67 protein-coding genes and 1 pseudogene (2 of these 68 cut by a window edge) are annotated in these 51,482 nt (G+C 65.0%); 23 read left to right on the top strand and 45 right to left on the bottom strand.

Going from position 1 to position 51,482, the window contains the following annotated elements; all coding sequences use genetic code 11:
* The 3 genes in view from SRAH_RS04495 to SRAH_RS04485 are tightly spaced (at most 59 nt apart) and all read left to right on the top strand, a layout consistent with a single transcriptional unit that may run on beyond the window.
* On the top strand, positions 1–512 hold the final stretch of the coding sequence (locus tag SRAH_RS04495; RefSeq protein WP_029462157.1) for a cryptochrome/deoxyribodipyrimidine photo-lyase family protein. The gene continues 1,147 nt to the left of window position 1, outside the view; only the last 512 of its 1,659 coding nucleotides appear in the window; the start codon falls outside the window, past its left edge; the stop codon is at positions 510–512.
* 20 nt (positions 513–532) lie between these two features.
* Entirely contained in the window at positions 533–694 is a 162-nt protein-coding gene (locus SRAH_RS11985) for a DUF2256 domain-containing protein (protein WP_076606984.1), read from the top strand.
* Between the two features lie 59 nt (positions 695–753).
* On the top strand, positions 754–2,436 hold the full coding sequence (locus SRAH_RS04485; protein WP_082039839.1) for a cryptochrome/photolyase family protein: 1,683 nt from the start codon (positions 754–756) through the stop codon (positions 2,434–2,436).
* Positions 2,437–2,452: 16 nt separating this feature from the next.
* On the opposite strand, the gene SRAH_RS04480 is transcribed toward SRAH_RS04485, so the two are convergent.
* The 6 genes from SRAH_RS04480 to hisC all read right to left on the bottom strand — a co-directional run bounded on the left by SRAH_RS04480 (position 2,453) and on the right by hisC (position 5,525).
* Positions 2,453–3,169, bottom strand: coding sequence for an SDR family NAD(P)-dependent oxidoreductase (locus SRAH_RS04480; protein WP_231849305.1), 717 nt, complete (start codon positions 3,167–3,169; stop codon positions 2,453–2,455).
* A 13-nt stretch (positions 3,170–3,182) separates the two neighbouring features.
* Positions 3,183–3,482 (bottom strand): type II toxin-antitoxin system RelE/ParE family toxin, encoded by a 300-nt coding sequence (locus SRAH_RS04475; RefSeq protein WP_029462154.1) that lies wholly within the window; start codon positions 3,480–3,482, stop codon positions 3,183–3,185.
* Positions 3,479–3,769: a CopG family ribbon-helix-helix protein gene (locus tag SRAH_RS04470; RefSeq protein WP_029462153.1), complete on the bottom strand. Its 291-nt coding sequence runs from the start codon at positions 3,767–3,769 to the stop codon at positions 3,479–3,481. Before SRAH_RS04470 ends, SRAH_RS04475 begins: the two co-directional genes overlap by 4 nt.
* Positions 3,770–3,874: 105 nt before the next feature.
* On the bottom strand, positions 3,875–4,171 hold the full coding sequence (locus tag SRAH_RS04465; RefSeq protein WP_029462152.1) for a type II toxin-antitoxin system RelE/ParE family toxin: 297 nt from the start codon (positions 4,169–4,171) through the stop codon (positions 3,875–3,877).
* 1 nt (position 4,172) lies between these two features.
* Positions 4,173–4,367, bottom strand: a complete 195-nt coding sequence (gene relB / locus SRAH_RS04460) for a type II toxin-antitoxin system RelB family antitoxin (RefSeq protein WP_029462151.1) — start codon at positions 4,365–4,367, stop codon at positions 4,173–4,175.
* Between the two features lie 90 nt (positions 4,368–4,457).
* Positions 4,458–5,525 (bottom strand): histidinol-phosphate transaminase, encoded by a 1,068-nt coding sequence (hisC, locus tag SRAH_RS04455; protein ID WP_029462150.1) that lies wholly within the window; start codon positions 5,523–5,525, stop codon positions 4,458–4,460.
* Positions 5,526–5,626: 101 nt separating this feature from the next.
* Here hisC and hisB point away from each other — a divergent pair, with 101 nt between their 5' ends.
* From hisB to hisF, 4 genes are read left to right on the top strand one after another with little or no spacing between them, the layout of a single operon-like run.
* The gene (hisB, locus tag SRAH_RS04450) at positions 5,627–6,214 is read left to right on the top strand and encodes an imidazoleglycerol-phosphate dehydratase HisB (RefSeq protein ID WP_045476139.1); all 588 of its coding nucleotides are present in this window, start codon (positions 5,627–5,629) and stop codon (positions 6,212–6,214) included.
* Positions 6,215–6,248: 34 nt separating this feature from the next.
* Complete coding sequence (gene hisH / locus SRAH_RS04445; RefSeq protein WP_029462148.1) at positions 6,249–6,950, top strand: imidazole glycerol phosphate synthase subunit HisH; 702 nt, start codon at positions 6,249–6,251, stop codon at positions 6,948–6,950.
* Positions 6,951–7,005: 55 nt separating this feature from the next.
* A complete protein-coding gene (gene hisA, locus SRAH_RS04440) occupies positions 7,006–7,746 on the top strand; it encodes a 1-(5-phosphoribosyl)-5-[(5-phosphoribosylamino)methylideneamino]imidazole-4-carboxamide isomerase (protein ID WP_029462147.1) in 741 nt (246 codons plus the stop codon).
* 19 nt (positions 7,747–7,765) lie between these two features.
* Entirely contained in the window at positions 7,766–8,569 is an 804-nt protein-coding gene (gene hisF / locus SRAH_RS04435) for an imidazole glycerol phosphate synthase subunit HisF (protein ID WP_029462146.1), read from the top strand.
* Between the two features lie 98 nt (positions 8,570–8,667).
* On the opposite strand, the gene SRAH_RS04430 is transcribed toward hisF, so the two are convergent.
* The 5 genes from SRAH_RS04430 to SRAH_RS04405 all read right to left on the bottom strand — a co-directional run bounded on the left by SRAH_RS04430 (position 8,668) and on the right by SRAH_RS04405 (position 10,600).
* Positions 8,668–8,964, bottom strand: coding sequence for an addiction module antidote protein (locus SRAH_RS04430; RefSeq protein WP_029462145.1), 297 nt, complete (start codon positions 8,962–8,964; stop codon positions 8,668–8,670).
* Entirely contained in the window at positions 8,961–9,149 is a 189-nt protein-coding gene (locus SRAH_RS13235; protein ID WP_439645536.1) for a type II toxin-antitoxin system RelE/ParE family toxin, read from the bottom strand. The genes SRAH_RS04430 and SRAH_RS13235 overlap by 4 nt, the downstream gene beginning before the upstream one ends.
* 281 nt (positions 9,150–9,430) lie before the next feature.
* Positions 9,431–9,664 carry a toxin-antitoxin system HicB family antitoxin gene (locus SRAH_RS04420; RefSeq protein ID WP_029462144.1) on the bottom strand — a complete coding sequence of 78 codons (234 nt, stop codon included), beginning with the start codon at positions 9,662–9,664 and terminating at the stop codon, positions 9,431–9,433.
* The gene (locus tag SRAH_RS04415) at positions 9,661–10,071 is read right to left on the bottom strand and encodes a putative toxin-antitoxin system toxin component, PIN family (RefSeq protein ID WP_197537851.1); all 411 of its coding nucleotides are present in this window, start codon (positions 10,069–10,071) and stop codon (positions 9,661–9,663) included. The genes SRAH_RS04420 and SRAH_RS04415 overlap by 4 nt, the downstream gene beginning before the upstream one ends.
* A 256-nt stretch (positions 10,072–10,327) precedes the next feature.
* Positions 10,328–10,600, bottom strand: a complete 273-nt coding sequence (locus tag SRAH_RS04405) for a nucleotidyltransferase family protein (protein WP_045476136.1) — start codon at positions 10,598–10,600, stop codon at positions 10,328–10,330.
* 32 nt (positions 10,601–10,632) lie between these two features.
* Between SRAH_RS04405 and SRAH_RS12955 the strand changes: the two genes are divergently transcribed.
* The 3 genes and pseudogenes from SRAH_RS12955 to SRAH_RS04390 all read left to right on the top strand — a co-directional run bounded on the left by SRAH_RS12955 (position 10,633) and on the right by SRAH_RS04390 (position 12,013).
* Positions 10,633–11,106, top strand: coding sequence for a GNAT family N-acetyltransferase (locus SRAH_RS12955; protein WP_369403333.1), 474 nt, complete (start codon positions 10,633–10,635; stop codon positions 11,104–11,106).
* A 283-nt stretch (positions 11,107–11,389) separates the two neighbouring features.
* Positions 11,390–11,738: pseudogene (locus tag SRAH_RS04395) on the top strand (type II toxin-antitoxin system RelE/ParE family toxin).
* Positions 11,735–12,013 carry a helix-turn-helix domain-containing protein gene (locus SRAH_RS04390; protein ID WP_029462140.1) on the top strand — a complete coding sequence of 93 codons (279 nt, stop codon included), beginning with the start codon at positions 11,735–11,737 and terminating at the stop codon, positions 12,011–12,013. Before SRAH_RS04395 ends, SRAH_RS04390 begins: the two are co-directional and overlap by 4 nt.
* Positions 12,014–12,297: 284 nt before the next feature.
* Here the strand turns inward: SRAH_RS04390 and SRAH_RS04385 are convergent, their stop codons facing one another.
* The 8 genes from SRAH_RS04385 to SRAH_RS04350 form a co-directional block, all read right to left on the bottom strand.
* Complete coding sequence (locus tag SRAH_RS04385) at positions 12,298–12,636, bottom strand: BrnA antitoxin family protein (protein WP_045476134.1); 339 nt, start codon at positions 12,634–12,636, stop codon at positions 12,298–12,300.
* A 210-nt stretch (positions 12,637–12,846) separates the two neighbouring features.
* Positions 12,847–13,860, bottom strand: a complete 1,014-nt coding sequence (locus SRAH_RS04380; RefSeq protein WP_171816028.1) for a porin — start codon at positions 13,858–13,860, stop codon at positions 12,847–12,849.
* A 341-nt stretch (positions 13,861–14,201) separates the two neighbouring features.
* Complete coding sequence (locus SRAH_RS04375; RefSeq protein ID WP_029462137.1) at positions 14,202–15,308, bottom strand: porin; 1,107 nt, start codon at positions 15,306–15,308, stop codon at positions 14,202–14,204.
* 217 nt (positions 15,309–15,525) lie between these two features.
* On the bottom strand, positions 15,526–15,693 hold the full coding sequence (locus tag SRAH_RS12590; RefSeq protein ID WP_076606982.1) for a helix-turn-helix domain-containing protein: 168 nt from the start codon (positions 15,691–15,693) through the stop codon (positions 15,526–15,528).
* Between the two features lie 67 nt (positions 15,694–15,760).
* The gene (locus tag SRAH_RS04365; protein ID WP_029462136.1) at positions 15,761–15,895 is read right to left on the bottom strand and encodes a type II toxin-antitoxin system prevent-host-death family antitoxin; all 135 of its coding nucleotides are present in this window, start codon (positions 15,893–15,895) and stop codon (positions 15,761–15,763) included.
* A gap of 84 nt (positions 15,896–15,979) precedes the next feature.
* Positions 15,980–16,309, bottom strand: coding sequence for a type II toxin-antitoxin system RelE/ParE family toxin (locus SRAH_RS04360; RefSeq protein WP_045476132.1), 330 nt, complete (start codon positions 16,307–16,309; stop codon positions 15,980–15,982).
* Positions 16,306–16,584: a YlcI/YnfO family protein gene (locus SRAH_RS04355; protein ID WP_029462134.1), complete on the bottom strand. Its 279-nt coding sequence runs from the start codon at positions 16,582–16,584 to the stop codon at positions 16,306–16,308. The genes SRAH_RS04360 and SRAH_RS04355 overlap by 4 nt, the downstream gene beginning before the upstream one ends.
* 85 nt (positions 16,585–16,669) lie before the next feature.
* On the bottom strand, positions 16,670–17,878 hold the full coding sequence (locus SRAH_RS04350) for an ATP-binding protein (protein WP_029462133.1): 1,209 nt from the start codon (positions 17,876–17,878) through the stop codon (positions 16,670–16,672).
* Between the two features lie 247 nt (positions 17,879–18,125).
* Here SRAH_RS04350 and SRAH_RS04345 point away from each other — a divergent pair, with 247 nt between their 5' ends.
* Entirely contained in the window at positions 18,126–18,842 is a 717-nt protein-coding gene (locus tag SRAH_RS04345; RefSeq protein WP_029462132.1) for a glycosyltransferase family protein, read from the top strand.
* A 16-nt stretch (positions 18,843–18,858) separates the two neighbouring features.
* Entirely contained in the window at positions 18,859–20,088 is a 1,230-nt protein-coding gene (locus tag SRAH_RS04340) for an O-antigen ligase family protein (protein WP_149028925.1), read from the top strand.
* Here the strand turns inward: SRAH_RS04340 and SRAH_RS04335 are convergent.
* Genes SRAH_RS04335 through SRAH_RS04325 form a run of 3 tightly spaced genes read right to left on the bottom strand, consistent with a single transcriptional unit; the run spans position 20,078 to position 22,701 of the window.
* Positions 20,078–20,863 carry a glycosyltransferase family 2 protein gene (locus SRAH_RS04335; RefSeq protein WP_029462130.1) on the bottom strand — a complete coding sequence of 262 codons (786 nt, stop codon included), beginning with the start codon at positions 20,861–20,863 and terminating at the stop codon, positions 20,078–20,080. The genes SRAH_RS04340 and SRAH_RS04335 overlap by 11 nt on opposite strands.
* A complete protein-coding gene (locus tag SRAH_RS04330) occupies positions 20,860–21,759 on the bottom strand; it encodes a glycosyltransferase family 2 protein (RefSeq protein ID WP_052369085.1) in 900 nt (299 codons plus the stop codon). Before SRAH_RS04330 ends, SRAH_RS04335 begins: the two co-directional genes overlap by 4 nt.
* A 6-nt stretch (positions 21,760–21,765) precedes the next feature.
* Positions 21,766–22,701, bottom strand: a complete 936-nt coding sequence (locus SRAH_RS04325; RefSeq protein WP_029462128.1) for a branched-chain amino acid transaminase — start codon at positions 22,699–22,701, stop codon at positions 21,766–21,768.
* 203 nt (positions 22,702–22,904) lie between these two features.
* Here SRAH_RS04325 and SRAH_RS04320 point away from each other — a divergent pair, with 203 nt between their 5' ends.
* Entirely contained in the window at positions 22,905–23,591 is a 687-nt protein-coding gene (locus SRAH_RS04320) for a hypothetical protein (protein WP_144318681.1), read from the top strand.
* 10 nt (positions 23,592–23,601) lie between these two features.
* Here the strand turns inward: SRAH_RS04320 and SRAH_RS04315 are convergent, their stop codons facing one another.
* The 6 genes from SRAH_RS04315 to SRAH_RS04290 form a co-directional block, all read right to left on the bottom strand.
* The gene (locus SRAH_RS04315) at positions 23,602–24,693 is read right to left on the bottom strand and encodes a protein-glutamate methylesterase/protein-glutamine glutaminase (protein ID WP_029462126.1); all 1,092 of its coding nucleotides are present in this window, start codon (positions 24,691–24,693) and stop codon (positions 23,602–23,604) included.
* An 11-nt stretch (positions 24,694–24,704) separates the two neighbouring features.
* Positions 24,705–25,331, bottom strand: a complete 627-nt coding sequence (gene cheD, locus SRAH_RS04310; protein ID WP_029462125.1) for a chemoreceptor glutamine deamidase CheD — start codon at positions 25,329–25,331, stop codon at positions 24,705–24,707.
* A gap of 9 nt (positions 25,332–25,340) precedes the next feature.
* Positions 25,341–26,177 carry a CheR family methyltransferase gene (locus tag SRAH_RS04305; RefSeq protein ID WP_029462124.1) on the bottom strand — a complete coding sequence of 279 codons (837 nt, stop codon included), beginning with the start codon at positions 26,175–26,177 and terminating at the stop codon, positions 25,341–25,343.
* Between the two features lie 39 nt (positions 26,178–26,216).
* Positions 26,217–28,475 carry a chemotaxis protein CheA gene (locus SRAH_RS04300; RefSeq protein WP_029462123.1) on the bottom strand — a complete coding sequence of 753 codons (2,259 nt, stop codon included), beginning with the start codon at positions 28,473–28,475 and terminating at the stop codon, positions 26,217–26,219.
* A gap of 65 nt (positions 28,476–28,540) precedes the next feature.
* Positions 28,541–28,903 (bottom strand): response regulator, encoded by a 363-nt coding sequence (locus SRAH_RS04295; protein WP_029462122.1) that lies wholly within the window; start codon positions 28,901–28,903, stop codon positions 28,541–28,543.
* A 51-nt stretch (positions 28,904–28,954) separates the two neighbouring features.
* Positions 28,955–29,458, bottom strand: a complete 504-nt coding sequence (locus tag SRAH_RS04290) for a hypothetical protein (RefSeq protein WP_231849306.1) — start codon at positions 29,456–29,458, stop codon at positions 28,955–28,957.
* 127 nt (positions 29,459–29,585) lie between these two features.
* On the opposite strand from SRAH_RS04290, the gene SRAH_RS04285 reads away from it, so the two are divergent.
* Complete coding sequence (locus SRAH_RS04285) at positions 29,586–30,656, top strand: hybrid sensor histidine kinase/response regulator (RefSeq protein WP_232840985.1); 1,071 nt, start codon at positions 29,586–29,588, stop codon at positions 30,654–30,656.
* Positions 30,657–30,661: 5 nt separating this feature from the next.
* Positions 30,662–31,291, top strand: coding sequence for a response regulator (locus tag SRAH_RS04280; RefSeq protein WP_029462119.1), 630 nt, complete (start codon positions 30,662–30,664; stop codon positions 31,289–31,291).
* A 29-nt stretch (positions 31,292–31,320) separates the two neighbouring features.
* Here the strand turns inward: SRAH_RS04280 and fliR are convergent, their stop codons facing one another.
* From fliR to fliF, 13 genes are all read right to left on the bottom strand, one after another.
* The gene (gene fliR, locus SRAH_RS04275) at positions 31,321–32,088 is read right to left on the bottom strand and encodes a flagellar biosynthetic protein FliR (RefSeq protein ID WP_029462118.1); all 768 of its coding nucleotides are present in this window, start codon (positions 32,086–32,088) and stop codon (positions 31,321–31,323) included.
* A 30-nt stretch (positions 32,089–32,118) separates the two neighbouring features.
* Positions 32,119–32,388: a flagellar biosynthesis protein FliQ gene (gene fliQ / locus SRAH_RS04270; protein WP_029462117.1), complete on the bottom strand. Its 270-nt coding sequence runs from the start codon at positions 32,386–32,388 to the stop codon at positions 32,119–32,121.
* Between the two features lie 31 nt (positions 32,389–32,419).
* Positions 32,420–33,217 carry a flagellar type III secretion system pore protein FliP gene (fliP, locus tag SRAH_RS04265; protein WP_029462116.1) on the bottom strand — a complete coding sequence of 266 codons (798 nt, stop codon included), beginning with the start codon at positions 33,215–33,217 and terminating at the stop codon, positions 32,420–32,422.
* Positions 33,214–33,639: a FliO/MopB family protein gene (locus SRAH_RS11960; protein WP_052369084.1), complete on the bottom strand. Its 426-nt coding sequence runs from the start codon at positions 33,637–33,639 to the stop codon at positions 33,214–33,216. The genes fliP and SRAH_RS11960 overlap by 4 nt, the downstream gene beginning before the upstream one ends.
* A gap of 40 nt (positions 33,640–33,679) precedes the next feature.
* Positions 33,680–34,084, bottom strand: coding sequence for a flagellar motor switch protein FliN (gene fliN, locus SRAH_RS04255; protein ID WP_029462114.1), 405 nt, complete (start codon positions 34,082–34,084; stop codon positions 33,680–33,682).
* Positions 34,077–35,078 carry a flagellar motor switch protein FliM gene (gene fliM, locus SRAH_RS04250; RefSeq protein WP_029462113.1) on the bottom strand — a complete coding sequence of 334 codons (1,002 nt, stop codon included), beginning with the start codon at positions 35,076–35,078 and terminating at the stop codon, positions 34,077–34,079. The genes fliN and fliM overlap by 8 nt, the downstream gene beginning before the upstream one ends.
* Before the next feature lie 31 nt (positions 35,079–35,109).
* On the bottom strand, positions 35,110–35,643 hold the full coding sequence (locus tag SRAH_RS04245) for a flagellar basal body-associated FliL family protein (protein WP_052369083.1): 534 nt from the start codon (positions 35,641–35,643) through the stop codon (positions 35,110–35,112).
* Between the two features lie 175 nt (positions 35,644–35,818).
* Positions 35,819–37,051, bottom strand: coding sequence for a flagellar hook-length control protein FliK (gene fliK, locus SRAH_RS12585; protein ID WP_149028924.1), 1,233 nt, complete (start codon positions 37,049–37,051; stop codon positions 35,819–35,821).
* Positions 37,048–37,518 (bottom strand): flagellar export protein FliJ, encoded by a 471-nt coding sequence (fliJ, locus tag SRAH_RS04235; RefSeq protein ID WP_029462110.1) that lies wholly within the window; start codon positions 37,516–37,518, stop codon positions 37,048–37,050. The genes fliK and fliJ overlap by 4 nt, the downstream gene beginning before the upstream one ends.
* On the bottom strand, positions 37,515–38,975 hold the full coding sequence (gene fliI, locus SRAH_RS04230) for a flagellar protein export ATPase FliI (RefSeq protein WP_045476122.1): 1,461 nt from the start codon (positions 38,973–38,975) through the stop codon (positions 37,515–37,517). The genes fliJ and fliI overlap by 4 nt, the downstream gene beginning before the upstream one ends.
* Positions 38,968–39,675, bottom strand: a complete 708-nt coding sequence (locus SRAH_RS04225; RefSeq protein WP_029462108.1) for a FliH/SctL family protein — start codon at positions 39,673–39,675, stop codon at positions 38,968–38,970. Before SRAH_RS04225 ends, fliI begins: the two co-directional genes overlap by 8 nt.
* Entirely contained in the window at positions 39,662–40,663 is a 1,002-nt protein-coding gene (fliG, locus tag SRAH_RS04220) for a flagellar motor switch protein FliG (RefSeq protein WP_029462107.1), read from the bottom strand. Before fliG ends, SRAH_RS04225 begins: the two co-directional genes overlap by 14 nt.
* A 63-nt stretch (positions 40,664–40,726) precedes the next feature.
* Complete coding sequence (gene fliF / locus SRAH_RS04215) at positions 40,727–42,454, bottom strand: flagellar basal-body MS-ring/collar protein FliF (RefSeq protein WP_029462106.1); 1,728 nt, start codon at positions 42,452–42,454, stop codon at positions 40,727–40,729.
* A gap of 191 nt (positions 42,455–42,645) precedes the next feature.
* Here fliF and fliE point away from each other — a divergent pair, with 191 nt between their 5' ends.
* Positions 42,646–42,975: a flagellar hook-basal body complex protein FliE gene (fliE, locus tag SRAH_RS04210; protein WP_029462105.1), complete on the top strand. Its 330-nt coding sequence runs from the start codon at positions 42,646–42,648 to the stop codon at positions 42,973–42,975.
* Between the two features lie 2 nt (positions 42,976–42,977).
* On the opposite strand, the gene SRAH_RS04205 is transcribed toward fliE, so the two are convergent.
* Both SRAH_RS04205 and SRAH_RS04200 read right to left on the bottom strand, forming a co-directional pair.
* The gene (locus tag SRAH_RS04205; RefSeq protein WP_029462104.1) at positions 42,978–43,280 is read right to left on the bottom strand and encodes a flagellar protein FliT; all 303 of its coding nucleotides are present in this window, start codon (positions 43,278–43,280) and stop codon (positions 42,978–42,980) included.
* A gap of 112 nt (positions 43,281–43,392) precedes the next feature.
* Complete coding sequence (locus SRAH_RS04200; RefSeq protein ID WP_232840984.1) at positions 43,393–43,749, bottom strand: ComEA family DNA-binding protein; 357 nt, start codon at positions 43,747–43,749, stop codon at positions 43,393–43,395.
* A 175-nt stretch (positions 43,750–43,924) separates the two neighbouring features.
* Here SRAH_RS04200 and SRAH_RS04195 point away from each other — a divergent pair, with 175 nt between their 5' ends.
* Positions 43,925–44,584, top strand: coding sequence for a CoA pyrophosphatase (locus SRAH_RS04195; RefSeq protein ID WP_029462102.1), 660 nt, complete (start codon positions 43,925–43,927; stop codon positions 44,582–44,584).
* Between the two features lie 97 nt (positions 44,585–44,681).
* A complete protein-coding gene (locus SRAH_RS04190) occupies positions 44,682–45,623 on the top strand; it encodes a CobD/CbiB family protein (RefSeq protein WP_029462101.1) in 942 nt (313 codons plus the stop codon).
* A gap of 18 nt (positions 45,624–45,641) precedes the next feature.
* Here the strand turns inward: SRAH_RS04190 and rsgA are convergent, their stop codons facing one another.
* Both rsgA and SRAH_RS04180 read right to left on the bottom strand, forming a co-directional pair.
* The gene (rsgA, locus tag SRAH_RS04185) at positions 45,642–46,607 is read right to left on the bottom strand and encodes a ribosome small subunit-dependent GTPase A (RefSeq protein ID WP_171816027.1); all 966 of its coding nucleotides are present in this window, start codon (positions 46,605–46,607) and stop codon (positions 45,642–45,644) included.
* Positions 46,604–47,875, bottom strand: coding sequence for a M48 family metallopeptidase (locus SRAH_RS04180; protein WP_029462099.1), 1,272 nt, complete (start codon positions 47,873–47,875; stop codon positions 46,604–46,606). Before SRAH_RS04180 ends, rsgA begins: the two co-directional genes overlap by 4 nt.
* A gap of 69 nt (positions 47,876–47,944) precedes the next feature.
* On the opposite strand from SRAH_RS04180, the gene orn reads away from it, so the two are divergent.
* The 5 genes from orn to SRAH_RS04155 form a co-directional block, all read left to right on the top strand.
* Positions 47,945–48,526 (top strand): oligoribonuclease, encoded by a 582-nt coding sequence (gene orn, locus SRAH_RS04175; RefSeq protein ID WP_045476199.1) that lies wholly within the window; start codon positions 47,945–47,947, stop codon positions 48,524–48,526.
* Between the two features lie 72 nt (positions 48,527–48,598).
* The gene (locus tag SRAH_RS04170; protein WP_029462097.1) at positions 48,599–48,895 is read left to right on the top strand and encodes a type II toxin-antitoxin system RelE/ParE family toxin; all 297 of its coding nucleotides are present in this window, start codon (positions 48,599–48,601) and stop codon (positions 48,893–48,895) included.
* A 2-nt stretch (positions 48,896–48,897) separates the two neighbouring features.
* Positions 48,898–49,191 carry an addiction module antidote protein gene (locus SRAH_RS04165; protein ID WP_029462096.1) on the top strand — a complete coding sequence of 98 codons (294 nt, stop codon included), beginning with the start codon at positions 48,898–48,900 and terminating at the stop codon, positions 49,189–49,191.
* A gap of 367 nt (positions 49,192–49,558) precedes the next feature.
* Positions 49,559–51,304: a DEAD/DEAH box helicase gene (locus tag SRAH_RS04160; protein ID WP_082210062.1), complete on the top strand. Its 1,746-nt coding sequence runs from the start codon at positions 49,559–49,561 to the stop codon at positions 51,302–51,304.
* A 158-nt stretch (positions 51,305–51,462) separates the two neighbouring features.
* Positions 51,463–51,482, top strand: partial view of a motility protein A gene (locus SRAH_RS04155; RefSeq protein ID WP_082210069.1) — the start only. Its footprint extends 850 nt past the window's final position; the window shows 20 of its 870 coding nt (coding positions 1–20); it begins with the start codon at positions 51,463–51,465; its stop codon lies off the right edge, out of view.

Raw genomic sequence — 51,482 nt, 5'->3', positions numbered from 1 at the left:
ACTGGCGCGAAGTGGGGCTGTGGCTGGCGCGGCAGTTTTTGGATTACGAGCCCGGCATCCACTGGAGCCAAATGCAGATGCAAGCCGGCACCACCGGCATCAACACCACCCGCGTCTACAACCCGATCAAGCAGGCGCAAGACCACGATCCGCAAGGCCATTTTGTGCGGCACTGGTTGCCCGTCATGCGCCGTGTGCCCGATGCGTGGTTGTTCGAGCCCTGGCGCATGCCCGCCAGCGTGCAGGCGCACTGCGGGGTGCAAGTGGGCGTGGATCTGGCGCTGCCGCTGGTGGATTTGCAGGCGGCCACGCGCAGCGCCAAAGCGCGCCTGCACGCACGCCGCGCACAACCTGAGGTGCGCGCCGCCAAAGCCGCGATCGTGGAGCGACACGGCTCACGCAAAGCGCCGTTCGCGCGCAAGGGCAGCAGCCGCCCGGCCGATGCAGCAGCACCCAGCCGCGCTCCAGCTCCTCCAGCTAGCGGGCCGCAGCAGATGGCGCTGGATTTTTGAGGCTTGATCCATCCATGAAAATGCGCAAAAAATCCCAACTGCCGCAAAAAATCTGCGCCTGCTGCGGCCTGCCTTTTGTGTGGCGCAAAAAATGGGAGCGCGACTGGGAACAGGTGCGCTACTGCTCCGAGCGCTGCCGCCGCAGCCAGCCTGGTGCCCCTGCACGCCCTACAAGTGGCTAGACCCTCCAGCCACATGGCTCACCCATTGGCATAACCTGCCTGTTCCAATTCGACCCTGCATGCCACCGCACCCACTGTCCACCCCCAGCCCCACTTGCGCAAGGGCACCCGATGCCGCAACCCCGCTGCCCGCCGATGCGGCCCCAGCGCACACCCTGCGCCTGCTGCTGGGCGATCAACTCAACCCAGACCACGCTTGGTTTGGCCGCGTCGATGCGGGCGTGGTCTATGTGCTGCTCGAACTGCGCCAAGAAACCGACTACGTGCGGCACCACGCGCAAAAAATTCTGGCGATCTTTGCTGCCATGCGCCGCTTGGCGCAACACCTGGCCGCGCAAGGGCACCGGGTGCGCTATGTGGGCATCGACGCGCCCCTAGGCACGGGCAGCGCGGCCGGCCCTGCGGCCCAGCCCCAGCCCCAGCCCGGCAGCGGCACCGGGGTCCAGGCTTGGTGCCTGAGCGACTGCCTAACCTGGCTCTGCCAGCAGCACCAGGCCCGGGCCTTCGAGTACCAAGAGCCCGACGAGTGGCGCCTCGACCAGCAGTTGGCCACCTGGTGCGCGGGCTCTGGGCTGGCCACGCGCCGGGTTGGCAGTGGGCATTTTTATACCCCGCGCCATGCGGCGGCGCAGTTTTTTGGGGCGCGCAAGCAATGGCGGCAAGAACACTTTTACCGCCGCCTGCGGCAAGAGCACGGGGTGTTGCTCGATGCGCTGGGCCAGCCCGAAGGCGGGCAATGGAATTTTGACGCCGACAACCGCCAGCCTTGGCGCGGTCAGCCCCCGGTGCCGCCCGATGCGCGCCCGGTGCACGACCACAGCGCGCTCTGGCACCTCATCAGCGCCAGCGGGGTGCAGAGCATGGGCGAGCCGTCCGCCGCCGCCCTGCGCTGGCCGATCGACCGCGCCGAGGCGCTGCAGCAGCTCGACCACTTCATCGAGCACCGGCTGGCCCACTTCGGGGCTTTTCAAGATGCGCTCTCGAGCCAGCATGGCACGCTGTTTCACTCCCTGCTCTCGTTTGCGCTCAACGTCAAAATGCTGCGTCCGCACGAAGTGGTGCAGCGCGCCGAGCAAGCCTGGCGCGCCGGGCAGGTGCCGCTGGCCGCCGCCGAGGGCTTCATCCGCCAGATACTGGGCTGGCGCGAATACGTGCGCGGAGTCTATTGGGCGCAGATGCCGGGCTACACCAACTGCAACGCGCTCGCGCACCAGCGCCCCTTGCCGCACTGGTTCTGGAACGGCCAGACGCGCATGGCCTGCATGGCGGCGGCGCTGCAAAACTCATTGCGCAACGCCTACGCGCACCACATCCAGCGCCTGATGGTGATTGGCAACTTTGCCCTGCTGGCTGGGCTCGACCCGCAGGCGCTGCACCGCTGGTATTTGGGCATCTACATCGACGCCTTCGAGTGGGTCGAGGCCCCCAACACACTGGGCATGAGCCAGTTTGCCGACGGCGGCCTGCTGGCCAGCAAGCCCTACGTGAGCAGCGCCGCCTACCTGCAGCGCATGGGCGACCACTGCCGCACCTGCCCCTACGATCCGGCCCTCAAAACTGGGGCCCGCGCCTGCCCCTACAACGCTCTGTATTGGGATTTTTTCGAGCGCCACGCGCAGCGGCTGGGGCAAAATGCCCGCATCAGTCTGGTCTATCGCAACCTGCAGCGCATGGCACCCGAGGCGCGCGCGGCGTTGCGCGAGCAGGCGGCGCACACGCTGGAGCGCATCGAGGCGCTATGAAGGCGCTGTAAAGGCGCTACCAAGCAATCGGCGCGCCTTGGTGGTCGATGAACTGGGCCCGGCTCAAAGCCGGCAGCGCATCGAGTGCGCGCAGCAGGCGCGTGGCCGCTTCGGCGGGTTCGATGCAGTGCTCGGGTGCGGCAAAGGCGGCCGACAGCGGTGAGCGCACCGTGCCCGGCTGCAGCGCCGCAAACACCGCTTGCGGGCGCAGCCGCGTGGCTTCGATGGCGCTGGTTTGCAGCAACTGGTTGAGCGCCGCCTTGGAGGCGCGGTAGCTCCACCAGCCGCCCTTGTGGTTGTCCTCGATGCTGCCCACACGCGCCGACAGCACCGCCACGATGGCGCGCTGGTCTTTGGCCAGCAGCGGCAGCAAGTGCTTGAGCAGCAGCGCCGGCCCAATGGCATTGACCTCAAAGGCGCGCCGCAAACCCTCGGGGCTCAGGGCCGCCAGGCGCTTTTCCGGGCCGCGGCCGTCGATGCTCAAGGCGCCGGTAGCGATCAGCAGCAGGTGCAGGGGGCCCGCTTGGGCCACGTGCGCCGCGCAGCGCTCGATGCTGGATTCGTCTTCGAGCACCAGCGCCGGCTGGCTTTGGCGCGACAGCCCGATCACCTGCGCGCAGCGCGCATCGCGCTGCAAAGCGGCCACAAAAGCCTGCCCGATGGCACCGCTGGCACCGCACACCACGGCGCGGTAAGGCTGGGGCAGGGAGTGCATCGAGGGCGGGTGGTTCATGGGGGTGCAGGGATCAAGCTGGGGGAGGCTGCGCGGCCGGATTCGGCCATTGCCGCGCCGTGTGCTGCACCCGCAGCACACGCACCCAGTCGCCTTCCAGGTCATAGACCAAGAGGTAGTGGCGGTGCGCCACCAGTTCGCGCGTACCGGCCACACGCCCGGCGCGGCCCAGCTTGGGGTGATCGAGCAGATGGCGGGCTTTTTCGGAAAACTGCTCGTCGAGGGACACGGCGGCCGCGGGGTTGTCGCGCGCAATGTATTCGCGGATGGCTTTGCGGTCGGCGCTGGCTATTCTGGTCCAGACCAGCTTCATGCAGTCAAGCCCGCGAGTCCGCGCCGCGTTTGTTCGCGCCAAGCAGCGGCTTCGGCCTCCACCTCCTCGGCCGAAACCAAATGGCCGGCATTGGCCGAATCCAGCCCGATCTGCACCTGCTGCCTAAACCAAGCGTCGCGCGCCGCCGCCTCTTGTTGCTGCTGCACGAATTCGCGCATGAAGTCGCGCAGCAACTGCGCACCGCTGCGGTCACGCGCTTTGGCGGCGCTGCTGAACTCGGTTTTCAGGGCCTCATCGACACGGAAAGTAAACGTGGCTTCGCTCATGCGCTGCTCCTTGTGTTACAAAGCCAGTGCATGGTAGCACGGGAGCCTAAGGGCATCAAGCGCTACCGCCTAAGCGCGCTACAGGCCAGCAGCCAAGCCCGCGCTTTAATCCAGCCCGGGCGGCGCCGGGAACTCGCGCCGCGCATGCACCACGTTCACCACCTCGATGCGCGTGGCGGCCACCCGGTACAGCACGAGGTAATTGGGGTGGGCTACGAGTTCGCGCAGCCCCGGCACGCGCTCGCTGCTGCGGTACAGGTAGGGGTGCTGCGAGAGGGGTAGCACAGATTCTTCCAGCAGGTGCCTCATGCGCCGCGCCGCCTGCGGGTTGGCTTGGGCGATGTAGCGCAGAATGTGCGCCAGATCGTCGCGGGCCGAAGTCCGCCAGATGATAGGCAGCAACTCAGGTGCTCCGCAGGGCTTCGCTTTGGATCGCGTCGATGAGGGCATCCATTTCGGCCATCACCTCATCATGCGGAATCGGCGGGCGCGGATCGGCCAAGCTGGCCGCCACTTTGGCTTGCAGCCAGGCGGTGTAGCTGGCTTCTTGTTCGGCGGTTTCGAACTCCGACACCAAGGGGGACAAGGCAACACTCATGATCGGCTCCTAGACTGTAAATTGATTATGGCGCAAAGGCGACTTAGGCGCAAAGATCAAGCGCACCCCAAGCGCTCCAGCCCCAGCGCCCTACACCAAACCCCGCAGCGCCTGCAGCAGCGCCGCGCATTGTTCCGGGCTGCCCACCGTGATGCGCAAAAACTGCTCGATGCGCGGGGCGCGAAAGTGGCGCACCAGCACCGCGCGTGCGCGCAGGTCGGCGGCCAGTTGCGCCGCGTCGTGCTGCGGATGGCGCGCAAACACGAAGTTGGCGGCCGAAGGCAGCACCGCAAAGCCCAGCGCTTCCAGTTCGGCCACCAGCGCGGCGCGCGTATCCATCACCTGCTGGCAACTGCGCTGAAAGTGCGCTTCGTCTTGCACCGAGGCCAGCGCCCCGGCCAGCGCCAGCCGGCCCAGCGGGTAGGAGTTGAAGCTGTTTTTCACCCGCTCCAGCCCCTCGATCAGCTCCGCCGAACCCAGCGCAAAGCCCACCCGCAGCCCAGCCAGCGAGCGGCTTTTGGAAAAGGTCTGCACCACCAGCAGGTTCGGGTAGCGCCCCAGCAGCGCCGCTGCGCTGGTGCCGCCAAAGTCGATGTAGGCCTCATCGACCAGCACCACCGCCTGCGGGTTGCCAGCCACGATGCGCTCCACCTCATCTAAGCCCAGCAGGCGGCCGGTGGGGGCGTTGGGGTTGGCAAAGACGATCGCCCCGGCTTGCTGCCCGCCCTGCGGCAGGTAGTCGGCGGGGCGGATCGAGAAATCGTCGGCCAGCGCAATGGCGCGCTGCTGCAAGCCGTACAGGCCGCAGTAGACCGGGTAAAAGCTGTAGCCCACGTCTGGGCGCCAGAGCGGCTGCTCGTGCCGCAGCAGCGCCATGAAGGCGTGCGCCAGCACCTCGTCGGAGCCGTTGCCCACAAACACCTGCTGCGGCGCCAGCCCAAAGCGCTGCGCCAGCGCGGCCTTGAGCGCGTCGGCGTTGGGGTCGGGGTAGAGGCGCAGGCCGTCGTCGGCAGCGGCCTGGATGGCGGCCAGCGCCAGCGGCGAGGGGCCGTAGGGGTGCTCGTTGGTGTTGAGCTTGACCAAGTTGGCGATTTTGGGCTGCTCGCCCGGCACGTAGGGCGTCAGGCCGTGGACGACGGCACTCCAGTAGCGGCTCATGGATGGGGCAGAGGGTGGGGCAGGGGGTGGGCTCAATGGTATCATGGGGCGCTGCAAATCCCGCCCGAACGGCCTTCATTCTTCACCAATCCCAAAGCCCCATGCGGCAAGCCGAAGTCACCCGCCAGACCCTCGAGACGCACATCCGCGTAGCCATCAACCTCGACGGCAGCGGCAGCGCCAGCCTGCGCAGCGGCATCGGCTTTCTCGACCACATGCTGGAGCAGATCGCCCGCCACGGCCTGATCGACCTCGAAATCGAATGCAGCGGCGACCTGCACATCGACGGCCACCACACCGTGGAAGACATCGGCATCACGCTCGGCCAGGCGCTGGCGCGCGCCGTGGGCGACAAACGCGGCATCCGCCGCTACGGCCACGCCTATGTGCCGCTGGACGAAGCCTTGAGCCGCGTGGTGGTTGATTTTTCTGGCCGCCCGGGCCTGCACATGGAGGTGCAGTTCACCGCCGCCGCCATCGGCCAGCTCGACACCCAACTGGTGTTCGAGTTCTTCCAAGGGCTGGTCAACCACGCTGGCATTACCTTGCACATTGACAACCTCAAGGGCGTCAACGCGCACCACCAGTGCGAAACCATTTTCAAGGCCTTTGCGCGTGCCCTGCGCGCCGCCCTCGAGCCCGACCCGCGCCTAGGCAACGCCGTGCCTTCCACCAAGGGCTCGCTTTAATTTTCCCGCTCCCCTTATTCAGCTTGGCCCCCAGATGAACCGCCAGACCGTCGCCGTGCTCGACTACGGCATGGGCAATTTGCGCTCGGTGGCCCAAGCGCTGCGCCAGGCCGCGCTCGGCCTTGATGGCGCCTGCGAGGTGATCGTCACCGGCAGCGCGCAAGCCCTGCGCGAGGCCGACCGCGTGGTGCTGCCCGGCCAGGGCGCCATGCCCGACTGCATGGCCGAACTCGAACGCAGCGGCCTGCTGCCCGCGCTGCGCCACGCCGCCGCCCACAAGCCGTTGTTTGGCGTCTGCGTCGGCATGCAGATGCTGCTCGACCACTCCGAAGAGGGCGACACCCCCGGCCTTGGGCTCATTCCCGGCCAAGTGCGCCGCTTCAGGCTCGAAGGCCAGCGCCAGCCCGACGGCAGCCGCTACAAGGTGCCGCAAATGGGCTGGAACCAGGTCTGGCAAGGCCCGGCCCCTTCCGCCTCTGCCCCCGCCGCCCCTGCCGCGCACCCGCACCCCCACCCGCTCTGGCACGGCATCCCCGACGGCAGCCACTACTACTTCGTGCACAGCTACTACGCCCAGCCAGCCGACCCGGCGCACTGCGCTGGCCACACCCACTACGGCAGCCCCTTTGCCAGCGCGCTGGCGCACGGCAACCTGTTTGGCACCCAGTTCCACCCCGAAAAAAGCGCCGACCAAGGGCTGGCGCTGTACCGCAACTTTTTGCGCTGGCAGCCCTGAAAAGCGCGCCCCATTCCACCCACCCCCTCCAGCCACCAAGCCCTTAGCCACCGCCATGCTGCTCATTCCTGCCATCGACCTCAAAGACGGCCAATGCGTGCGCCTCCAACAAGGCGACATGGACCTGACCACCGTATTCGGCGACAACCCGGCCGCCATGGCGCGGCGCTGGGTGGACCAAGGCGCGCGCCGCCTGCACCTGGTGGACCTCAACGGTGCCTTTGCCGGGCGGCCCAAAAACGAGGCCGCCATCCGCGCCATTTTGAAAGAAGTGGGCGACGAGATCGACGTCCAGCTTGGGGGCGGCATCCGCGACCTCGACACCATCGAGCGCTACCTCGACATCGGCCTGCGCTACGTCATCATCGGCACCGCAGCCGTGAAAAACCCCGGCTTTTTGCAAGACGCTTGCAGCGCCTTCAGCGGCCACATCATCGTCGGGCTCGATGCGCGCGACGGCAAAGTCGCCACCGACGGCTGGAGCAAGCTCAGCGGCCACGAAGTGCTCGACCTCGCGCGCAAATTCCAAGATTACGGCGTCGAATCCATCATCTACACCGACATCGGGCGCGACGGCATGGGTTGCGGCATCAACACCCAAGCCACGCTGCGGCTGGCGCAGGCGCTCAGCATCCCGGTCATTGCCTCCGGCGGGCTGGCCGGGCTAGACGACATCCGCCGCCTGTGCGCGCTCGAACCCGAAGGCGTGGCCGGGGTGATTTGCGGGCGCTCGATCTACAACGGCGTGCTCGACTTCGCCGCCGCCCAGCGCCTGGCCGACGAGCTCAACGGCTAAGCCCCACTCCAAAGCCCCCATGCTCGCCAAGCGCATCATCCCCTGCCTCGACGTCACCGGCGGCCGCGTCGTCAAGGGCGTCAACTTCTTGGAGCTGCGCGACGCCGGCGACCCGGTCGAAATCGCCGCCCGCTACAACCAGCAGGGCGCCGACGAGCTCACCTTCCTCGACATCACCGCCACCAGCGACGGCCGCGACCTCATCCTGCCCATCATCGAAGCCGTGGCGGCGCAGGTCTTTATTCCGCTCACCGTGGGCGGCGGCGTGCGCAGCGTGGCCGATGTGCGCCGCCTGCTCAACGCCGGGGCCGACAAGGTCGGCTTCAACTCCGCGGCCATCGCCGAGCCCGAGCTCATCCGCGCCGCCTCGGCCAAATACGGCGCGCAGTGCATCGTGGTGGCCATCGACGCCAAACGCCGCAGCCCCGCCGACGCCCTGCAGCGCCTAGGCCCCAACGGCACCCCCGTGGGCCCGGGCTGGGACGTCTATAGCCACGGCGGGCGCCGCCTCACCGGGCTCGACGCCGTGGCCTGGGCGCGCCAAATGGCCGCCTATGGCGCGGGCGAAATCCTGCTCACCAGCATGGACCGCGACGGCACCCAGAGCGGCTTCGACCTTGAACTCACCCGCGCCGTGAGCGACGCGGTCGAAATCCCCGTCATCGCATCCGGTGGCGTGGGCAGCCTGGAGCACCTGGCCGACGGCATCCAGCTCGGCGGGGCCGACGCCGTGCTCGCCGCCAGCATCTTCCACTACGGCCAGCACACCGTGGCGCAAGCCAAACAGTGCCTGGCCGCGCGCGGCATACCGGTGCGGCTGTGAGCTTGTCGGCCGCATCCGGCGCATCCGGTACGGCATTGAGGTAACGCTCGAAATCCTCGCGCTGGCCTGGGTTTGCCTCCGATGCCCCAAGTTCCTCTTCAGCACGCGTTCGCTGAAACACCGAACTTCAAACCCGTCGCCTTAAGCACGGCATGGAGTGTGCGAATCGTTGGATTGCCCCGGCTCGACAAAGTGCGGTACAGGGTTTCACGCGACAAGTGGGTTTTCTCTGCCACCCCGGCGATGCCGCCCCGGGCTTCGACAACCTTCCTCAATGCCGAAAGGTAGCTTGCCGGGTCATCGTCCTCACTGGCAGCGTTCAGATACTCGGCGGCAAACTCGGCATCTGCGAGTTGGCCCATCAACCAATCATCATGCTTGGCGCAAGTTTTCATCGATTGCTCCTTGTTTGCCATTCGTCCCAGCGCTGGAGCGCCCGCTCAATATCTTTGGCTTGTGACCGCTTGTCGGCAAGGGCGTAGTAAACCCGGTAACCCGAGCCCCAATCCACACGCAACTCCCACACGCCAGAGCCTACCGGCTTGCAGTCGCCGAAGTTGCCATTTTGCAAGCGCAACATGCGCGCGGCGACGCGTGCCTGAGCCACTCAATCCCGAAGGTGATCCAACCAACCGGCAAACAGATCTTGCCCAGCGGGATCGATGCAGTGGCGCAATTCGTGCACGCGGTCATTGTAGCTTAAAGGCTACATGCGTCAAGCAGATACTGGCTGCCCGAGGCCACCGAGGGGCAGTGGGGATAGCCACGCTTTTCCGCTGCCACCGAAGCGTCCGCGCGCGCCATGGCTGAAGGCAGGCTCGAAGGAGGGTGAAAACCGTGGCCTGACCCGTGGTTTCCTCGCTAAACCTTGTCGGCCTCATCCGGCACGTCCGGTACGGCATTGAGGTAGCGCTTGAAATCCTCGCGCCGGCCTAGGTTTGCCTCATGGCGCAAATAGTCCAAGGTCAGCATTGATGACATTTTTTCTGCCGCAGCGCTGGCGATGAACTGGTTGACCGAGATTTCATCGCGCGCAGCCAGTTCACGAATCTTGGCATGCACCGAATTTGGCAAACGCACGGTCAGAGCGGTCATGGTGAACTCCTCAACAAAGCCAAAAAAGATGCCGGGGTGATGGGGGCCACCCCCAGTTCGCCGATCCGCTGAAAGTCGCGCATATTGTGTGTCAGCAAATACTGGCTGCCCGAGGCCACCGCACATTCAAGCACCATGTCGTCATCGGGATCGCGCAGAAACGGGCGCCACAGGTAGTACACCTCCTGCAGGTGAGCGATAGAGGTGAGGTAGCGCAGGTAAGCCAGAACATCCTCAGGCCCGAGCCCCGGCGGCAGGTGCTCCGGTCTGGTCAATACAGCCTGCCATTCGGTGTAGAGGGCCACCGACAGGGCAATCTGAAAACGCGGGTCTGGCAGCCTGCTGATCAAGGCAAAGCTGGCACCCTGCCGGGAGCGTGCAGCGGCAACCAGAACAGACGTGTCCACAACTATTCTCATGGTTGCGCCAGCATAACCACTTATCCAGCATCCTGTCAAGCCAAATTTCAAGAACCCACCAAAGCCCGGTGCACTCAGGGTGCCTGCACGCGCTTGATCAGGGCCTCGCAATAGACTGCGGCCTGCTTGGCGATCTGGTCCAACATCAGATCTCGCGTTCGCTCCATCGAAAATCTCAGATGGGCCGATGCGGACTGCAAATTTTCGCACTCTTCAAGCAGCAAAAGAATTTTGTCAGGGTGGGTCACAGCCGCACCCCTTCTCTGGCTGCAATGCGTGCAAAGGGCTTGGAAAGATCGGGGAAGACCACGAGATCGATCTGCCGCTCACCCAGCTTGCGGTGCAGGTCGGCAAGAATATCCAGCCGATCCCACAAGCCTATCGCCTTGGAAAGCACCAGAATGTCGAGGTCGCCGCCATGCGCTCCGTCGTCAACACGAGAGCCAAACAGGTAGATGGCCGTCGAAGGGTCGCGCGCCGCGATGGCTCGTGTGATTGGCTGCAGCTGCGGTTTCACATCAGGCAGCAAGCAGCAGCGTGCGACGCAATATGCCCGATCCCGTTCCAGTGATGGTTCTGGCCCGGCTGGCCGTCGACCATCGGGCCCAAGGCATCAAGCTTGGAGCCGCTATGCTGCAGGACGCCTTTGATCGCGCGGTGAGCGTTGCGCACAATGCGGGTGTCCGGGCGCTGCTCGTCCACGCCCTGCACGACCGTGCCAAGCAGTGCTACGAGCACTATGGCTTTCAGGAGTCACCGCAGCATCCGATGACGCTGATGCTGCGCTTGAACACGGTCAAGCAACAAAGCCGAAGCACTACGCCCGCTCGGAGGAAAATCACCCTGTTGCTGCCACAAAGAGGCGCATTGGGGTGGCCATCAGGCAAGGAGTGCTCAGACATCACCGTTTCACGCTCACGGGCGAGTCGCTGCGCAAGAAGAGCCAGCCAGCCAAAGGCAGCCCCGTCAACTGAGCCGACACGATCGGGGGGGCGCCTCCGGCGGCTTGGCAGGGGCCAATGAATTGATAAAAAACCCCATATCAAGAAAGAAAAACAGCCGGAAAAGCAAGCCGGCATAGAATCAAAACGCGCAACACCGAACCCTGGGTCACGTTCACCGGAATGCCGGTCACGTTGCCGGAATCAGCGGTCACGTTCGCCGGAATATGCACGCAAGGGGGATGAGCCGCTCAACCTGAGGCAGGATTGGACGCCGGAGATAGTTAAGTGAACAGCATTGGGTCTGATCCCGATTTCCCCTGAACCTATTGGCCTTGTGTACCAAAGTTGGTACACTCGCATGCATGAGTACGCCCATATTGGATGTTCGCTTCTACGCCTCCAGCAGTGGCAGCGAGCCTGTACGCGAATGGCTCAAGTCCTTGCCTGCCAGCGAGCGCCGCGCCATCGGCGAAGACATCAAGACGGTGCAGTTCGGCTGGCCGCTGGGGATGCCCTTGGTTCGCAAATTGGCCAAAGACCTGTGGGAGATTCGTGTTCACCTCAAAGACCCGCATTGCTCGGATTTTGTTTACCCTGGTCGCTCACACGATGGTCTTGCTGCACGGCTTCATCAAGAAGTCACAAGCCACACCCCCCGACGAACTCGACCTTGCCAAGCGTCGTCTGCAACAACTCAGGATCGCCTTATGAACCCACACATCGGCAGCAACTTTGATGACTTCCTGGCCGACCACGCCGTGCTCGATGAAACCAGCGCCGTAGCGATCAAGCGCGTTGTTGCTTGGCAGATTGCTCAGGAAATGAAAGCCCAGCACTTAAGCAAAACCGCGCTGGCCGAGAAAATGCACACCAGCCGTGCGGCGCTGAACCGCTTGCTCGACGAGACCGACACCAGCCTGACCCTGACCACCCTCTCCAGTGCCGCCCAGGCGCTGGGTAAGAGTCTGCGCATCGAACTGGCGTGAGCAAAAAACAGGGCAAGGCCAAGCCCGGCTCACGCATTCTTCTTTGTACCGTTCGGGCTGAAATCCGCCCATCCTGAGCCTGTCGAAGGATTGCCCCATGCGTCAGAATAGTTGTCGCATCAGCAGATCAAGCCGTAGGAGACTGGGGAAGCCGTGGTCTGACCCCGATTTCCCCCAAGACTTCGAGCAACTCGCACACCAGCTCGGCGTGTGAGAACAGGAATTTGTAACCCGTGTCGTGGGGGTGCGGCATGGGCCAGATTGTATTTCCCCCGATTTCCCCGCTATGCAGGCGTATGCGTTTGCAGCCAATCTTTCAAGGCGTCATTCATCCTTGTCTGCCAACCCTTGCCGGTCAGCTTGAATGCCTCGACCACTTCTGCGTCGTAGCGCACCGTCAGTGCCAGCTTGGTGCTTTGCGCCTTGGGGCGGCCACGGGACAGCGCCGCACGCATAGCAGCCGCGCCCGCTTCCGGCGAAACCGACCGCTCCCCGATTTTCCACTCGCCTTGTTCGAAGAAGTCGTCTGTCAGATCCGGGGCGTCGTCCGGGTCAACCCAAAGATCCAAGCCACGGTGCGCGAGGGTCTGATCGCGCTTATCGGGGTCGAACTCGATCTGCATGTCGCTTATTGCAGTTACATTATTTTCGCAGGTGCCGGACTTGCACTGAAACCAAGCAATGGTAGCGCTTGTGCAGGTTTGGAGCCCATGAAAAAACCCCCAAGGCCGTGAGGCGCTGGGGGTTTTAAGGCTTCTGTCATTGGCCTACCCGGCTGCACTGCTTGGCAAAGTGGCCGGGGGCGGGAATGGATTTCTACGCGGCCAAGGGGATCAGAAGGTGTGGACCAAGCCGATGGCGTATCCGCTTTCCTTGCGCACGTTGATGCCTGTGGCTGATTCGCGCTGCGCCTCACCGATGGCGGCATAGACCCAAGTGCGTGGACTCAGGTTGTAGGTGGTGCCGATCTGCCAACCGTCGATGTCGTCGGTGTTGCGCTCGCCTTGGCCAAAGGTGATGTAAGGGGCCAGGGCTCCCATGGGGAAGCGGGCCCCGATTTCCCAGCTGTTGGCGCTGAAAGTGCGCACGCCGGCCACATCGCGCTGGCTGTCTTCGTAGATGAAAGATGCCACCACTGGGCCAAAGTTGTAGCGCACACCCAAGGCCCAGTTTTGCATATCGGCCACGACAGGCAAATCCATGTCAAGGTCGCCGTAGGCAAACTGCGCCACCAAGGGGCCACGGTTGAAGTTCAGGTTGAGCGTGTAACCCGTGAACTTGAGGGCAGCGCCAGCTTCTTCGCTGCCTCCACCCATGGAGAAGGTCAAGCCGTTGATGGCCGGGGCCACGTAGGCGAAGGAGTTTTGGCTGCGGCCGTCGAAGCGTTCGCTGCCGGCGGCGGCTTGCCATTGGGTGAACTGCCCACCGGGTATGGTGTTGTTGGCCGGGCTCAAGGCACGTGCGGTGTCGAAGGCGTTCATGAAGGTGCCCACAACGAAAGTGCCAAAACCACCAGCAAGGCTCAGATTGGCTAGGCGGGTGCGGGCGTTGTCTGCCGGCGAAATGCCGGCCGGGGTATTGCGATCGGCATTGATGCCAATTTCGTAAGTGAAATTGGCGCGCAGTCCGCCACCAAGGTCTTCGCTGCCGCGAAACCCGAGGCGGCTACCGGTCCACCGGTCTTGGTCACCAGCCAAGGAAAAGGCGTCGGTGGCAGGGGTGGTGCCGGCTGTGGTGTCAACCGAGGACAAACCGAGGTCCATGCGGCCATAGACGGTGACGCTGGCTTGCGCCACGGCGGCCCCAGTGGCGGCAAGGGCCGCCAAGGCGATAAGGGTTTTTTTCACAGGCATTGTCTCCTAAGGGGTGGTGAACACACGCCAAGGCGTGCGAACGTGCGGCTGCGCTCGGGTGGAAACCACCAAGTCGCCCTGCATTGCAACACCCCAGCGGGCGAAGCACAAGCTGGCATACCCGCATCGCACCCCCTAATATGTAACTTGTGTGACAGCCCCAGATGTGCAATTGCCAAGAAAAAACCCCCAAGGCCGTGAGGCGCTGGGGGTTTTAAGGCTTCTGTCTTTCGCCTACCCGACTGCCCTGCTAGGCAGGGTAGCCGGTAGGCTGGACTAGGCTAGAGAAAGGGAGGCAAACCGCGGTCAGCCACCTATTTCCCCGACTAGTAGAATCAGAAGTTGTGGACGAGGCCGATGGCAAAACCGTCGCGCTTGACGTTGTTGGTGCCGTTGGCGAGGTCGCGCTGGTCTTCGCCGATGGCGGCGTAAACAAACGTGCGGGTGCTCAGGTTGTAGGTGGTTCCGATCTGCCAAGAGCTGATGTTGTTGCTACCAAAATTGGCAGCCGTCGTATCAGTGCCACCAGCACGCGTTGTGATCTCGCCGCCACCGATGGTAATGTAAGGAGCGAAAGCGCCCATCGGGAAGCGAGCACCGATTTCCCATGCATCTTGCTCACGGGTGGTGGTTGGGCCAACCGACTGCTGGGTGTCTTCATAGATGAAGGACACGACCACTTGCGGCAGGGTGTAGGTCACACCCAGAACCCAGTTTTGGACTTCGGCGTTGATCGGAGCAGTAGGCGTACCCAGAGTCAGGGGCACGTGGTAACCCACATCCAGTTGACCGAAGGCAAACTGAGCTCGCAGAGGACCTTGAGCGTAGCCCAAGCCGAGGATCATGCCGTCGTACTTGCGGGCGCTGGTGCCAGAGTTAACTTCCTCGTTCACCGTGCCAGCCGAGAAGGTGAAGCCGCTGAATGCGGGCGACACGTAGGCAACGGCGTTTTGTGTACGGCTGTCAAAGCGCTCGACGGTGGCGGCGCCGTTGCGGAACACGAAGTCGCCACCAGGAACGTTTGCAGTTGCCGGGCTGAAGGCACGGGCGGTGTCGAAGGCGTTCATGAAGGTGCCGACAACCACGGTACCGAAGCCACCCGACAGGGTCATGTTGGCCAAGCGGGTGCGGGCGTTGTCAGTAGGCGATGCGCCGTTAAGAGCGTTGCGGTCGGCGTTGATGCCGATTTCGTAGGTGAAGCCAGCGCGCAAGCCGCCACCGAGGTCTTCGGTGCCGCGGAAGCCCAAACGGCTGCCAGTGCGGACGCCTTCGGCGCCAGCCAGCGAGAATGCCTCAGAAGTTGTTGCACCAGCGCCAAAACCACTGGTGGTCTCAACCGACGACATGCCAAGGTCCATGCGGCCATAGATGGTCACGCTGGATTGAGCGAGGGTAGCACCGGTGGCGGCGAGTGCGGCCAGAGCAATCAGGGTCTTTTTCATTGAAAAGTTCTCCAAGGTTGATGAATGGCCGGGGCTTTGGGCCGCCGTGCCGAAGCTTCTGTGTTTCTGAAGCTAGGGTGTATTGAACCAGAAAGCGGGGCCGGTGTCGCGCTTTGGGCCGGATTTATCGCCACACCTGTTGCGCCTGCGCCACAGTGGGGCCGTGGGAAATCGGTCTCAGACCACGTTTGCCCCGGCTTCCCTCGGTTTGAGCCAGTTAAACAAAGGTCGTGGCCGCAAGCCCGAAGCGCCGGCTCAGCGCCCGCACTCGCCGAATGTTGAGCTCGCGTTTGCCGGTCAGGATTTCAGAGACCACGCCTTGGCTGCCGATCTCGGCAAGTTCGCTTTGCTTGAGGCCGTGGGCGGCGGCCGCTGCGAAAACCATGCCAGCACGCCGGGGTTGGGCAACTTGCGCCGTAACTCAGATAGCACATGGGTGCCGATCAGGTAGCTCAAAAGGCCACCTCGCGCGAAATCACCACGGCCACCGACTTGCCGTGCCAGGTGATGTCTTGGGGCTGCGTCTGGGCGCGCCTGACCACTTCCGACATGCGCGCCCTGGCCTCTTGCATTTGCCATGTGTGCATCGCTTCACCCTTGGTTCTGACTACACAGGTCAAACTTTAGCCTCGATGAGCAGGTCAGACCACGGTTTTTCGGCCCCCGATGGTCTAGTGGTAGTCCTGCTCGAGTTGGTGGCGCACGGCCAGCACCAGCACGCAGTGCCTGGACTCGATTTCGTAGAGCGCCACGTAGCCAGAGGAGCCGGTGGGCACCACCAGCTCGCGTCGGGTGCTGCGCTTGCCCGGTGCCGCTTTTCGGTACGACCAAGGCATGGTTGCAAGCTGGATTTCAATGGTTTGCCGAAGAATTTGCATGACTTCCTCGGCTCGGTGCAGGTCTTCGAGGTTCTGAGCGCGTTGCAGCAAAAAATCGGCCAGTCGCAACAGGTCTTGCTCGGCCACTAGGGTGAACCGAACTTCGTAAGGCCCGTTCGTCACGGCTTGCTGTGCAATGCCTGGCGCCGGGCGTCGATGCGCGCTTGAATCTGATCAAAAACCTCGGCCGCTGGGCGCGACTGCCCGGTGCGCTGGTAATCTTGCCAAGCCTGCTCGCCGCGGGCCAGAAACTCGGCCTGTGTGCGGCGGTAGTTCACCGCGTTGCGGACCGCCTCTTCAACGAAGGCGCTGATGGTTTCGGTCGCGCCCAACACCGCCTCTAAATCGTTGCGCAGATCGGGCTCGACACGGACGGCAGGCAGTGTGGCGGATTTCATGGCTGCCAGTGTAGCGCGTTTGTAATGCGTCGGAAGTTTGAGCCGCCGATGCGACAACTCTTCTGACATGCGCCGGTCGATGCGCTCATGCCTTCACCCAGTGCCCCACCGGCTGCAGCAGAAAATCCTCAAGCGCGATGCCATCGCCACCCACCAGCAGGCTGCGCTGCGGCTTGAATGCCTGCGCGAAGGCGGCCGTGCCGGCGTGTGCCAGCGGGGCGCGGCCGCTTTTGACTTCGATGGCCATCACGCGGGGCCCGGTCTGCACCACGAAATCGACCTCTAGGTTGCCATCACGCCAGTAATGCAGCGCGCATTCGCCGCGCATGGCCGCGTTGGCCAAGTGGGCCCCGGCGGCCGATTCCTCCAGCCGCCCCCAGAACTCGCGGTCGCTGCGGGCCTCGTCCAGCGTCAGGCCGCTCATGAGCGTCATCAGCGCCGTGTTGAGCACCTGCAGCTTGGGGCTGGAGGCGCGGCTGCGTGCCACATCACCCGCAAATTTGGGCAAGCCGCAGACCATGCCAGCGCCCGCCAGCAGCGTGAGGTAATGCGCCAGCGTGGTGGTGTTGCCGGCGTCCTGCAGTTGGCCCAGCATTTTGGTGTACGAGAGCACCTGCCCCGAATAGCGGCAGACCAGCTCGAACAGGCGCCGCAGCAAGGTGGGCTTGTCCACCCGGTTGAGCAGCAAGACATCGCGCGAGATCGAGGTTTCTATCAGGCTGTCGGCCACATAGCGGGCCCAGCGTGCGGGCTCGCCAATCAGCGGGGCCGCACCTGGGTAGCCGCCATAAAACACAAATTCATCCAGCGACCAGCCAAAGGCGGCCCGCATTTCCGCCAGCGACCAGTGCGACACCGCAATGGTTTCAAAGCGCCCGGCCAGGCTTTCGGTCAGCCCCTGGGCAATCAGGAGCGGCGCCGAGCCGAGCAGCACCGCCTTGAGCGGGCGCTTGCAGCGGGTGTCTTCATCCCACAGGCGCTTGACCGTTTCGGACCAGGCCGGAATTTTCTGAATCTCGTCGAGCACCAGCACCGCCCCCTCGGGGCTGGCGATCAAAAGCCGGGCCGCCTCCCATTGCTGGGCAATCCAGTCTGGCCCGCGCAGCATGGGCTCGTCGGCGCTGGCATAGCGCAGCGGCAACGGCAGGGTTTCGCTTGCCTGCTGCACCAGGGTGGATTTGCCCACCTGGCGCGGACCGGCCACCACCTGGATGAAGCGGCGCGGCTCGACCAAGCGGGCCGCCAGCACGGCGGCCTGCGGGCGCTGGAAGGGTGCAGGGGGTTTACTCAGCATAATGAGTAATTTTACTCAGTTGACTGAGTAAATCTGCCAGTAAATGCATGGTCCCAGACGAGCACAAGGTGCCCGATGAAAAAAACGAGGGCGCGTGTGGCTCAACTGGTGAAAACGGTGTCAGACCACGGTGTTTCATGTGCGCAGCGTTGCTATCGAGGCGCCACCCATTCTGCCGCATGGGGTGGTGCAGACGCGTGTGCGAAAATAAGCGCCACCCATTTTTACCCCACTACCCTGCACCGCAATGATCCCCTCCCGCCTTGCGCCCAGCGGCCCCACACGGCTGTGCGATACCGTGGTGTGCGTTTGCAAAAGCGGCGGCGAATACGGCGTGCCCCACGTGGCGGCGCTGCAGCAGCAACTGGCGCGCCACGCGCCCGGTGCGCGCCTGATTTGCCTGACCGACCTGCCCGACATGCCCGCAGGCGTGGAGCGCCGGGCGCTGCAACACGATTTGCCGGGCTGGTTTTCCAAGCTGGAAATTTTTGACCTGCCCGAGCGCTGCTTTTTGTACATCGACCTCGATGTGTTCATCACCCGCAGCCCGCTCACCGACGCGCCGCCCGGCCTGTGGCTGCTGCGCGGCTTCAAGGGCCGCGATTTCAATTCCAGCGTGATGCTGGTCAACGGCAACTACCGCAACATACTGGAGCGCTTTCTGGCAGACACGCAGGCCAACCTGCACGCCTATTCGGGCCGCACCGGCTGGGGCGACCAGGACTTTATCCGCGACAGCGGCCAGATCAGGGGCGCCCTGCAAGACCTGCACCCCAACCTGGCCGCCTCGTGGAAGGTGGATTTGCGTTACCGCATGGACTGGATCGAGCCGGCCCCGGCGGTGCTGGTGTTCCACGGCAAGCCCAAGCCGGAGCAGTTGCGCATCGAAAACCCCAAGCCGGGCCGGGTGCGGGTGCGCAGTTGGCTTTACCGGCCGCTGGCTTGGGTCAAGGCATTTGGCTGATGCCACTTTTTCCACCATGACCCTAAGTTCCTACCACCGCCGCCTCGACACCGTTACGCACACCAGCGTGGTGGCATTGTTTTTTGCCTTTCCCATTTCGCTCAGCCTAGCCAACTTGCTGATGGTCTGGGTGTTTCTGCTCTGGCTGCTGAGCGGGCGCTTTGGGCAAGCCGGGCAACTGCTCAAAACCAACCCGGCCGCCTGTGCTGCGCTGGCGCTGTTTGGTGTGGTGCTGCTGGGGGTGCTGTACAGCCCAGCCCCCTGGCCAGACATTCAAAACCACCTAGAGAAATACGTCAAGCTGATCATGGTGGCGGTGCTGCTGTTTGTGCTGGCCCCGGTGCCAGCATGGCAGCAGCGTGCCCTGCTGGCTTTTGCCTTGGCCATGGGGCTTACCGCTGCCACATCGTGGCTCAACATCTGGTGGCAGTTGCCTTGGTCAGAGTCGCAAAACCAAGGCTGGGGTGTGAACCACCACGTGTTTGGCGACTACATCACGCAAAACGTGATGATGTGCCTGTTCGTGCTGCTGGCGCTGGAGCGGGCATGGAGCGGCACCGTCACGTGGCAGCGTGCGCTGTGGGCGCTGGCGGGCCTGCTGGCGGCGCTGAGCATTACGCACCTCTCGATTGGGCGCACCGGCTTTGTGCTGCTGCTGGTGGTGCTGGGGGTGTTTATGCTGGCACAACTGCGCGGGCGCACGCTGGCCATGGGGTTAAGCGCAGCAGCCTTGGCGGTGGCGATTGTGTTTGCCAGTTCGGCGCCAATGCAAGCGCGCTTTGCCCAGGCCTGGACTGAGGCAGGCCAACACCAGACCGACAACCTGAGTTCGATCGGGCACCGCCTGTACAACATCGAGACCACCACCCGGCTGGCACTGCAAAAGCCCCTGCTGGGCTGGGGCACCGGCGCCTACCATACAGAAATCTGCCACGTGCTGGAGGACCCGGCGCAGTGCCCGTCGTTTAGCTGGCACCCGCACAACCAGTATTTGTTTTTTGCCGCCGGCCACGGCGCCCTAGGCTTGGGGGCATTTTTGGCGCTTCTGGGCGGCATGGCGTGGCAGGCCCAGCGCTCGGGCAATGCGCAGGCGCGCACCCTGCTGCTGGGCTTGACCGCCTTGCTGGCGGTCAATAGCCTGTTCAACTCACCGCTGTGGAGCGCACGCGAAAGCCACTTTTTTATCTTCTTGGCCGGCTTGCTGCTGAGCATGGCGTGGGCGTCGCGGCGCGGCTCTAGCGCTTGACGTTGCCCTGCAAGCTGTCGCGGTCGTAGTGCAGCGCAGCGTAGCGAAAAAAGCACTCCAGCGCGATGCAAAAGGCGTACAGGAAGCCCGGCCCGCCCGATAAAAAACTCGCGCGCAAAAAATACAGACGCACGAACATGGCCGAGGCCAGACCGCGCAGCACCCCGCCCCGCCGACCAGTCCGCTTGGCGGCACCGAGCATGGAATACTGGGTGAGTTTGCGCAGGCTGTCGTGTACGGTTTCGCGTGAATAATGTAGCAGCGCTGAGCGAAACACGCGCCGCTCTACGGTGGGGTCGCTCAACACCGCTCCCTCGTGCACCACGCCCTCAAAGCGCAGCAACAGGTGGCGTGGAAAAAAGCGAGCCAGGCTTTTTTTGCTTAGCAGGTTAAAAATCGGCCGGCCAAAGGCGATTTCCTGCCAATGGGTCTCGCCTACCAACGGGCGTTGCAAGTCTCGTGCAGCTTCAATTTCTTGGCGCAGCGCCGGGCTGATGACTTCGTCGGCGTCGAGGAAGAAAACGCAATCTTCTGTGCAGTGCTCCAACAGGCGGTTGCGCTGCGCGGCAAAGCCCTGCCAGTTGGGGTAGTTGTGCACCTCGGCACCCATTTCAAGGGCAATTTCGCGGGTGCGGTCGCTGCTGCCGCTGTCGATCACCAGCACCCGGTCGGCAAAGCACGCACTTTCTAGGCATTGGCGGATGCGGCGCTCTTCGTTTAAGGTGAGCACGCCTATGCACAAGGTAGGGCGCTGCGAGGTGGGGGCAACGGTCATGGGGCTTTCCAGTCGAGGGTGCCGCGCAGGCGGCCCCACATGCGCGCCAGCAAACGCGGCGAGAGCAGCAGCAGGCGCAGCGGCAGGTTGAGCGCGGTGCCGAGCAGCAGGCGGCGGCGCTGGCGCAGGGCCTGCTGGGGCGTGAGGTGTTTGTGGCTAAAAATGAGCTTGGACTGGGCGTGGTGGTAGCCGCGCCAGTATTCGCTGCGCCAAGGGCTGGGGCCGCGCACCGAGCCACGCGAGCGGTGCAGCGCCTGGCAGGCGGGCTCAAGAACGATGGGGCGCTGGAGTTGGAACAGGCGCAGGCAGAGGTCGTCGTCTTCGTAGTAGAGGAAAAACCGTTCGTCGAAATAGCCGATGTCGGCAAATCGGGCCATCCGCAGCAGCATGGCGGCCCCGCATACGAAACCCACGCAGGCTGGGCCGGTGGCTGCTGGCCCTTTGGAGGCCCAAAGCGTGTGTGGCCAGCGGTAATTGACCTCGGCCTTGCCCTGGGCACTGCAAAGCTGTGGGGCCAGCACGGCGGCGTCGGGCCAGGCGTCGGCGCTGCGCACCAGTTGCGCCAGCGCGTCGGGGGTGAGTTCGCAGTCGGGGTTGAGCAGCAGGGCGAATTCGGTTTGCACGCGCGCCAGGCCGCGGTTGTTGGCAGCCCCGAAACCCAGGTTGCGCTCCAGTGCCAGCACGCTGGCGTGCGGCAGGTGGCTGGCCACGGCTTGGGCACAACCGTCGGCGCTGGCGTTGTCTACGACCAGCACATGCGGGCACTGGCGCAGGTGCGGCGCCAGCGCGGGCAGGCAGTGGGCGCTGTTGTAGGTGACCACCACCACGGTTACGCGCTTGAGCAGCGCTTCTGGTGCGGTGCGGCCCTCATCCAAGGCCGACGCGCTGAGCGGCATGACGAATTAAACCGCCGTCAGCCAATGCGCATATTTGGGGTTGCGCCCGCCGACGATGTCGAAAAAGGCGCTCTGGATGCGCTCGGTGATGGGGCCGCGGCTGCCGCACCCGATTTCGAGCCGGTCCAGCTCGCGGATGGGGGTGACTTCGGCGGCGGTGCCGGTGAAGAAGGCTTCGTCGGCGATGTAGACCTCGTCGCGCGTGATGCGCTTTTGCACCACCTCGAGCCCAAGGTCGCGGGCGATGTGGAACACGGTGTTGCGCGTGATGCCGTTGAGCGCGCCGGCGGACAGGTCGGGGGTGTAGATCACACCGCCTTTGATGATGAACAGGTTTTCGCCTGCGCCTTCGCTCACGAAGCCGCTGGCGTCGAGCAGCAGCGCTTCGTCGTAGCCGTCGTCGGTGGCTTCCATATTGGCCAAAATGGAGTTGGTGTAGTTGCTCACCGCCTTGGCTTGCGTCATGGTGATGTTGACGTGGTGCCGGGTGTAGCTGCTGGTCTTGACGCGGATGCCGCGCTTGAGCCCTTCTTCGCCCAGGTAGGCGCCCCAGGCCCAAGCGGCGACCATCAGGTGCACGGTGTTGCCTTTGGGGCTGACGCCGAGCTTTTCGCTGCCGATCCAGGTGAGCGGGCGCAAGTAGCCGCTTTTGAGGCCGTTGGCGCGGATGACCTCGCACTGCGCGGCGTTGACCTGTTCTGGCGTGTAGGGGATTTTCATGCGCAAAATCTTGGCGCTGTTAAAGAGCCGCTCGGTGTGCTCTTGCAGCCTGAAGATGGCGGTGCCGTTGGCGGTGGCGTAGGCGCGCACGCCCTCGAAGGCGCCGCAGCCGTAGTGCAGGGTGTGGGTGAGGACGTGTACGCGGGCGTCGCGCCAGTCGATCAACTGGCCGTCCATCCAGATTTTGCCGTCGCGGTCGGATAAGGGCAGGGCTGCGGTCATGGTCGAGGGTCCCGTAGGGGTTTTGAGGTCGAGGGCGTGCACACGTGGAGCGCCCCAAGCGATGTATTGACGAACAGGATATTTTACGTGCTGTCAAATCTTGAAAAATTTGTTCGATTGCCCTAAAGTTTGGCCCACGGGCGCCGATGATGGTTGGGAAGGCCCTCATTCCGCTCGGCCTTAGCCTTGTGTTGGAGTCTGCCATGTTAAACATCTCATCTGTCGCCGTTGCGCCTGTGCCTGCCCAAGGGCCGGTGGCGGCGCGTGTGCAGCCTGCAACACCAGCCCGCGCCAGCGAACACGTGTCGCCGCGCAACCAAGGGGTGGCTGCCCCGGTGGCGCCGGCGGGCGAGGGCTCGCGCACCCAAGCGGTCTATGCCCCACCCGCGCAGCCCCCGGTGAACCCGACCGACCAGGCGCTGCGCGCCAATATGTACGACAACGCCGGGGCGCCAGAGCGTTTTAACGCCCAATCCCAAGCCGATTTGGCGGCTTCTGTGTTGGCGCAGCGCCAAGCCCTGGAGTCGGCCCCCAGCCTGCAAGGGCTGGAGCAAGAGCGCATCGAGCGCGCCCGCCAAGAGCGCCAAGAGCGCCAGGTGCAAAACCCAGAGGCGCAGTTGCCGCCGTCGCAGCGCAACCCGGTCGATGTGGCACTGGACAACCAAATCCGCGATCTGCTGCCCAATGTCTGGAGCGCCAGCCGCTTTGCCGCCGACCAGTTGATAGGCGATGAGGCGCGCGAGGCGGCGCAGCGGCGCGCCGATCTGATTGCGCCGGCGCAGCCCACTCCCATTGAGCGCGCCCTTGAGGCGGCTGCCGAGAGTTACCAGACCACCTCGTCGCTGCCTTTGCCACCGAGCGCCGGGGTGAATGTGGATCGGCTGATCTAAGGTAGGCGGCTTAGATCCGGTGCCGCACGGCTCCGGCGCTTTGCAGGCGCTCCAGCAGCGCCGGGGCGATGCGCTTGAGCGGCAGCACCTCGCTGGCAGCACCGTGCTGGATGGCCACCTTGGGCATGCCAAAGACCACGCAACTGGCTTCGTCTTGCACGATGTTGTGGCTGCCGGCGTCGAGCATTTCTTTCATGGCCGCACCGCCGTCGCCGCCCATGCCGGTGAGCATGACGCCGATGGCGTTGGGGCCGAGCACGCGCGCGCACGATTTGAACAGCACCTCGACCGAGGGCTTGTGGCGGTTCACCGGCGGCGAGTCATCGACCACCGCCACATAGTTGGCGCCGCTGCGCGCAATTGAAAACTGCTTGCCGCCTGGGGCGATGTAAGCGTGCCCGGGCAGGATGCGCTGCCCATCAACGGCCTCTTGTACGCGGATGCGGCACAGCGAATCGAGCCGCGCCGCAAAGCTGGTGGTAAAGCCCGGCGGCATGTGCTGCGTGATGACGATGCCGGGCGCATCGGCCGGCAGTTCGACCAAAATTTCTTTGATGGCTTCGGTGCCGCCGGTGGAGGCGCCGATGCAGATGATTTTTTCGGTCGAGAGGCGGCCTAGGCTGCTAGGGCGCGGGGCGCCGCTGGCCGTTTCGGGTGCGCGCGCCAAGGTGGGCGTTACCGCAGCGATGTGGCGCGATACGCGGGCCTGGCTGGCAATGCGGATTTTGTCCACGATCTCTTCGCCCAAGGCCTTGAGGCCGCTGCTTACCCCAATGCGCGGTTTGGCCACAAAATCGACCGCCCCCATTTCGAGCGCGCGCAAGGTGGTGTCGGCCCCTTGCTCGGTGAGCGTGGAGACCATGACCACCGGCATTGGGCGCAGCTTCATGAGGCGCGAGAGGAACTCCAGCCCGTCCATTTTGGGCATTTCCACGTCGAGCGTGATCACGTCCGGGTTGAGCTCGCGGATCATTTCGCGCGCCTGCAGCGGGTCGTTGGCGGCGCCTATGCACTGCATATCGCTTTGCTGGTTGATGATCTCGCTCAGCAGGCTGCGCACCAAGGCCGAGTCATCGACCACCACCACTTTGATTTTTGCCATGGGATAAGCAATCAAAACAAATCGACCGAGCCACCGGCCGTGGACTGCACCACCTTGGTGGCCATGCCCTGGCGCTCTTGGGCTTCTAGGGTGTCGGGGTGGGCGTGCGCCAGCCGCTTGACCATGGCCTTGCCACTGACCGGGAAAAACACCACCTTGCGCGGGTAGATGTCGAGCACGTCTTTGGAGACCACCGGAATGCGCTCGGTGGCCAGATAGTCGAGCACGAACTTGGTGTTGCGCTCGCCCACGTTCATGGTGGTAAAGCCCGCAATCACGGCGCCGCCGCCAAACACCTTGGCTTGCATGTACTCGCGCGAAGAGCCTTGCTTGACCAGTTCGTTGATGAGCAGTTCCATGGCGTAGGAGCCGTAGCGGCCCGAGCTGTCGGCGCCACCGTCGGGCAGCATGAAGTGGTTCATGCCCCCGATGCGCAGGCGCGAGTCCCAGATGCAGGCGGCGATGCAGGAGCCGAGCACGGTCATGATGACCAGGTCTTCGTTGGCCACGAAATACTCGCCCGGCAGCACCTTGGCGGCGTTGTACTTGAAGTGCTGGTCGTGAAAGAAAAACGACGCCTCACCCGGTCGGCGGGGGCGGGTTTTGAGGGTCTGCAGGTGTTCGAGGCTGCGGTGCATGGGATGACGTCAGACTTTTTCGTAGATGGTTTTGCCGCGCAAGGCAAAAAGCGTCTTCACGTCGCTGAAGTTTTCGGCGTGTCCGACAAACAAGGCGCCGCCGGGCTTGAGGAGGCGGTGCATGCGCGCGAGCACCTGGCGCTGGGTGGCGTGATCGAAATAGATCATGACGTTGCGGCAAAATACCACGTCAAAGCTCTCGCGCAGGCTCCAGTTGTCTTCGATCAGGTTCAGGGTGAAGAACTCGATGTGGCGCTGCAACTCGGGGCGCACCCGCGCCAGTCCGGCGTTGTCGCCTTTGCCCTTGAGGAAGTACTTTTGCAACTGCGTCTGGCTGAGGTTTTTTAGGCCTTCGAGCTTGTACACCCCACGCGCGCCCGTGGCCAGCACCTTGGTGTCGATGTCGCTGGCCCAGATCCGGAAACGCCCATCCAAGCCGAGCGCATCGGCCAAGGTGATGGCGATCGAGTAGGGCTCCTCGCCGGTGGAGGCGGCCGAGCACCAGATTTTCCAGTCGTGCCCCGGGGGGGCGGCGCGCACCAAGCGTGCCAGCTCTTCGAAGTGGTGGTTTTCGCGGAAAAACGAGGTTAAGTTGGTGGTGAGCGCGTTGACGAAGGCCTGCCATTCGTCGGCATCGCCTTGGCTCTCGAGCCACTGCAAGTAATCAGAAAAACTGCGGTGGCGCGTCTCGCGCAGGCGGCGTGAGATGCGGCTGTAGACCATGGCCTGCTTGCCATCGTGCAGGCTGATGCCGGCGTGGCGGTAGATCAGGTCTTTGATGCGGCGAAAGTCGGACTCGGTCCAGGCGAATTCCCGACTTTGTACGGCCTCGGCTTGGTCTTGCATGTCGCTGTGTAGGGGCTGGGGTATGGGTTTGGATGGGCTTTAGGCCTGGCGCGAGCGCCGCACCAAGGCCGAGGTGTCAAGGATCAGCGAGACCCGGCCGTCGCCCAAAATGGTGGCGCCCGATACGTTGGGCACTTTTTTGTAGTTCGACTCCAGGTTTTTGATCACCACCTGCTGCTGCCCAAGCAGTTCATCGACCATCAGGGCCACGCGCGCCCCGTCGGACTCGACCACCACCATGATGGAGTTGGCCGATTCGTCGGCGCGTGGGCGCGGCACGCCAAAGGTGCGGTCGGTTTTGATCACCGGCATGTACTCTTCGCGCACCTTGACCAGTTGCGAGTTTTGCGCCACCGTGTTGATGGTGTTGGACTCGACTTGGAACGATTCCACCACCGACGACAGCGGCAGGATGTAGACCTCGTCGGAGACGCGCACCGTCATGCCGTCCATGATGGCCAGCGTGAGCGGCAGCCGCACCTTGACGCTCATGCCAAAGCCCTCGGCCGAATCGAGCTCGACCGTGCCGCCCAGGGATGAGATGTTTTTCATCACCACGTCCATGCCGACGCCGCGGCCCGAGACGTCGGTGACCACGTCGGCAGTGGAAAATCCGGGCGCGAAAATCAGCTGCCAGACTTCCTGGTCGCTCATGTCGTCGGGGGCGTGGATGCCTTTGGCGCGCGCTTTTTCGATCAGCTTGGGGCGCGACAGGCCCTTGCCGTCGTCGCGCACCTCAATCAGGATCGAGCCGCCCTGGTGCGCCGCGCTCAGGGTGATGGTGCCGGTTTCGGGCTTGCCACGCGCCACGCGATCGGCCGGCAGCTCGATGCCGTGGTCGCAACTGTTGCGAATGAGGTGGGTGAGGGGGTCGGTGATTTTCTCGATCAGGCCCTTGTCGAGTTCGGTGGCTTCGCCTTGGGTGACGAGCTCGACCTTTTTGCCCAGCTTGCTGGCGAGGTCGCGCAACATGCGCGGGAAGCGGCTAAAGACGACCGACATCGGGATCATGCGGATCGACATGATCGATTCTTGCAAGTCGCGCGTGTTGCGTTCCAAGTCGGCCAAGCCGGCCAGCAGCTGCTGGTTGAGCGTGGAGTCGAGGGCGCGGCTGTTTTGCGCCAGCATGGCTTGGGTGATGACGAGCTCGCCGACTTGGTTGATGAGCTGGTCGATCTTGCTGACCGAGACGCGCAGCGTGGTGGCCTCGGGCTGGGCGGCGGCAGCGGCGGCAGCCACTGGGCGGGTGGATTTGGCCGCTTCGGCAGGCTTGGAACCGGGTTCGGTGGCGGCAGCGCCGGTATTTGGCCCCTCGTGCAGCAGCTCCTGGGCGTGGCTTTGCGGCGTGACCCGGTTGCCTGGGGCGCCGGCAAACAGGCCGTAGCCCTGCACCAGGTCGGGTTCGGGCACTACGGTTCCGCTGGCCGTGACGCTGCTGCCCGGCACCGGGCTGCCCGGTGCGCCGGCAAACAGGCCGTAGCCCTGCTCGATCACGTCGCTGGGGGTGTCGGGGGCGGCAGCGGCTGGGCTGGCGGCTTGCAGGCGGATGGCGTCTTTGGCGACGTGGAAGGCGAACAGGTCGAGCAGCTCGGCGTCGCTGCTGGTGGTGTGGATGTCGTAGATGCGGCAGCCGCCCTCGTCGCGCTCGGCGGTGATGTGGCCTAGGCCCACGATGTCGCGGAATAAATCTTTGATGGGGTCGGCTTGGGCGGTGTCGCTCAAGGGGCCGATGCGGGCTTGCAAGCTGCGCTCGACGCCGGCAGCCGAGGCAGCCGGCATGCCGCCGAAGGACGCCGGTGCGGGGGCTGGTGCAGGGGCTGGTGCGGGGGCTGGTGCGGGGGCTGGTGCGGGGGCTGGTGCGGGGGCTGGTGCAGGGGCTGCCGCAACCGGTGCCGCGCCGCTGGCCAGCACGCGGATGCGCTGCACCAAGCCAGCGGTTTCGGGTACCGCGGCGCTCGAGCCTTGATGCCGGGCCAGCAGGCCCTTGAGGGCGTCGGACGATTCCAGCAGCACATCGACCATGGGCGCTGTGGGCTTGAGCTCGTGGCGGCGCAATTTGTCGAGCAGGCCCTCCATTTGGTGCGTGAGCTCGGCCACGTCTTCGAAACCAAAGGTGGCGGCACCGCCCTTGATCGAGTGGGCGCAGCGAAAGATCGCATTGAGCTCTTCGTCATCGACCGTTTCAAGGTCGAGGTTGAGCAGTTGCTGCTCCATCTGTTCTAGGTTCTCACCGGCTTCTTCAAAGAAGATCTGGTAGAACTGGGTCAGGTCGAAGCCGTCGTTTTTCGCGTCTGCCATGGTCGGTCGAGTCTCGTTCGGGGCGGAAAAAGTGGGGAAGGCGGTGCGAAGCCAGCGCGCAGGGGTCAGACGATCACTTTGCGGATGACCTCGATCAGGCGTGCCGGGTCAAAAGGTTTGACCAACCAGCCGGTGGCTCCGGCAGCGCGCCCAGCCTGCTTCATCTGGTCGCTCGATTCGGTGGTGAGGATGAGGATGGGGGTCTGCTTGAAATGGGGGTGCTCGCGCAGCTTGCGCGTCAGGCCGATGCCATCGAGGCGCGGCATGTTCTGGTCGGTGAGCACGAGGTCGAACGGTTGTTTTTCGGCTTTCTCGAACGCATCGACGCCGTCGACGGCCTCCACCACTTTGAAGCCGGCGCTGGCGAGCGTAAATGAAACCATCTTGCGCATAGAGGCCGAATCGTCGACGGCAAGGATCGAATGCATGGAGGTACCTTGTTAATTTTGGGGGGAGGGTGGCAGGGTGCGGCGCAGCGCCTAGAACAGTTCGATCGAGCCGGCGTCCATTTCGCTTTGCGTCACCGGGTTGGGGTTGCGGGGCATGTGCGTGACCACCATGCCGGCTTCGTTTTCGTCGGGCTCGAGCGCTTGGTCGGCCAAAATATAGGCGCAACCTTTGAGCATTTTGCCAATGTGCACCAGTAGCTGCGAGGACATGTCATGAAACTGCAGCTCGGTCACAGAGGCGTGCAGGCTGCTTTGCAACTCGGCCTTGAGGGCCCCCTCGGGCATTTGCTCGGCGCTCTGCAAGGCGGCATTGAAGCGGTCCAGCAGGTTGGCGGTGGCGTGGTCGAGCAGGCCTTCAAGGCGCTTGAGGTCGTTCATGGCCACCAGCAACGAGTCTTGCAAGTCGGCCACCACCGACACCGGGATCTCGACCAACGGTTCGTCGCTGGGGGCGCTGGGCAAGGCCTCGACCGTGGTGTATTCCTCGCGCGGCCAGCGGCGCTGTTCGTGCGAGGTGGGTGCGGGTGTGTGCATGATGGCGAGCAAAAGGGCAATGTACTCGTTGAAGTTTATCAATCTGGCGCATCTTAGCCTGAAAATTCCAGCTTTAGCGCCTGTGCAAGTTTAGACTCGGGTCTAGAGGCACCCTGTTTTGAACCCTTTGCATCTGCTCCACCTCGAGGACAACCCCGCCGACCACGAATTGGTGCGGCGTTGCTTGGTGCGCGCCGAGTTCGAGGTGCGGCTGACCTTGGTCGAAACCATGGCCGACTTTGAGTCGGCGCTGCGGCAGGGCGAGGCGGACGCGGTGCTGGCCGATTACCATTTGGCCGGTTTTTGCGGCATGCAAGCGTGGGACTGGCTGCAGCAGCAAGGGCTGGAGCTGCCCTTCCTCATCGTCTCGGGGGCCATCGGCGAGGCCACGGTGGCCGATGCGCTGCTGCGCGGGGTGAGCGACTACGTCGATAAAAACCGGCTGGCGCGCCTGCCCACGGCCTTGCAGCGGGCACTGGAGCTGCACGCCAGCCGGCGCACGCAGGCGCAGGCGCAGGCCGAGTTGGCGGAATCGCGCCGCCGCTTGGTGGACTTGACCGAGCATTTGCAGCTTGGGCTGGAGCGCGAGCGCGCCGACATTGCGCGCGAAATCCACGACGACATCGGCGGCGCGCTGGCGGCGCTCAAGCTCGATCTGGCGTGGCTGGGGCGGCATCTGCCGCAGCCCGAGGCCCAGGCGCATGTGCGCGCGGCGCTCGAAATGGCCGAGCATGCGCTGCTGGCCAGCCAGCGCCTGATGCGCAACTTGCGGCCGGCGGTGCTGGACCAGGGTTTGGAGCCGGCCTTGCAATGGCTGGTGCGCACCTTTGCCGAGCGCACCGGGTTGGCGCTGCGGCTCGAAGGTGGTTTGCGTTTGCCAGTCGAGCCGCAGCTGGCGATGGTGGTTTACCGCACCGCGCAAGAGGCGCTCACCAACGTGCTCAAGCACGCGCAGGCGCGCAGCGTGCGGCTGGAGTTGAGCGACCTCGAAGGCGTGCTCACGCTGGAGGTGAGCGACGACGGCTGCGGTGCCAGCGCCGCCGATCTGGCCAAGCTGCAATCCTTTGGCCTGCTGGGCTTGCGCGAGCGCGCCCAAGGGGCCGGCGGCTGGCTCGATGTGGCCACGGCACCGGGCCAGGGCATGACGCTGATCCTTTCCTTGCCCTTGAATGGGACCAAGGCCGCTGACTGGGAATAAATGCCATGATCAAAGTCATACTGTGCGATGACCACGCCATGTTGCGCCGCGGTGTGCGCGACACGCTGGCCGAGGCGACCGACATCCGCGTCATTGGCGAGGCCGACGGCTACGCCAGCCTGCGCGAGCTGCTGCGCCAACAGCGCCCGGATGTGCTGCTGCTCGACGTCGATCTGCGCGGGCGCAGCGGGCTGGAGATTTTGGCCGTGTTGCAGCAAGAAGAGGGGCCGCTGCGCACGCTCATGGTTTCCATGTACCCCGAAGACCAGTACGCGCTGCGCTGCCTCAAGGCCGGCGCCATGGGCTACCTGAACAAGGGTGGCGACCCGGCGGCCTTGATCACCGCCGTGCGCACGGTGGCGCAGGGGCGCAAATACCTGCCGCCCGAGGTGGCCGAGCTGCTGGCCAAGCACTTGAGCGCGCCCGAATCGGCGCAGTTGCACGACAGCCTGTCAGAGCGCGAGTTGCAGACGCTGTGCAAAATCGCGACGGGCAAAAAGCTGGCGCAGATCGCCCAAGAGCTGATGATCAGCCCCAAAACCGTGAGCGTCTACCGGGCCCGGACGCTGGAAAAGCTGGGCTTGAGCAACAACGCCGAACTCACGGTGTACGCGATCCGCAACCAGTTGGTTTGACCCCGCGCCGGCGGGGTTTGCTGCGCGGCTCAACCGGCCAAGAACAAGTCGGTAACGACGCGCATGAGTTGCAGCACCGGCTGATCGAGCAGCGGCAACGTAAAGGCGATGCCCACCAGACCCACTGAGAGCGTGAGCGGAAAGCCGATGGCGAATACGTTCATTTGCGGCGCGATGCGCGTGATGATGCCCAGCACCACGTTGACGAACAGCAGCATGCCGATCATGGGCAGGGCGATCCACAGGCCGTAGTAAAAAATCAGCCCTCCCAGTTCGTGCAGGCGCATGGTCTGCACCACCGCCAGCATGTCGCCCCCCACCGGGAAGGTGTGAAAGCTCGCGGCCACCGCCATGATCAGCATCAGATGCCCGTTCATGACCACGAACAGCAGCATGGTGATGTTGCCAAAGTAGCGCCCGACCGGGCTCGACTGCGCGTTGGTGGCCGGATCGAAAAAGCCGGCGAAATTGAGCCCCATCTGCAAGCCAATGATCTCGCCCGCCATTTCCACCGCGGCAAAGACGATGCGCACCGCCAGCCCGATCGAGACGCCGATGGCGATTTGCTGGATCACCGCGCCCAGCGCCTCGGGGCTGGTGAGCGAGAGCATGGGCGGTTCGGGCAGCGCCGGCTGGATGCAGACCGCGATCAGAAAGGCCAGCGCCACCTTGAGGCGCATGGGCACCGAACGCGAAGAAAAGATCGGGGCGCTGGCAAAGACGCCGAGCACGCGCAGAAAAGGCCAGAAGATGGGCGCCACCCAGGCCATGATCTGGGCCTCGGTGAAAGTGATCATGGGGGCGTCCACGTGCCGTTGCCCCGTGCCCTAGATCGCGTACTCGGGGATCGAGAGCAGGATGCGGCGCAAAAAATCGACCAGCGTGGTCAGCATCCACGGCCCCGAGATCGCAAACACCACCACCGCCGCCACGATCTTGGGCACGAAAGAGAGCGTGGCCTCGTTGATCTGCGTCAGGGCCTGAAACAGGCTCACCACCAGCCCGACCACCAAAATCACCCCCAGCAGCGGCGCTGAGACGGCCAGCAGGATGAAGAGCGCGTTTTGACCGATGGTGAGTACGGCTTGGGCGTCCATGTTATTTTTATCAGATTTGACCGGACGGGCGCTAGACCACGAAACTCGCCGCCAGCGAGCCGATCAGCAGGTTCCAGCCGTCGGCGAGCACGAACAGCATGAGCTTGAAGGGCAGCGCCACCAGCACCGGCGAGAGCATCATCATGCCCAGCGACATGAGTACGCTGGCCACGATCAGGTCGATCACCAGAAACGGGATAAAGATCAAGAAGCCGATCATGAAGGCGGTTTTGAGCTCGCTGATCACGAAGGCCGGCACCAGCACCCGAAAGGGGGCGGTTTGCACGGTCACGCTTTCGTCCAAGCCGGCCAGGTTGGCAAACATGAGGAAGTCGGCTTGGCGGGTTTGCTTGGTCATGAACTCGCGCATCGGCGCTTCGGCGCGCTGCACCGCTTGCTCAAAGCTGATTTCGCCCCGGGTAAAGGGTTGGTAGGCTTCGGCGTGCACGCGGTCCAGCGTGGGGGCCATGACGAACAAGGTGAGAAACAGCGCCAGCCCGACCAGCACCTGGTTGGGGGGCGCCGCCTGCGTGCCCAGCGCCATGCGCAGCAGCGAGAGCACGATGATGATGCGGGTGAAGGCCGTCATCATGAGCAGCACCGCCGGCAAGAACGAGAGCGCGGTGAAGAACAGCAGGGTCTGGATGGGCACCGAAAAGCTGGTGCCGCCCGCGCCTTGGCCGATCAGAATCGGGAAGCTGCCCGGCGGTGCGGCGGCAGGTGGCACCGGGGCCCCTTGCGCCCACGCCAGAGCGCCGCCACCCAGCAGCAATCCCGCCAGCGCAGCCAAGCCCAGCGGCCGCCCCAGCCGGATCAGGGCAGCCTTCATGGGCGCGGCTCCGAGGCGGGCGGCGGCCCTGCGCCTAGAGATCGGGCCACCTTTTGGTACAGGGTTTCGGGGGCTGGCTGGGCCACCGAGGGCGTGGCGGGGGCGAAGGGGGCGGGGCCGGATGCGGATGACGCTGGTGCAGCGGCTGCGCCCACGAGGCGTTGCGTGTGCAGGGCACTGATGTGCTGCGGTGTCACGCCCAGCGTGAGCTGCACCGGGCCGTCGGGGCCGTTGACTTCGACCACCACCACACGCTGCTGGGGCCCCACCATGAGCTGCGACACCAGACGCAAATCGGCACCCAAGCCGCTGCCTGAGGGGGCGATGCGCTTGCGCATCCAATGCACGCCCCAAGCCAGCAGCACCATGACCAACAGCAGGCCGAGCGCCGGCAACATGGCGGTGAAAATTGACTGGTTCATGGCCTGAAACGAGCGGGCGCAGTGATGGGGCGCTGCGGCATCAGTTGCGGCTCAGGCGGCGCAGCCGCTCGGAGGGGGTGACGATGTCGGTCAGGCGGATGCCGAACTTTTCGTTCACCACTACCACCTCGCCTTGGGCGATCAGGTAGCCGTTGACGAGCACGTCCATGGGTTCGCCAGCCAGCGCGTCGAGTTCGACGATCGAGCCCTGCGCCAGTTGCAAAATGTATTTGATCGGCACCTTGGTGCGGCCCAGTTCGACCGAGAGCTGCACCGGGATGTCGAGCACCATCGAGATGTCGTTCGGGCTGTTGACGGCGCTGCCGGGGCTGGCGTCAAAGTGCGGGGCACCGGCGCTGAGGTCGTCGTTCACGCCCTTGCTGCTTTGCTCTTGCAAGGCCTGGGCCCAGTCGTCGGCCATGGATTCGGGGGTTTCGTCAGTCATGCTTGTCTCCATGCCAGGTGCTGGCTTGTTCGCGCCGCAATTGCACCACTTTGAGGGCGTATTTGCCGTTGTGGGTGCCGTATTCGGCCTGCAACACCGGCACCCCATCGACGCGGGCATCGATCACGCGCTCGCGTTCCAGTTCGATGAAGTCGCCCACTTTCATGGCCAGCAGTTGCTCGACCGTGGTGCGGGTGCGCGCCAGTTCGGCGCAGAGCTCGATTTCGGCGGCCTGGATTTCTTGGCCCAGCAGCCTCACCCAGCGCCGATCCACCTCCATCGAGTCGCCTTGCGAGGTGGAGTAGAGCAGGTCGCGGATCGGCTCCAGCGTGGCGTAGGGGATGCACAGGTGCAGCGAGCCGGTGATGTCGCCGATTTCGAGCGAAAAACTGGTGCTGACCACGATCTCGCTCGGGGTGGCGATGTTGGCAAACTGGGGCTGCATCTCGGAGCGCTGATAGACCAGTTCGAGCGGATAAACGCCCTTCCAGGCTTTTTTGTACTCGTCCGACACCACCTCCACCAGCCGGTTGATGACGCGCTGCTCGGTGGGCGAAAAATCGCGCCCCTCGATGCGGGTGTGGAACTTGCCGTTGCCGCCAAACAAGCTGTCGATGACACCAAACAGCAGCGCGGGCTCGCACACGATCATGCCGCTGCCGCGCAGCGGGCGCACCGCCATGAGGTTGAAGTTGGTGGGCACCACCAACTCGCGCAGGAACATGCTGTACTTTTGCACCTGCACCGTGCCGACCGAGATTTCGGGGCTGCGCCGGATCAGGTTGAACAAGCCAACGCGCAGGTTGCGTGCGAAGCGCTCGTTGATCACCTCCATGGTGGGCATGCGCCCACGCACGATGCGCTCTTGCTTGGACAGGTCGTAGCCGCGCACACCCGTGGTGTCGACCTCGTCCTTGGCGAGTTTTTGGCTCTCGCCCGTGACACCCTCGAGCAGGGCGTCGATCTCGTCTTGGGACAGGAAGGCGTCGCTCATGGTGCGGCTTAAATTCGGTCGAGCCGGCGGCTTACTGGACGATCAGGCTGGTGAACAACACCGCCTGCACCGGGCTGGGGGTGGTGCCTTGGTCGGGCAAGCCGATGGTCTGGCGGATCATACCCAGCATGTCGGCGGCCAGCGCGTCTTTGCCCGCCGGCGTCAGCAGCTCGGCAGCGGTGCGCTGCGAGGCCAGACGCAGCATGCCGTTGCGGATCGCGGGCATGAAGGCCGTGAGCCGGTCGGCGGTGGCCGAGTCGGCCAACTGCACCGAGATGCCGATTTGGGCAAAGCGCATGGCTCCCGGATCGGCCAAGTTGACCACCATGTTTTCCAATGGCATGAAGGTGGGTGGGGCGGCCGGGGCAGCGAGTTGCACCACCGGCTGGCCATCGGCGTCAAGTTCTTCTGCGGCCGGCTGAAACATCATCAGAGCCACCAAAATGGCAACCCCCACCAGCACGACGGCCACCACGGCAGCCAGGATGATGAGGAGCAGCTTCTTGCTCTTGGGTTTGGCGGGTGCAGCGTCGGGGGCAGCGGGTGCCGGAGGTTTTGCGGCCATGGTTTTGCCTTCTGTTCAAATACATCTGCCTAGGCAGTGCCGACCGATTCGGACGGCTGTATTGTGTCATGCCGATTGTGTGAGCAATCGGCGCCGGCTTGAGTCAGAAAAGCAGGCGTGGAGGCCTGCTTTTTGGATTTTTAAGGGGCTTGCGCGGTGCCGCCGGTGTCGGCTGTTAGGCGTAGACGCTCAAGCCGGCGCGACCGCTGGCCGGCTGCAGCACCAGCGACGGCGGCTCGGCGGCAGGGGTTTCGGTGACTTCGGCGCGCGCGCTGCTCGCCTGAGGGCGCTGCGCCGTGGAGCGGTCGGATTGGCCCGAGGCGCGTGAACCAATCGAAAGACCGGCCAGTTCGAGTCCGTTTTGGCCCAACAGCTCGGACAAGGCCTCTTGGGCTTGGCTGCGCAGGCTCTCGCGCAGTTGTTCGTCGTTGGTGAGAAAGTCGAGTTGGGCTTGTTGGCCATCGAGCTTGATCTCGATTTCCAGGGTTTGATGCAGGCCCTCGTGCAGCAACAGGTTGGCCCGTTTGACCTGCCCCGCCAACCAGAAGCTGATTTGTTGCCCCAGCGGTTCCCAAACGGCATCCAGCCCTTGGGCCGTGGCCTGCTCGAGCAGGTGGCTGAAGTCTGCGTCGGCCTTGGCCGCTTCGGTGCCGGTGCCCGAGGCGGTCGGGCTTTCCACCAAGGTGCGGGCTGCATCGCCGCCACGCGCTCCTTGCCCCGAGCCTTCGCGCGCACTCGACTCTCCGCGTGCGCCGGCGGTGAGGGCGGCAAGCAAAGCGCCGGCGTCGGATTCGTCCGCGATGCCCTGGGCGGCAGCCGAGGCCGAGCCAGCCGCTGCGCCGGCTCCGGCTGCGTAAGGGTTCGGCGCCAATGCGGCTGCCGGGCGCGGGTAGAGGCTGGCTTGGCCCGCTGGGCCGGGTGCCAGCTCGGCGGCGGCTGGTGAAGCAGCCAAGTGGGTGGGTTTGGCGCGCGCCTTGGCGACGGTGGAAACCCAGTGGCCCGTGGTGCTAGGCTGCGCCGCAGCGGAGGCGGCTTTGCTGCCCGGCGCCGCCTCGCTTCCTGCTGCACCCGATGGAGTGGCGGTACCAGACGAGAGGGCCGTGTCGACTCGTGCATCGAAACGGGTCAAGCGGCTGCTGGGATCAAGGGGGTTGGGCTGCAGAGGTGAATCGGGTTGGGCGTCGCCAGTGACGTGGGAGGGTGCAGTGACGAGGTCGGCATCGCCCTGGGCCGATGGCGGTCCGGCTAGGCTATCGTCGGCAGCCTGCAACAAGGCGGAAAAGGCGTCGGTCTGGGGTTTGGACGCGGTGGCGGACGGGGAGTGCGTGGCCGCTGGGCTGGCAGTGGCGGGCAGGCGGCGCGGGTTGGGCTCAGGTGCGCGTGGGGCTGCCGGGGCGTCGGTTCTCATGGGTTCGATCTCCAAGGGTGCAAATCGGCGTGCAAGCGGTGTTGCACGGCGGCCATTTCGTCGTTGGATTTTTGCTCTTGGCGCTGCTGTTGCAGCAGCCATGCTTGGTGGCGGCGCTGCTGAAACTTGCGCAGGCTGGCCAGTTCGCGCTCAGCTTGCATGACGTGTTGCTGGCACTGCTGCAGCCGCTGCGCAATCTGTTGCAACACCTCTTGTTGAAAGGCTTGGGCGTGGTCGAGCCGGCCCATGAACACCCGGTGGGTGTGCAGTTGCACACCATCGAAGCCCTGTGCGGAGCGCTCGCTCCAGCGCAAGCCGGTTTCGGCGCTGTAGCCTTGCAACTGGTTGAACTGCAGCAGCGCCTGGCGTTGTTCTTGTTGCAGTTGTGCCAGTGCCTGCAAAGCCAGGTCGCGCTTGCGCTGCGCGACGTCGATCACCAGCGACAAATCGTGGGCGGGGGCTTTCATGGCTGCGTTGGGTGGAGGTGGCTGGCCCGCGTGGCGTGGGCTTCGCCGATGGCCTCGGCCAGTTGCTGCACGCTGGCCTCGAACGGGGCTTGTTCGCGCATGTCCTGCATCAGAAAATGCTGCAGGGCGGGAAAGAGGGCGATGGCGCGGTCGGTCTCGGGGTCGCTGCCTGCGGCGTAGGCACCGAGCTGGATCAGGTCGCGGCTTTTTTGGTAGCGCGCATAGAGCTGGCGGTAGCGCCGTGCCCACTGCTGGTGCGCAGCGCTGGTGACGTTGTGCATCACGCGCGAGGCCGAGGCTTCGATGTCGATGGCCGGGTAGATGCCCGACTCGGCCATGCTGCGCGAGAGCACGATGTGGCCGTCCAGTATGGCGCGGGCGGCGTCGGCGATCGGGTCTTGCTGGTCGTCGCCCTCCGAGAGCACGGTGTAAAACGCGGTGATGGAGCCCTTGCCCTGCGCCGCGTTGCCGCTGCGCTCGACCAGTTGCGGCATTTTGGCAAAGCAGCTCGGGGGGTAGCCCTTGGTGGCGGGTGGCTCGCCGATGGCCAAGGCGATTTCGCGCTGCGCCATGGCGTAGCGGCTGAGCGAGTCCATCAGCAGCAGCACGTCGAGCCCGTCGTCGCGAAAGCGCTCGGCGATGGCCGTGGCGTAGTGCGCGCCCTGCAGGCGCAGCAGCGGCGGCAGGTCGGCCGGGGCGGCCACCACCACCGAGCGCGCCAGTCCATCAGCCCCGAGGATGTCTTCGATGAATTCTTTCACCTCGCGGCCGCGCTCGCCGATCAGGCCAACCACGATCACGTCGGCGCGGGTGAAGCGCGCCATCATGCCCAGCAGCACGCTTTTGCCGACACCGGAGCCGGCAAAGAGCCCGATGCGCTGGCCACGCCCGACGGTGAGCAAGGCGTTGATGGCGCGCACCCCGGTGTCGAGCGGCTGGCGCACCGGGGCGCGCTCCATGGCGTTGATGGGGCTGCGCTCCAGCGGCTCGACCACGACCGCGCGCAAGGGCCCCTGGTGATCGAGCGGATGCCCGTGCGAATCGACCACCCGGCCCAGCAGCCCGCCCCCAAGCGGCAGCCGCAGCACGCCGCGGTCGTTGGGCGGCAGGGGCTTGAAAGGGTCGCCCAAGCGCAGTTGCGGCCGGTAGGGAGGCAATTGGCGCACCCGTGCGCCGCTGGCCAGCCCCTGCACGTCGCCGGCCGGCATCAGGTAGGCGCGGTCAGCGTTGAAGCCCACCACCTCGGCCAGCACCGCGCTGTCGGGCTCGCCGGGGGTGTCGATCACGCATTGCGAGCCCACGGGCGCACGCACGCCCTGGGCTTCGAGCACCAAACCGGCTAGGCGCACCAGCCGGCCGCTGGTTTCGAGCGCGGTGTGCTGGGTGGCCGCCTGGTGCGCCAGTGCCATGAAGGCTTGCCAGCGCGGCGGTAGGTCTGGGGCTTGGGGCTCAGACATCGGCTTGCCCGCCGGGTTGCCAGGGCGGCTCCAGCCCCAAGTTGGCCACCGCGCGCTGCCAGCGTTGTTCCAGCCGCGCATCGACGCCGCCATGGGCGCATTCCACCACGCAGTCGCCCGGGCTCAGGGTGGGGTCGGGCTGCACCTGCACTGGCCTGCCGTGCGCCTCCAGCGCCGCATGCTCAGCCAGCAGGGCGGCATCCAGCGGGTGCAGGCGCAGAGTGGCCGGGCGGCCGTCGTCGATCAGCAAAGCCAGCGCTTCTTGGGCCACGCTGCGCAAGGGCGGCAGCGGGGTGCTGAGCTCACGCCGCACCACCTGGCGCGCCAATTCACAGGCCAATTGCAACACCTGTTCGGCCAGCGCCTGTTCGAGCCGATCAAAACCCGCTTGTGCCTGATGCAGCAGGGTTGCCACCCGTTCCGCCTGTTCGCGTTGCGTCAGCAGGGTTTGCTCCTGCAATTCGAGCCGCGTTTGTGCGGCGCCTTTAAGCTGGCCAGCCTCGAAGCCCGCGTCCCACGCCTGTTGGCGCAAGGCCTGCTCCTGCTGTGCTTGGTGCAGATCGTCTTGCGCCTGTGCCTCGGGGGTGGGGTGGCGCTGGGCTTGTCCGTCGATGGGGCCAAACTGCACCGCTGCCACCTCGAGCACTTCCTCGCGTGGGATGAAGCGCTGATAGTGCGAGGCGCGGCTAGACGAAGGCATCGTCGCCTCCGCCGCCAATCGAAATCTGGCCCTCGTCAGACAAGCGGCGCACCACCTTGAGGATTTCTTTTTGCTGCGTTTCCACCTCGGAAAGCCGCACCGGCCCGCGTGACTCCAAATCTTCCTTGAGCGCTTCGGCGGCGCGGCTCGACATATTGCCCAGGATTTTCTCTTTCAGCTCGCTGCTGGCGCCCTTGAGGGCAATCACCAGCGCGTCGGATGACACCTCTTTGAGCACCATCTGCATGGCCTTGTTGTCGAGCTTGTTCACGTCTTCGAAGGTGAACATCTTGTCCATGATCTTTTGCGCCAGATCGGGGTCGGACTCGCGGATCGAGTCGACCACGGTGGTCTCTAGGCTGGTGCCGAGCAGGTTGATGATCTCGGCCGCTGCCTTGACGCCGCCCAGTGAGCTCTTGCGGATTTTGTCGCCGCCCGCCAGCACCTGGTAAAGCGCTTCATTGAGGTCTTTGAGGGCCATCGGCTGGATGCCCTCCATGGTGGCGATGCGCAGCATGACGTCGTTGCGGGTGCGCTCGGTGAAATACTTGAGCACGCTGGCGGCGTGGTCTTGATCGAGGTGCACCAAAATGGCGGCCAGAATTTGCGGGTGCTCGTTGCGCAGCAGCTCGGCCACCGAACTGGGGTCCATCCATTTCAGGCTCTCGATGCCCGAGACATCGCCCCCTTGCAGGATGCGGTCGATCAGCAACGAGGCTTTGTCGTCGCCCAGTGCGCGCTTGAGCACCGCACGCACGTAGTTGTCGGTGTCCGAGACCAGCAGGCTTTGCGAGGCCGCCTCAGCGGTGAACTTGTCGACCACGCCATCGACCTTGTCTTTGCTGACGGCGCGCATGCGCGCAATCGTCTCGCCCAGGCGTTGTACCTCTTTGGGAGAGAAATGCTTGAACACCTCGGCCGCTTCCTCTTCGCCGAGCGACATGAGGAAGATGGCCGCGTCCTGCAGTCCGTCGTCGCTGTCAGCCATTGCGCGTTACCTTTGGGCTTGTCAAGGGCCCGATTGTCGCCCGATTGTCGCCATATGGGCCCCTCAGGTGGTGGTGGCCGGCGTCGCCGCTTCGCCGCTCATCCAGCCGCGCACGATGTTGGCCACGGCCATCGGGTTTTCGCGTGCCAGCCGTCGCGCATCCTCCAGCCGCAACTGCTCGGCCGTGGGTTCGTTGGATGCGGGTGCGGGCAAGCCTGGACGCTGGGGTTGGTCGTCCACCAGCGCGTTGAGCTGGCCGCCCGGTGCAGCGTTGCCATCGGCGCCTTCTGAGGCCTGGGCCGCCATCAGCTTGAGCGAAGGCCGCACCATGCCCAAGAACACGATCAGGCCCAGCAGCAACAAGCCCAGTGGCCAGGCTAGGCTGCGGATCAGGTCTTGCAGCCACGGTTGCTGCCACAGCGGCAGCTCGACGGTTTCCACCGCGGTGCGGTTAAAAGCGGCGTTCATGACGTTGACGGTGTCGCCGCGCGGTTCGCTAAAGCCGATCGCTTCGCGCACCAAGGCATTGATCTGCGCCATCAGCTCGGGCGACAAGGGGGTGCTGGTGGGCTCGCCGCGGCGGTCGGTGCCTTCGGCATGGTTGAGCACCACGGCCGCGCTCAACCGGCGGATGTTGCCGGTGGCGCCGCGCGTGACGGCCACGGTGCGGTCGACCTCGAAGTTGGTAACTTGCTCGCGTCGGCGGTTGGCTTCGGCCGTACCGCCACCCACGTTTTGTCCCGGCACCACGCCCAAGGGAGCGGCATCGGGGGCGTTGATGGGGGCGGCAGCGGCCCCCGGCGGCAAGTTGGCCACCGCACCCGGCACGCCGGCGGGGGTTTGGTCGGTCTGGCTGCCGCTCTCGAGCAGTTGAGCGCTGCGCACGGCGGCTTCGTTGGGGGTTTGGTTGGGGCGGAATTGCTCGCTGGTCTGGTCGGTGACCGAAAAATCGACGTCGGCCGTGACCTGGGCGCGCACGTTTTGGCGCCCCACCAAGGGTTCGAGCAGATCCAAGATGCGCTGTGCATACATCTGCTCGACCATGCGCCGGTATTCGAGCTGGCGCGAATCGATGCCATTTTGTGCGCCGTCGGCGCTTTGCGACAACAGATTGCCCTGCTGGTCCACCACGCTCACGGCGGCGGGGCGCATTTCGGGCACGCTGCTGGCCACCAGATGCACGATGCCGGCCACTTGGGCGCGGTCCAGCGTGCGGCCGCCGTGCAGGGTCAGCAATACGCTGGCCGAGGGCTTTTGCTGCTCCCTGAAAAACCCGGTCTGGTTCGGTAGTGCCAGGTGCACGCGCGCTTCGGCCACGGCATTGAGCGAGGAAATCGAGCGCACCAGTTCGCCTTCGAGGCCGCGCTGGAAGTTCAGGCGTTCTTGGAATTGCGTCATCCCCAAGCGGGCGCTGTCCATCAGCTCAAAGCCGACCACGCTGCCACGCGGCAGCCCTTGCGCCGCCAGTTGCAGCCGCACGTCGTGTACCCGGTCGGCCGGCACCAAGATCGCGGTGCCGCCCTCAGAGTGTTGGTAGGGCACACCGAGTTGCGACAACTGCTCGATCACGGCGCCGCCGTCTTGCGGCGACAGATTGGCGTACAAGACCCGAAACTCGGGCCGGCCGGCCATTAGGACGGCTGCCACCAGCAGGGCCAGCAGGCCTGCGGCGCCTAGGGCGAGCATGAGCTTGCGCCCGCTGTCCAAGCGCGCAAAGCCTTGCACCAGGCGGTTGGGACGGCCCGCAGCCTGGGCGAAGGGGGCATCAACGGTGGCAACGGCGGTGTTCATGCGTGGCGGTGGGGTTCAAGCGCCGTGAAAGGGCGGGAGGGCGGGCGGTTTGAGGCAATTATGAAAGCCCATCCCGGAATCTAAAGCAGGAAAAGCCCCTTGGATGGGTGTCTTATCGGGCTCAAGCTGGGCCGCGCCGAGCCGTAGCATCGGTTGCGTCGGATTGAACCCCGTACTGCAAGGATACTGCCATGGAATTGCGCCTTACCCCCCCCACGACCGTCACTGCGGGCGCAGTGCGCGCGCCAACGCGTCCACCCTCCCTCGAGGCCGGGGGCGCGGCTGAGGTTGCCGGTGCCAGTGGTTTTGGGCAGGCCTTCAAAACCGCGCTGCACAACGTCAGCGCGGCACAAAACCGGGCCACGCAGTTGCAGACCGAGTTCCAGATCGGCAACCCCAATGTCAGCCTAGAGCAAACCATGTTGGCCATGCAAAAGGCCCAAATCGGCTTTCAGGCCGCGCTGCATGTGCGCAACCGCATGATGCAGGCTTACACCGATGTGATGAATATGCAGGTTTGAGACTAGTGCAGCAGCCGCGACTGCGGCGGGTGCAAGACGGTGCCCAACTCATCCACCCAAGGTTCCACCAATTCTCGGATTTGCGCATCGTGGCGCAGCAGGGTGAGCATGATGCGCTGCTTGCGCGCGCGCTCTTCGGGTGTCAGGGGGGTCTCGCTGCCGAGTTCGCGCAAGCGCGCGATCAACACGGCGCAGGCGCTTTCGAGGCGCACCATCTCGTCCCAGTCTTGCGTCTGTGCCGCATCGAGCATCGCTTGGCTGGTTCTTTCGATCGCCTGATAGTAGTCGAGCAGGTGGATGGCCATGGTGGGTGGGTGGGTCGAAGGGTGGCGGCACGTTTTGGCGATCCGCGGGTCATGCCTTTTATATCGTTGGATTGGGCGCCGACTTGAGGAAATACTGGAGGGCTTGTGCCGGTCAGTTGTGGGCTTTGGGTGCGGGGCCGGGTGAGTGCGCCGGCTCCAGCGGGCGTGGCACCATGGGCTGCCACTGGATGGGGGTGGGCGGGGGTTCTTGGCCCAAGCGCCTGCCGTTGACGGTCAAGCCGTTGGCCGACAGGCGGGTCGCGGTGGCGGGGCCCACGCCGCGCACGCGGCTGGAAAAATCGCGCCAGTCGGCAAAAGGGCGCTGCTGGCGCGCCGCCACGATGCGCTCGACCATCACCGGGCCTATGCCCTTGATGGCATCGAGGTCGGCCGGTGCAGCCCGGTTCGCCTCGACCGCATGGGCCTGAGCCGAGGCCAGCGCCAACACAACGGCGCACAAAGCCGTCAAGGCCCATTTGCTAGGCGCCTTGCCGAATCTGGCTTTCCACGATGCGCCCGCTGACCATGCGCCACCCATGCCGCCCTCCTGCGTGTTGCGGTTTCCAAACCTGCACAATAGGGCTCATCTTAACTTCAAGGCGGGTGTGTGTGGTGCGGCATGCGCGGCAGCCCCCCGGCCAGCTATGTTTGATCCCACCCAAGTGCCCGTGCTCGGCACCGACAGCCATTTGCCCGCCGTGGCGCTGGCGCAGTGCCAGCCCATGGCGCTGCGCCAGCGCTTTGCAAGCCCCCCGGTCTGGCAGCCCGAGTTGCGCCACGAGCCCCGCTTCGTCGACCGCGTGCCCAGTCCGGCGGCGGTGTTGATGGCGGTGCGCGCCGGGCCGCAGCCCACGCTCTTGCTCACCGAGCGCAGCCTTGCCTTGCCCGATCACCCCGGCCAAATCGCTTTTCCTGGGGGCAAGGTCGACGCCACCGATGCCGACGCCCAAGCCGCCGCCTTGCGCGAAGCGCAAGAAGAGATCGGGCTGCCGCAGCACGCGGTCGAGGTGCTCGGTCAATTGCCCGCCTACACCACCGGCAGCGGCTTCATCGTCACGCCGGTGTTGGCGCTGGTGCAGGCCAGCCAGCGCTTGCAACCCAATCCGCGCGAGGTGGCGGCCGTGTTTGAAGTGCCGCTGGTTTATTTGATGAACCCGGCCCACCACCGCCGCCACGAGTTGCTCTGGCAAGGCAGCCACCGGCAGTGGTTTTCCATGCCTTGGCACGACGGCACGCGGGAGTGCTACATCTGGGGCGCCACGGCGGCCATGCTGCGCAACCTGTACCGGCTGTTGAGCGCCTGAGCCCCGGCGCTCTGGCGGCGAGTGCGCCCCAGAGCCGGTGCAGGGCAGCCCGCGCTGGGTTGGCTGAAACCGCTGGCGCTGGTTATGATGCGACCCCATGACCTTGTTCGCCCTCATTTTGGCTTTGGTGCTCGAACAGGCGCGCCCCTTGCCCGACGACAACCCGGCCCACGCTGCGCTGCGCGCTTGGGCGGCCGCTGCGCGCCGCTGGCTCGATGCCGGGCAGTGGCAGCATGGCTGGCTGGCTTGGGCGCTGGCGGTGCTGCTGCCCACCGTGCTCGCGCTGTTGATCTACGGCTTGCTCAACTGGGTGCACGGTCTGCTCGGTTTTGCGTGGGCGGCGCTGGTGCTCTACCTCACGCTGGGCTTTAGGCAGTTCAGCCACCACTTCACCTCCATCCGGGTGGCGCTGGAGTCGGGCGATGAGGCGGCGGCGCGGGCCGAGCTGGCGCGCTGGCAAGGGGTGGAGGTAGCCGAGTTGCCGCAGCAGGAGTTGCTGCGGCACGTGATCGAGCATTCGGTGCTGGCCGCGCACCGGCATGTGTTTGGGGTGATGGTGGCGTTTGTGGTGTTTGCGGCGATGGGTTTGGGGCCGGCCGGAGCGGTGTTGTACCGCATGGCCTTGCACGTGGCGCGCCATTGGTCGGTGCGCACCACGGTCGCAGCCGAGGATGCCTCTGCCGCCGCAGCGCGGCGTGGCTGGTGCGTGGTCGATTACGTGCCGGTGCGCGCCACGGCGCTGGCTTTTGCGGTGGTGGGCAATTTTGAGGAAGCGCTGGCCAACTGGCGCCAAGAGGGCACCCTGACCAAGGGCAACGACGGCTTGTTGCTGGCCGCCAGTGCGGGGGCCATGAATGTGCGCCTAGGCAGCGGCCCGCCCTTGGGTGAACCCCTGTACTCGCCCGAGTTGGGCTGGAACGAGTCCGACGCCCGCGTGCCCCAGTTGGCCCATCTGGCCACCATGGTGGGGCTGGTTTGGCGCGGGGTGTTGCTGTGGCTGCTGCTGCTGGCGCTGGCGCTGCTGGCGCGCGTTTGGTGAGGTTTCCGGGGGGCTTGGCTAGTAGCGCGCCGCCACGCTGAGTTCGCGGTGCAGATCGACGTAGAGCCGGTAGCGCTGCTCGTTGATGCCCGCACCCACGGCGGCCCGCACCGCGCAACCCGGTTCATGCAGATGGGTGCAGTTGTAGAAGCGGCACTGCCCGCAATGGGCGTCGAGGTCGGGCATCAGGTGCGCCAGTTGCGGGGGCTCGAGGTGGCGCAGGCCAAACTCCTGAAAGCCGGGTGAGTCGATCAGCGCCGAGCGGCGCTGCGCATCGAGCCAATACCAGGTGCTGCTGGTGGTGGTGTGGCGGCCCGAATTGAGCGCGCGCGAGACCGCTCCAGTGGCAGCCAAGGCCGTGGGCACGAGCCGGTTGACCAAGGTGCTTTTGCCGGTGCCCGAAGGGCCCAGCACCAGCGTCGCACGCCCTTGTAGGCGCTGGTGCAGGGCCTCGAGGCCGCCGTCGCTACAGTCTGCCGGCGCGCCCGCTGCGCTGCTTGGCGCATTAAGGCACAGTGGCAGCACGGTTTGCCCAAAGGCGCGATAGGGGGCCAGGCGCTCCCAGGCGCTGTCGAAAGCCGGGCCCAAGTCTTGCTTGTTGAGCACCACCAGCGCCTCGATGTCGGCGGCGCGGGCGGCCACCAGGGCGCGGTTGAGCTGGCTTTCCGAGAACACCGGGTCGGCCGCCAGCAGCACCAGCAACAAGTCGATGTTGGCAGCAAAAGACTTGGTGCGCAGTTCGTCTTGGCGGTAGAACAGATTGCGCCGCTCCAGCGTGCGCATGATCGTGCCACCGTCGCCGCTGGGTTGCCAGCAGACCCGGTCGCCCACCAAGGGGGCGTCTTTTTTGCCACGCGGGTGGCACAGCAGGCGCTGGCCGTCGTCGGTCTCGACCCAGCAGTGGCGGCCGTGGGTGCCGACCACCAAACCCAGGCGCTCAGCCAGCCCCGAACCAGTGGCATCGGGGCACTGGGTAGGCATCATGCGCCCAAGCGCGCCAAGCGCTCGCCGGCGGGCGGGTGCGAGTAGTAAAAGCGCACGTACAGCGGGTCGGGCGTGAGGGTGCTGGCGTTGTCTTTATAGAGCTTGAGCAGGGCGCTGGCGAGGTCGCGCGGGTCGGCGTGCGCAACCGCAAAGGCGTCGGCCTCGAACTCTTGCCGGCGCGACAGCGCGCTCATCCACGGCGAAGCAAAAAAGCCGACCAGCGGGGTTACCAGCAAAAACAGGATCAGGGCCAGGGCCCCGTTGGGCTGCATCAGGTTGGGGGTCACGCCCAAGCCGGTGTAGAACCAGACTTGCTGCACCAGCCAGCCCAGCAGCGCCAAAGCGCCCAAGCTCAGCAGCGCCATCAGCGCGATGCGCTTGAGGATGTGGCGGCGCTTGAAGTGCCCCAGCTCGTGCGCCAACACGGCGTCGAGCTCGCCTGGCGCCAGCTGCTGCAACAAGGTGTCGAAGAACACCACCCGCTTAGCCGGCCCAAAGCCGGTGAAATAGGCGTTGGCGTGCGCGCTGCGCTTGCTGCCGTCCATCACGAACAAGCCCTTGGCCTGAAAGCCGCAGCGCGCCAACAGGGCTTCGATGCGCGTTTTCAGGGCCGGGTCTTGCAGCGGCTCGAAGCGGTTGAACAGCGGCGCGATCAGGCTTGGGTACAACACCAGCAGCAGCAGGTTGAAGGCCATCCACAGCCCCCACGCCCACAACCACCACAGGGGGCCGGCGGCCTGCATCAGCCACAGCAGCAAGGCCACCACGGGCAACCCGATCACAGCCCCCACGGCGGCGCCCTTGAGGCCGTCGCTGAGCCACAGGCGCGGGGTCATGCGGTTGAAGCCGTGCCTTTGTTCGAGCACGAAGGTGCGGTACCACGACAGCGGCAGCTCCAGCAGCGCCCCCAGCGCGGTAAAGGCCGCCAGCAGCGCCACCTGTTGCAGCAAGCCCGGCCCGAACCACGCCAGCAAGCCCTGGTTGAGGGCATTCAGGCCCCCCAGCAGCGTCCAGCCCACCAGCAGCGCCGCCCCGAAGCTGGTTTCGATCAGCCCCAAGCGGGTTTTGGCGATGGTGTAGTCGGCCGCTTTCTGGTGCGCCGCCAGCCCGATGCGCTCGGCAAAGGGTGCCGGCACGGCGGCGCGGTGTTGCGCCACGTGGCGCATCTGGCGCCCGGCCAGCCAGAGCCGGGTCAGCAAGCCCGCGGCCAGCAGCAGGCAAAACACGGCCGTCCACAAGGCCGGGGCAAAAGCAGCGTATGAATTCATAAGCTGCAAGTATAGGAGTCGCCGGTCCAGGCTGCAGGGGCTGGGGGCGAATCGGCGAGAATGCAGCCCATGCAACACCCCGTCCCACCCTTGGCCGATGCGGCCGAACTGCACCACAGCGACCAAAACCTGGTCTGGATCGACTGCGAGATGAGCGGGCTCGACCCGGACAAAGAGCGCCTGCTCGAGATTGCCGTGGTCATCACCGGGCCGCATTTGAGCCCGCGCATCGACGGCCCGGTGCTGGTGCTGCAGCAGAGTGAGGCGCTGCTGGCGGCCATGGACAACTGGAACAAAGGCACGCACGGCAAAAGCGGTCTGCTCGACAAGGTGCGCGCCAGCCGCCTGAGCGAGGCCGATGCCGAGGCCGAGCTGCTGGCCTTCATCCGCCGCTACGTGCCCAAGGGCGGCTCGCCCATGTGCGGCAACACCATCGGCCAAGACCGGCGCTTTTTGCTCAAATACATGCCCAAGCTGGAAGACTACTTCCACTACCGCAACCTGGACGTGAGCACGCTCAAGGAGCTGGCCAAGCGCTGGCGCCCCGAGGTCTATGCCGCCTTCAAAAAACAGCAGCGCCACACCGCCCTGGCCGACGTGCACGAGTCCATCGACGAGCTGGAGCACTACCGGCAGCATTTGCTGCGCTGAAGGGCCAGTGGGGCTGCGGGGTCGCCTTGAATTGGTGTTGCGATGATGTAGTCTTTAGACTACAATCCAAGCATGTTTGAGTTGCTGCAAACCGAAGCCTTTCGCAAGTGGCGTTCTAGACTCAAGGATGGGCGCGCTCGCGCGGCCATCGCGGCGCGGCTAGACCGCTTGGCATTTGGTCATATGGGCGATGCCGAGCCGGTAGGCCAAGGGGTGAGTGAACTCCGCATCCACTATGGCCCCGGCTACCGGGTGTATTTTCAGCGGCGCGGCAATCAGATCATCGTTTTGTTGTGTGGTGGTGACAAAACCTCGCAGGCGCGAGACATTGCTAGCGCGCTGCGCTTGGCAGAGCAATGGAGTGAATGAGCATGAGCGAAAAACTAAGCCCCTACGACCCAGCCGAGGATTTGGCTTCCGATCAGGCCATCGCCGACTTCATGGCCGCGGCGCTCCAAACCCAAGATCCGGCCTACATTTCTCATGCGCTGGGCGTCGTCGCCCGAGCCAAGGGCATGACGCAGATTGCCAACCAGACCGGCCTGTCGCGCGAACAGCTTTATCGATCCTTCAGCGCCCACGGCAACCCGACGCTGCGCTCCACGCTGGCTGTGATGAAGGCGCTCGGGATCGAGCTCTCCGCAAGGCCCGTTGCTGGGCATTGAAGCGCGCTGAGGCGGTTCGGCGGAGCAGGCATGCCCGGTAAAAATAAATTTGCACGCCGCGCGTAAATGCGCCATAATCGAAGGCTTCGCTGAAAAAACAGCGAGGACCTTGCATCTGCCTCACGCTTTTTTGGGGGTGGTTTCTTGGGGGGCAGCTGGGCTTATAGGGCGCGGCTGCAAAAAACCCCCATCCAACCCCAGCCTGGTTGCACTGCCCCCTAGGGGGAAGAACAGCGCCCAGGTCGATTTGTTTGTGGTCGATGTGTTTTTTCACCACGAACGAATCGGGCGTATCCGCACAGCCACTCTGGGCTGGGCGAGCCTCCGTTTTGTTCCTTTGCGCCACTTGTGCGCATGGACGAACGACATGACTGATATCACCTGCACCCCTGAGGCTACCGACGTAGCCATCCCTGCCGCCACGCCCGTGGTTGCGGCCACCCCCGTGGCCACCCCTGCCGCCCCCTCGGCTTTTGCTGCCTTGGGCCTGGCCCAGCCGCTGCTCAACGCCGTGGCCGACCTCGGTTTCACCCAGCCCACGCTGGTGCAGCAAGCCGTGATTCCCAAAGCCATGCAGGCCGAAGGCACGGGCCGCTCGGGCGCCCAGGCTTTCACCGACCTGATGGTATCGAGCCAGACCGGCAGCGGCAAAACCGCCGCCTTCCTGCTGCCCGTGTTGCACACCCTGCTGGTGCAGATGGAGCAGCAAGAGGCCGCCGAGCGCGCCGATTGGGAGCGCCAACAAGCCGAAGCCGCTGCCGCTGGCCAGCCCGCCCCCAAGCGCGCCAAGCGCCAAAACCCGCTGCTGGCGCGCCACTTCAAGCCCACCGTGCCCGGTGCGCTGGTGCTGTGCCCCACGCGCGAACTGGCGCAGCAAGTCGCCAACGACGCCATCGACCTGGTGCAGCACTGCCGTGGCCTGCGCATTGCCAACGTGGTCGGCGGCATGCCCTACCAAATGCAGATCGCCAAGCTGCAAAACGCCAACCTCGTGGTGGCCACGCCGGGCCGCCTGCTCGACTTGCAGCGCAGCGGCCAACTGGTGCTCGATCAGGTGCAGTTTTTGGTGGTCGATGAGGCCGACCGCATGCTCGACCTCGGCTTTGCCGACGACCTGGCCGAAGTCAACCGCCTCACCGCGGCCCGGCGCCAGACCATGATGTTCAGCGCCACCTTTGCGCCGCGCATCCAGGCGCTGGCCACGCGCGTCATGCGCGAGCCGCAGCGGGTGCAGATCGACACCCCGCAAGACCGGCACGTCAACATCGAGCAGCGCCTGTACTGGTGCGACAGCCCGGAGCACAAGCGCCAGTTGCTGGACCACTGGCTGCGCGACGCCTCCATCGGGCAGGCCATCGTTTTTTCCAGCACCCAGATCGAGTGCGACGCCTTGGCGGCTGATTTGCAGCAGGCCGGTTTTGCCGCCGTGGCGCTGCACGGGGCGCTTAGCCAGGGCTTGCGCAACCGGCGCCTGATGGCGCTGCGCAGCGGCCAGGTGCAGATTTTGGTGGCCACCGACGTGGCCGCGCGCGGCATCGACGTGCCCAGCATCACGCACGTGTTCAACTACGGGCTGCCGATGAAGGCCGAGGACTACACGCACCGCATCGGCCGCACCGGCCGCGCTGGGCGCCAAGGGATGGCGGTGACGATGGCCGAAATGCGCGACCGCCGCAAAATTGGCGATATCGAAGCCTTTAGCCAGCAAGTGATCGACACCCACACCATTGTCGGCATGGAGCCGCGCAAGCAACTCTACGAAAGCCGCAGCGAGCCCCGCCGTGGCCCCGGTGGCCGCCCACCGGCTGGGCGCGGTGCCCGCCCCGGCGGCTCTTACAGCGGCCCGCGTGAAGGTGGTTTTGGTGCCCGGCCGACGCAGCACCAGCCGCACCACCCCCCGCGCACCCCCGGCGAGGGGCCGCGCCACGGCTTTGGCAAACCTGCGGCCCCAGCGCGCCAAGGCTACGGCGACCGCCCGGCCTACGGCGGCGACCGTCCCGCCTATGGTGATCGTCCGGCGCATGGCGGTGACCGCCCCGCCTGGGGTGACAAGCGCGAGCGCCCCCAAGGCGGCCCCAAGCCTTTTGCCGGCAAAGGCCGCCCCAGCCGCTAAGCGGGTCAGCCTGCTCATCGTCCCTCGCACGGCCCTGCGCGCCGTAGGGGGGCGAGTGAGCGAGTGAGTGGCAAGGCGGCTTGCGGCGGCGGCCGTCGATGCGGCACAATCGCGCCACAGAGCGGCGCGCGTGCGCCCGTCGCCAGGAGCCCTACCAGATGAATCCCTCCACCCTGAT

The organism is Serpentinimonas barnesii (assembly GCF_000696225.1).
In the GTDB taxonomy this organism is placed as follows: Bacteria; Pseudomonadota; Gammaproteobacteria; order Burkholderiales; family Burkholderiaceae_C; genus Serpentinimonas; species Serpentinimonas barnesii.
Note: the sequence above shows the minus strand (reverse complement) of the source record. Positions and strands in the feature narration are given on the sequence as shown.

Excerpts from the sequence above, each read along its gene's own strand:
- SRAH_RS04480 (WP_231849305.1), bottom strand. The coding sequence starts at position 3,169 with ATGAACCACCCGCCCTCGATGCACTCCCTGCCCCAGCCTTACCGCGCC.
- fliF (WP_029462106.1), bottom strand. The coding sequence starts at position 42,454 with ATGAACACCGCCGTTGCCACCGTTGATGCCCCCTTCGCCCAGGCTGCG.
- SRAH_RS04330 (WP_052369085.1), bottom strand. The coding sequence starts at position 21,759 with ATGCCGCTCAGCGCGTCGGCCTTGGATGAGGGCCGCACCGCACCAGAA.
- hisF (WP_029462146.1), top strand. The coding sequence starts at position 7,766 with ATGCTCGCCAAGCGCATCATCCCCTGCCTCGACGTCACCGGCGGCCGC.
- SRAH_RS04485 (WP_082039839.1), top strand. The coding sequence starts at position 754 with ATGCCACCGCACCCACTGTCCACCCCCAGCCCCACTTGCGCAAGGGCA.
- SRAH_RS12590 (WP_076606982.1), bottom strand. The coding sequence starts at position 15,693 with ATGGTTTTCGCAGCGGCCGCCGCCCACGGCCTCAAGCAAAGCGAACTT.
- SRAH_RS04280 (WP_029462119.1), top strand. The coding sequence starts at position 30,662 with ATGATCAAAGTCATACTGTGCGATGACCACGCCATGTTGCGCCGCGGT.
- fliQ (WP_029462117.1), bottom strand. The coding sequence starts at position 32,388 with ATGGACGCCCAAGCCGTACTCACCATCGGTCAAAACGCGCTCTTCATC.
- SRAH_RS04430 (WP_029462145.1), bottom strand. The coding sequence starts at position 8,964 with ATGAAAACTTGCGCCAAGCATGATGATTGGTTGATGGGCCAACTCGCA.
- SRAH_RS04165 (WP_029462096.1), top strand. The coding sequence starts at position 48,898 with ATGAGCGAAAAACTAAGCCCCTACGACCCAGCCGAGGATTTGGCTTCC.
- relB (WP_029462151.1), bottom strand. The coding sequence starts at position 4,367 with ATGAGTGTTGCCTTGTCCCCCTTGGTGTCGGAGTTCGAAACCGCCGAA.
- hisC (WP_029462150.1), bottom strand. The coding sequence starts at position 5,525 with ATGAGCCGCTACTGGAGTGCCGTCGTCCACGGCCTGACGCCCTACGTG.
- SRAH_RS12955 (WP_369403333.1), top strand. The coding sequence starts at position 10,633 with ATGCCCGATCCCGTTCCAGTGATGGTTCTGGCCCGGCTGGCCGTCGAC.
- fliR (WP_029462118.1), bottom strand. The coding sequence starts at position 32,088 with ATGATCACTTTCACCGAGGCCCAGATCATGGCCTGGGTGGCGCCCATC.
- hisA (WP_029462147.1), top strand. The coding sequence starts at position 7,006 with ATGCTGCTCATTCCTGCCATCGACCTCAAAGACGGCCAATGCGTGCGC.
- fliN (WP_029462114.1), bottom strand. The coding sequence starts at position 34,084 with ATGACTGACGAAACCCCCGAATCCATGGCCGACGACTGGGCCCAGGCC.
- cheD (WP_029462125.1), bottom strand. The coding sequence starts at position 25,331 with ATGCACCGCAGCCTCGAACACCTGCAGACCCTCAAAACCCGCCCCCGC.
- SRAH_RS04350 (WP_029462133.1), bottom strand. The coding sequence starts at position 17,878 with ATGCTGAGTAAACCCCCTGCACCCTTCCAGCGCCCGCAGGCCGCCGTG.
- SRAH_RS04420 (WP_029462144.1), bottom strand. The coding sequence starts at position 9,664 with ATGACCGCTCTGACCGTGCGTTTGCCAAATTCGGTGCATGCCAAGATT.
- SRAH_RS04385 (WP_045476134.1), bottom strand. The coding sequence starts at position 12,636 with ATGCAGATCGAGTTCGACCCCGATAAGCGCGATCAGACCCTCGCGCAC.
- SRAH_RS04190 (WP_029462101.1), top strand. The coding sequence starts at position 44,682 with ATGACCTTGTTCGCCCTCATTTTGGCTTTGGTGCTCGAACAGGCGCGC.
- hisB (WP_045476139.1), top strand. The coding sequence starts at position 5,627 with ATGCGGCAAGCCGAAGTCACCCGCCAGACCCTCGAGACGCACATCCGC.
- SRAH_RS04355 (WP_029462134.1), bottom strand. The coding sequence starts at position 16,584 with ATGAAATCCGCCACACTGCCTGCCGTCCGTGTCGAGCCCGATCTGCGC.
- fliP (WP_029462116.1), bottom strand. The coding sequence starts at position 33,217 with ATGAAGGCTGCCCTGATCCGGCTGGGGCGGCCGCTGGGCTTGGCTGCG.
- SRAH_RS04160 (WP_082210062.1), top strand. The coding sequence starts at position 49,559 with ATGACTGATATCACCTGCACCCCTGAGGCTACCGACGTAGCCATCCCT.
- SRAH_RS11985 (WP_076606984.1), top strand. The coding sequence starts at position 533 with ATGCGCAAAAAATCCCAACTGCCGCAAAAAATCTGCGCCTGCTGCGGC.
- SRAH_RS04180 (WP_029462099.1), bottom strand. The coding sequence starts at position 47,875 with ATGAATTCATACGCTGCTTTTGCCCCGGCCTTGTGGACGGCCGTGTTT.
- SRAH_RS04335 (WP_029462130.1), bottom strand. The coding sequence starts at position 20,863 with ATGACCGTTGCCCCCACCTCGCAGCGCCCTACCTTGTGCATAGGCGTG.
- SRAH_RS04195 (WP_029462102.1), top strand. The coding sequence starts at position 43,925 with ATGTTTGATCCCACCCAAGTGCCCGTGCTCGGCACCGACAGCCATTTG.
- SRAH_RS04225 (WP_029462108.1), bottom strand. The coding sequence starts at position 39,675 with ATGCCTTCGTCTAGCCGCGCCTCGCACTATCAGCGCTTCATCCCACGC.
- fliJ (WP_029462110.1), bottom strand. The coding sequence starts at position 37,518 with ATGAAAGCCCCCGCCCACGATTTGTCGCTGGTGATCGACGTCGCGCAG.
- SRAH_RS04300 (WP_029462123.1), bottom strand. The coding sequence starts at position 28,475 with ATGGCAGACGCGAAAAACGACGGCTTCGACCTGACCCAGTTCTACCAG.
- SRAH_RS04320 (WP_144318681.1), top strand. The coding sequence starts at position 22,905 with ATGTTAAACATCTCATCTGTCGCCGTTGCGCCTGTGCCTGCCCAAGGG.
- SRAH_RS04390 (WP_029462140.1), top strand. The coding sequence starts at position 11,735 with ATGAACCCACACATCGGCAGCAACTTTGATGACTTCCTGGCCGACCAC.
- SRAH_RS04365 (WP_029462136.1), bottom strand. The coding sequence starts at position 15,895 with ATGCACACATGGCAAATGCAAGAGGCCAGGGCGCGCATGTCGGAAGTG.
- SRAH_RS04470 (WP_029462153.1), bottom strand. The coding sequence starts at position 3,769 with ATGAGCGAAGCCACGTTTACTTTCCGTGTCGATGAGGCCCTGAAAACC.
- rsgA (WP_171816027.1), bottom strand. The coding sequence starts at position 46,607 with ATGATGCCTACCCAGTGCCCCGATGCCACTGGTTCGGGGCTGGCTGAG.
- SRAH_RS04245 (WP_052369083.1), bottom strand. The coding sequence starts at position 35,643 with ATGGCCGCAAAACCTCCGGCACCCGCTGCCCCCGACGCTGCACCCGCC.
- SRAH_RS04290 (WP_231849306.1), bottom strand. The coding sequence starts at position 29,458 with ATGCACACACCCGCACCCACCTCGCACGAACAGCGCCGCTGGCCGCGC.
- fliI (WP_045476122.1), bottom strand. The coding sequence starts at position 38,975 with ATGTCTGAGCCCCAAGCCCCAGACCTACCGCCGCGCTGGCAAGCCTTC.
- SRAH_RS04305 (WP_029462124.1), bottom strand. The coding sequence starts at position 26,177 with ATGCAAGACCAAGCCGAGGCCGTACAAAGTCGGGAATTCGCCTGGACC.
- fliK (WP_149028924.1), bottom strand. The coding sequence starts at position 37,051 with ATGAGAACCGACGCCCCGGCAGCCCCACGCGCACCTGAGCCCAACCCG.
- hisH (WP_029462148.1), top strand. The coding sequence starts at position 6,249 with ATGAACCGCCAGACCGTCGCCGTGCTCGACTACGGCATGGGCAATTTG.
- SRAH_RS04170 (WP_029462097.1), top strand. The coding sequence starts at position 48,599 with ATGTTTGAGTTGCTGCAAACCGAAGCCTTTCGCAAGTGGCGTTCTAGA.
- SRAH_RS11960 (WP_052369084.1), bottom strand. The coding sequence starts at position 33,639 with ATGAACCAGTCAATTTTCACCGCCATGTTGCCGGCGCTCGGCCTGCTG.
- SRAH_RS04475 (WP_029462154.1), bottom strand. The coding sequence starts at position 3,482 with ATGAAGCTGGTCTGGACCAGAATAGCCAGCGCCGACCGCAAAGCCATC.
- SRAH_RS04205 (WP_029462104.1), bottom strand. The coding sequence starts at position 43,280 with ATGGCCATCCACCTGCTCGACTACTATCAGGCGATCGAAAGAACCAGC.
- SRAH_RS04315 (WP_029462126.1), bottom strand. The coding sequence starts at position 24,693 with ATGGCAAAAATCAAAGTGGTGGTGGTCGATGACTCGGCCTTGGTGCGC.
- SRAH_RS04325 (WP_029462128.1), bottom strand. The coding sequence starts at position 22,701 with ATGACCGCAGCCCTGCCCTTATCCGACCGCGACGGCAAAATCTGGATG.
- orn (WP_045476199.1), top strand. The coding sequence starts at position 47,945 with ATGCAACACCCCGTCCCACCCTTGGCCGATGCGGCCGAACTGCACCAC.
- SRAH_RS04375 (WP_029462137.1), bottom strand. The coding sequence starts at position 15,308 with ATGAAAAAGACCCTGATTGCTCTGGCCGCACTCGCCGCCACCGGTGCT.
- SRAH_RS13235 (WP_439645536.1), bottom strand. The coding sequence starts at position 9,149 with ATGTTGCGCTTGCAAAATGGCAACTTCGGCGACTGCAAGCCGGTAGGC.
- SRAH_RS04340 (WP_149028925.1), top strand. The coding sequence starts at position 18,859 with ATGACCCTAAGTTCCTACCACCGCCGCCTCGACACCGTTACGCACACC.
- fliM (WP_029462113.1), bottom strand. The coding sequence starts at position 35,078 with ATGAGCGACGCCTTCCTGTCCCAAGACGAGATCGACGCCCTGCTCGAG.
- SRAH_RS04345 (WP_029462132.1), top strand. The coding sequence starts at position 18,126 with ATGATCCCCTCCCGCCTTGCGCCCAGCGGCCCCACACGGCTGTGCGAT.
- fliG (WP_029462107.1), bottom strand. The coding sequence starts at position 40,663 with ATGGCTGACAGCGACGACGGACTGCAGGACGCGGCCATCTTCCTCATG.
- SRAH_RS04295 (WP_029462122.1), bottom strand. The coding sequence starts at position 28,903 with ATGCATTCGATCCTTGCCGTCGACGATTCGGCCTCTATGCGCAAGATG.
- fliE (WP_029462105.1), top strand. The coding sequence starts at position 42,646 with ATGGAATTGCGCCTTACCCCCCCCACGACCGTCACTGCGGGCGCAGTG.